Source organism: Lysobacter koreensis (assembly GCF_042677045.1).
Classification (GTDB): Bacteria; Pseudomonadota; Gammaproteobacteria; order Xanthomonadales; family Xanthomonadaceae; genus Lysobacter_K; species Lysobacter_K koreensis.
The window spans coordinates 169,584-227,254 of sequence record NZ_JBHTIH010000002.1 but is presented as its reverse complement, the minus strand read 5'-3'; the positions used below and the strand labels follow the sequence as shown (position 1 = coordinate 227,254).

The following is a 57,671-nucleotide window of genomic DNA, read 5'->3' as shown; positions in this document are numbered from 1 at the left end:
CCGGCGCAGGTCGAGCAACTGGCCGGGCTGCCGGTGCTCGGCTCGATCCCGATGCAGCCCACTCGCCAGCGACACGAGCGCGACCGGCGCCGGCTCGCCATCGCCTGCGCGCTGGTGGCCGCCGTGCCGATCGCCTACGGGTCGGCGCTAGCCGCGAAGTGGATGATGAACTCATGAGCCGCCTTCACGCCTTGATGCGCAACGCCGACGACGGCGACATCCATGCAGCCTTCGAAAACGCGGCGCGCGGACACGCCATCGCGCCGATGGAGGAGCACACCCAGCTGTCGCCCGCGCAGATGGAGGAACGCTCACTGATCTGCAACGGCCCGGGGCCGCGGGTCGACGTCAACGCGTTCCGCGAACTGCGTACGCGCCTGCTCGCGGTCGGCGACGGCCGCAGCTTCGTGACGCTGGTGGTGCCGGTCAGCCGCGGCAGCGGCGGCAGCTACGTGTGCCGCAACCTGGCCGCGGCATTCGCGTTCGACGAGACCAAGAGCGCGGTGCTGATCGACTGCAACCCCTACCACCCCAGCCAGCACCAGACGATGCACATCGAGCCGTATCGCGGCGGCCTGGTCGACTACCTGGGCGATTCGGCGGCGGAAAGCAGCGACGTCGTCTACGAGACCGGCATCCCGAGGCTGCGGCTGATCCCGGCCGGCAATGTCAACGGCAGCGGGGGCGAGTATTTCTCCTCGCCGCGGATGCAGTTGCTGCTCGACACGTTGCGCAACCGCTACCCGGCCCGCTACCTGTTCCTGGACGGGCCGGCGGTGCGTGGCGCGCCGGATGCGCGGATCCTGGCCGACCTGGTCGACCTGGTGGTGCTGGTTGCCGGGCACGGCCGCGACAGCGCGGCGTCGATCGCACAGGCCGCGGCCAACTTCGACCCCAACAAGTTCGCGGGCGTCGTCCTCAACCAGGCGCCATGAGGCCAGGGCAATGACAAACGCAAGGACGTGGACACGCCGAACGGATCGCTCACCTCGGCGGCCGTTGCGGCGCGCGCTGGCGAGTGGGCTGGCACTGACGCTGGCCGCCGCCCTGCCTGCGCCCGCGCTCGACCTGGACTACGACGTGGGCGCGTACCTGCGCCACAGCGACAACATCAACCTCTCCCCGAACGCCCCGCAGGACGACAACGTGGTCGCGCCGACGCTGCGCTTCGAGCTCAGCCAGGCCGGTGCCGACGTCCAGCTCAGCGGGATTGGGCTGCTGCAGTACACCGACTATCTGGACGACACCTTCAAGGACGAATTGCGCGCCGGCTTCGCCGGTGGCCTCGACTGGGCGATCGTGCCCGAGCGCCTCAACCTGGTGTTCCAGGACTACCTCAGCCAGCAGAACATCAACGACCTCGACAGCTCGACCCCGGACAACCTCCAGCACGTCAACCTGTTCGTGATGGGGCCGAGCCTGCATACGCGCTTCAACCCGGCAACGCGCGGCCAGTTCGACCTGCGTTACGGCAACACCTACGCTGAGGAAAGCGAGGCGTTCAAGGGCGACCGCTACAGCGCCGCGGCCCGCGTGCGGCGCGAATTGAACCCGACCACGGAGATCGCCGGCAACCTGGAGGCGGCGAAAATCGAGTACGACCGCGTCGGCAGCGCCGCCAACTACGAGCGCTACGACGCCTACCTGTCGTACAAGCTGCGGCGGGTGGCGCTGGACCTGGATCTCGACGCCGGTTATTCGCAGCTCGACCGCGCCGCCGGCGCCGGCACCTCCAGTTCGCCGCTGCTGCGGGCCGTCGCCGCCTACAAGCTCACGCCGCGCAGCACCCTGCGCGCCGACGTCCGCCGCCAGTACACCGACGCCACCCAGTACCTGATCACGCCGGTCCTGGACTTCAGCGATCGCCGCTTCTCCGAACTGGCGTATCGCGACATCAGCATCGACCCAAACGTGTTCCGCGAACGCAGCGTGCGGGTCGGCTACGAGTTCAACGGCATACGCACATCGGCGCGCGTGCAGCCCTACATCCGGCGCATCGACTACTTCAACCCGACGACCCAGGACCAGGACCAGGACCTCAAGGGCGTGGCGTTCGACATCGAGTATCGCCCGCGCCCGCTGTTGAGCCTGTCGTTGTACGCCAGCCAGGAAAAGCGCGACTACGACGACCTGGCGCGCAACGACCAGGACACCTTGATCGACGTGGGCGTGACCAAGCGCTTCACCCGGCACTGGAGCGCAAGCTTCCACGTCAGCCGCCGGGAGCGCGACAGCGCGGTACCCGGACAGGACTATCGGGAAAACTCCGCCCAGCTCTCGTTCAACTACCGGCGTTGAAGGGGTTGCCGATGGCTGTCGACTCCCCTCCCAGCGCCTTCCGCCAGGACACCCTGCACGCCACGGACCGGCGGCTTGGACGCGCGCGGTGTCCGGCATGAGCCTGGCGTTCTTCCTCGCGCTGGCCGTCGTGGCCTTCGCCTACCTGGGCTATCCGATGGCGATGGCCGCGTTGGCACGGCTGCGGCCGTTGCCAATCCAGCCGCCGACACCCATCAGCCGCGAGCCGCGCATCGACGTGCTGCTGGTCGTGCACGACGGCGCCAGCCTGCTGGCCGCCAAGCTGCACAACCTGCTGGCGCTGGATTACCCGTCTTCGCACTTGCGGGTGAACGTGGTCTGCGACGGCTGTCGCGACGGCAGCGAGCGCATCGCGCGCGGCTTCCCCTCCGACCGCGTGCGCGTGTTCGCCTACACGCAGCGCCGCGGCAAGTCCGCCTGCCTCGGCCAGGTGCTGCCGCAGCTGGACGCCGAGCTGGTGCTGTTCTGCGACGTCCGCCAACGCATCGATGCGGGCGCGGCGCGGGCATTGGTCGCGGCGTTGGCCGACCCCACGGTGGGCGCGGCCAGCGGCGAGCTGCTGTTGCAGGCCGACACCGGCTACGGGCAAGGCGTGGACGCCTACTGGCGCTACGAAAAGTGGCTGCGGCGGCTGGAAAGCGCGAGCGGCTCGCTGGTCGGTGTCACCGGCGCGCTGTACGCGGCGCGGCGCGAGGCCATCGCATCGGTCCCGGCCGGCATCGTGCTCGACGACATGTGGATACCGCTGGGCATCGCCGCGGCCGGCTATCGGGTGGTGTTCGCGCCCGAGGCGCTGGCCTACGACCGGGTGGCGTCCAACCCCGCCGACGAGGAGCGCCGCAAGCGCCGTACCCTGGCCGGCAACTTCCAGTTGCTGCATCACTGGCCGCAACTGGCGCTGCCAGGTGCGCACCCGCTGGCCTTGCGCCTGTGGGGCCACAAATGGCTGCGGCTGGCAGTGCCGTGGTGCCTGCTGCTGATGCTCCTCAGCAACGCGGCGTTGTTCGACCAGGGCCTGGGCTGGCGGGTGCTGATGGCAGCGCAACTGGCTGCCTACGCGGTGGCCTGGCTTGGCCGCGTCCGCCCCGCCATCACCACGCGCTGGTGGCCGCTGCGCGTGTGCGCGGCATTCGTGAGCCTCAACTTTGCCGCTGCGATGGCGCTGTTCGACTACCTGCGCCATCCCGACGCCCATTTGTGGCACCCCAGCCCTGACCGGATCCCTGCCCCATGAGTGACCCCCCCGCCTCCGAGCCGCTGCGCGTGCTGTACGTGGTTTCGCTGTTCCCGAGCTTGTCGGAGACCTTCATCGTGCGCGAGATGCACGCGTTGATCGGGCACCGCGCCGACCTGGCGATCCTGTCGTTGAAGCCGGCGTCGGAGAAGATCGAGCAGGAACGCACGGTGGAACTGCTCGGTCGCGCCCGCCATCCGCTCGGCGCGCTGCGTTCGATGCTCGCGCTGCTCACGCTGGCGCTGCACCACCCGCTCAAGGTCGGCGGTTTCCTGGGGTTGATGTGCGCGCGCATGTGGCGACAACCGCTAAACCTGCTGCGCAGCATCGGCGCGCTGTGCCACGCGGCCGGTCAGTGGCGCTGGATCCGCCGGTTCGACCCGCAGATCATCCACGCCGCGTGGGCCACCTACCCTGCCACCGTCGCCTGGTTCCTATCGCGCCTGCTGGATGTGCCGTACTCGTTCACCAGCCGCGCCCACGACATTTTCGTCGAAGACCACATGATGGCCGACAAACTGGCCAGCACCGCGCTGCCGGTCACCATCACCCGCAACAACGTGCGTCACCTGGCGCAGTGGATGCCGACCCCGGGACCGCGGCTCGTGCAGGTGGTGCATTCGGCGCTCGACCTGCCCAACAACCCGTTCTCGCACGCGCCGCGCCTGCCGCACCGCTTGCTCTCGGTGGGCCGGCTGGACCCGATCAAGGGCTACGACGTGCTGCTGCCGGCGCTGGCCGAGCTGCAGCGCCGCGGGGTGCCGTTCGACAGCGTGGTCATCGGCGAGGGCAAGCTGCGCCGCCAGCTCGAAGCACAACGCGATGCGCTCGGCCTCGGCGACCGGGTGAGTTTCGTCGGCGCCAAGCCCAGCGGCTTCGTGCGCCAGGCGATGGCCGATGCAACGGTGATGGTGATGCCCTGCGTGGTCACCCCCGAAGGCAACGCCGACGGCATTCCCAACGTCCTCACCGAAGCCATGGCGGCAGGCCTGCCGGTGGTTAGCACCCACGTCTCGGGCATTCCCGAACTGGTCGATGACGGCATATGCGGTCGCCTGGTCATGCCGAACGACCCGCAGGCGCTCGCCCATGCGGTCGCCGAGCTGCTCGCCGACCCGGCGTTGCGCGAAGGCTTCGCGGTCGAAGGCCGCCGCAAAGTGGAGCGCGAGTTCGACGTGGTCAAGGAGGCCGGTAGGTTGGCCGCGCACATGCGCGACGCCGTGCGTGAGCACGGGCGCCGACAGCCGGCTGGCGATGCGCTCGCAACCCATCCGCCGGCACGCTCGGGCGTGCTCGACGGCAGCGCGAACCAGTGAGGCGGTCGACACGGTGGCATCGACGCAATTGGAACCGGACACGATGATGGCAAGACGGCTGCTGCTGGTAAGCGACGAGATGGAGGTGGGCGGCAGCCAGCGCCAGATTTCCTACCTCCTGGGCGGCCTCGACCGCGCGCGCTGGCAGCCGGAACTGCTGTTCTTCCGCAGCGAGTCGTTTTTGGTGCACGAGCTGCGCGCGCAGGGCATCCGCGTGCACCACCTGCCCAAGCGCGGCCGCTTCGACCTGGGTTTCGTGCTGCGCTACGCCGCCTTGCTGCGCCAGGGACGCTATGACCTGGTCCATGCGTACTCGCTCACCGCCGAGCTGTGGACCGCGGTGGCACGCTGGCTGGTGGCCAACGCGCCGCGACAGGTGTCGTCGGTGCGCAACCTCTACCTGGACAAGTCTCCGCTGTTCTGGGGCCTGAAGCGCTTCGCCCTGCTACGCAGCGCCGCGGTGATCTCCAACTCACGGGCCGCGGCCGCCGCGACCGCAGCGGAGGTAAAGCTCCCGATGGAGCGCTTCGATTTCGTGGCCAACGGCATCGCGTCCGCGCAACCGCTGGCCACGCTGGAGCGCGCCCAGCTGCGCCAGGCCCTCGGCGTGCCGGAGGGCCGGACCTTCGGCCTGTTCGTCGGGCGGCTGGTCGAACAGAAGAACCTGCGCTGCCTGGTGCGCGCACTGCTCGCCCTGCCCGCGCAGGACCGTCCGTGGATCGCGCTGGCCGGGCACGGCCCGCTCGACCGCGAACTCCAGCACCTGTGCGAGGCGGCCGGCCTGCGCGAAGACATGCATTTCCTCGGCGAGCGCAGCGACGCGCCGCGGCTGATGCAGGCCGCCGATTTCCTGGTGCTGCCCTCGTTCCACGAAGGCATGCCCAACGTGGTGATGGAGGCGATGTCGGTGGGCTGCCCGGTGATCGCCTCGCAAGTCGGCGGCACCCCGGAACTGGTCGAGCACGATGCCACTGGCCTGCTGTTCCGCAGCGACGACAGCGACGCGCTTGCGGCGCAACTGCGGCGGCTAGTGGCCGAACCCGCGCTGCGCGCGCGCTTGGGCCGCGAATCGGCGGCGCGCATCCGCAGCCGCTACTCGATCGCACGCCTGGTCGATGCCACGGTCGCGGTCTACGAACGTTGCCTGCGCGCGGATACCCATGCGGCCCCGGAATCGCGCCAGGTGACCCAGCCCAAGCTCGGGGGTGGTGCGTGAACGCGCGTCCGCTGCACGTGCTGATGGTGCTGGAGTCTTCGTATCCGGCCGAACGCGGTGGCGGCGCCGAGGGCCAGGTGCGCACCCTCGCGCGCGGCCTGCGCGCGCGCGGCCAGCGGGTGACAGTGCTGGTGCCGCGCCTGCGCCGCGGGCCGCAGCAGAAGATCGCGCGCGTCGACGGCGTGCCGGTGTGCCGGCTGGCCTACCCGCGCGTGCCGCTGCTGGGCAGCGTCTGGCTGTGGCTGGCCACGACCGCGTTCCTGGTCCGGCGCCGCCACCGCTACGACGCGTGGCACGTGCACATCGCCCACCACCTGGCCGCGATCTGCGCACTGCTCGGGCGCTGCCTGAACAAGCGCGTGCTGGTCAAGGTCGCCGGCTCCTGGGAGCTGGAGCGCGGCACGCTGGCGCCGGGCAGTGGCGCCCTCAACCGCCTCGCCTACCTCGGCCTGCGCCACGCCGGGGCGTGGCAGGCGATCAGCCGGCGCATGGCGGCGACGCTCGCCACCCGCGGCATCGCCGCGTCGCGGATCGTGGCGCTGCCCAACGCGGTCCACACCGAACGCTTTGCCGACCTGCAACGCGCGCCGGACATGCCCGCGCGTTTCATCTTCATCGGCCGCATGACCGAGGAAAAAAGCCTGGACACCCTGATCGACGCGTTCGCCGACATCGTTCCCACCCACCGCGACGCCAGCCTGCTGCTGGTCGGTACCGGCGCGCTGGAGACGCCGCTGCGGCAGCAGGCGCACCGGCTGGGCCTGGGCGCGCGCATCGACTTCGCCGGGCATCGCGACGACATCGAGGCACAACTGTGCGATGCCAGCATCGGCGTGCAGTGCTCGCGGATCGAAGGGCTGTCCAACACCTTGCTCGAATCGATGGCCGCCGGACTGCCGATGGTCGCCAGCCGCATCAGCGGCAACGAAGACTTCGTCCGCGACGGCGAGAACGGCTGGCTGTTCGAGCCGGGCGATCGCGCGGGACTGGCCCGCTGCATGGCCAGGGCCGCGACGTTGACACCGCTGCAGCGCCGCACGATGGGCGACGAGGCCCGCGCCACCGTCAAGCGCCAGGCCGGCGTCGAGCAGGTGGTGGCGCGGTTGATGGCGCTGTACCGCGGCGAGCGCGCGCCGCTGGTGGCGACCGAACTGCCGAGCAGGAGCAGCTGAGCATGGCGAGGACCACACCATGTGCGGCATAGCAGGCATCGTCGTCGCCCCCGGGCACGCGCCGCCCTCGGCCGAGCTCGGCCGCCGCATGACCGCGGTCATCCGTCACCGCGGACCGGACGATGACGGCCACCACGTCGATGAGCGCGCCGTGCTCGGCATGCGCCGGCTGTCGATCATCGACATCGCCGGCGGCCACCAACCCGCCTACGCGGCCGAGCAGCAGGTCTGCCTGGTCTTCAACGGCGAGATCTATAACTTCCGCGAGCTGCGCCGCGAACTTGAACGCGACGGCCACGACTTCCGCACCCAAAGCGAGGCCGAGGTCATCCTGCAGGCCTACCTGCGCCACGGCACCGACGCGATCGCGCGCCTGGACGGGATGTTCGCGATCGCGATCTGGGACCGGCGCAGCAATGAGCTGCTGCTGGCCCGCGACCGCTTCGGCGAGAAGCCGCTGTACTACACCCGCAATCGGCACCGGATCCTGTTCGGCTCGGAACTCAAGTCGCTGCTGCAGTCGAGCGACTGTCCGCGCGACGTCGCCCCCGACGCGTTGCGCGCGTATTTGAGCTACGGCTACGTGCCTTCGCCGTCGAGCATCTTCGCCGGCGTGTCCAAGCTGCCGCCCGGGCACTGGCTGCGCTACCGCGACGGCCAGGTCGAACTGCAGCGCTACTGGCGCCCGAGCCTGGCGACCAAGACCCGAATGTCGGAAGCCGAAGCCGGCGAAGAACTGGCCGAACTGCTCGACCGCGCCGTCGCCAGCCGGCTGACCTCGGACGTGCCGTTCGGCGCGTTCCTCAGCGGCGGGCTGGACTCGAGCACGGTGGTGGCACTGATGGCGCGCCACCTCGATGCGCCGGTCAAGACCTTCACTATCGGCTTCAAGGAAGCGGCCTACAGCGAGCTCGACGACGCGCGCCTGGTGGCGCGTCACCTGGGCACCGAGCACCACGAACTGGTGGTCGAACCCGACGCGGCGGCGCTGCTGCAGCAGCTGGTCTGGCATTTCGACGAACCGTTCGCCGATGCCTCGGCGATCCCGACGTTCCTGGTGTCGCAGCTCGCGCGCCAGCACGTGAAGATGGTGCTGACCGGCGACGGTGGCGACGAACTGTTCGGCGGTTACGACCGCTACCTGCGCCTGCTGGCGCTCGACCGCCTCGGGCCATTGACCCGCCCGGCCGCGGCGGTGCTGCGCGTCGCCGGCGCGCTGCTGCCCGACCCGATCGGCGACCGCCTCGACCGCATCGGCGAGCGCCTGCAGCTGCCCGGCGAGGAACGCTATCTCAGCTCCGTCGCCCTGCAGCGCGCCGGCACCGCGCGCGCGCTGCACGCCGACGCCGGCGGCAGCCGCCACTACCACCTGCCGGTGCTCGACGAGGCCGGCGCCGACCTGGGCGCGGGCCGCTCGCCGCTGGACCGCGCGGTCGCGATCGACCTGCAGAGCTACCTGCCCGACGACATCCTGGTGAAGCTCGACCGGATGGCGATGGCCAACTCGCTGGAAGGCCGCTCGCCGTTCCTGCACCCGGAGCTGGCGAGCTTCGCGTTGAGCCTGCCGGAGTCGTTCCGCATCCGCGCCGGCACCGGCAAGGTCCTGCTGCGCCAGGTCGCCGAGCGCTGGCTGCCGCCACGCGCGGTGGCCAAGCCCAAGCAGGGCTTCGGGATCCCGCTGGGCGAATGGCTGCGCGGGCCGCTGCGCGAGGTCGCGCGCGACACCTTCGCCAGCCGCGCGTTCCGCGAGCGCGGCCTGTGCGACCCGGCGGTGGCCAACGCGCTGCTGGACGAACACGCCAGCGGCCGGGTCGACCGCCGCCAGGTGTTGTGGCAGGTGATCTGCCTGGAACTGTGGGCGCAGCGCTTCCTCGATTCGGCCGTCGTGGAGGACTGAGCATGTTCCGTCGCGCGCTGCTGGCCATCCCGATCGTGCTGATGCCCAATTCGCTGCACGTGCCGTTCGACACCGGACTGGCGGGCCTGAACGTGGCCAACCTGCTGCTGATCGTGCTGCTGCTGTCGATGCCCGCGCGTCGTCCGGACATGCCACCGCCCGCGCCCGGGATCCTGCGCGCGCCGCTGCTGCTGCTGTTCGCATCGCTGGTGATCGGGCTGCTGATCGCGCTGGCGACGCGGCCGGGCACGCTGGTCACCGACCTCACCGACCTCAAGAACTTCATCTTCTATCCGCTGCTGTACTTCGTGTACCGGCACTGCCGCCAGGACCTGGCCGGCACTCGGCAGCTGCTCGCGCTGATGCTGGTGGTGGCGATCGTCGCCGGGCTGGAGTCGGTGGGCGAAGGCATCGCGCGCGACTCGTTCAGCAGCTTCGACGACAGCAAGCGCATCGCCGGGCCGTTCGGTGGCGCGCGCGTGTCCAACCGCGCGGGCGTGTTCTTCGCGATGTTCCTGCCGCTGCTGGTCGCGTTCGCATTGTTCGTGCGCGGACGCCGCATCTGGCGGCTGATCGCGATCGCCGGGATCGTGGTGCTGGTGGTGGCGATCATGGTGACGTTCTCGCGCCAGTCCTACCTGATCGCGGTGGTGACCACGGCGCTGCTGCTGCTGCGCCGGCACCTGCTGCTCGCCGGCCTGCTGGCGGTGGCGATGGTACCGGCCATCAGCCTGCTGCCCGAGGGCGTGACCCAACGCGTGGTCGAAACCCAGCAACTCAACGAGATCGGCGAGGCGGAACTGGACGTCAGCACCGCCAGCCGTTTCGACATCTGGGACGGCGCCATGCGCATGTGGCGCGACAACCCCGCCGGGGTCGGGTTCGGCCGTTTTCCCAGCTACATCGGCAGCTACTCCGACTACGAAGGCTACGACGCGCACAACATGTACGTGTTGATGCTGGCCGAGTGCGGCCCGCTGGGACTGATCGCGATGCTGTGGCTGCTATGGCGCCTACTGAAGCTGGCGATCACGGTGCGACGATCGTCGGACCCGGACGACCGCGAAAGCCAGGCGCTGGCGCTGGGTTTCGGCTTGGCGGTGGTCGCGATGGCGATGGGCAACCTGTACGGGTCGTCGTTCAACGAAGGGCTGGTGATGGCGAATTTCTGGATCCTGTGCGGCCTGGTCGAGCACTACGCCACGCTCAAGCGCCATGCCCGGACCTCGCCGGTTGTCGCACCGGCGCCCGTCACCGACGCCATATACCAACGCTTTCCCATGGCCGGACAGATCGCGCCGGGGCTTTACCGCCCACAGGAAAAATGACCACGCTGCGGCCGCTGCTGGTTGGTCCGTGGCCGCCGGGGCTGTTGCTCTGGATGGCCTTGGCCCTCCCGCGCGCGGAGGCCGCCACCCACTACGTGCGTAGCGACGGCGGCAGCGCCGCGCAATGCGATGGCAGCGCCAACGCGGCCTATGCGCGCGGCGACAGCAGCCGCAAGTGCGCATGGCAGCATCCGTTCATCGCCCTACCGCCGAACGCCACGCCGCGCATCGCCGGGGGCGACACGCTGCTGATCGGGCCAGGCAGCTACATGATGGGTCTGGGCGCACCCGGCACCCAGGCCTGCGATCCCGACGCCCCGTCGCTGTGCGTGCTGGCGCCGGTGCCCAGCGGCCCCTCGCCATCGCGGCCAACGCGGATCCTCGGCCACAGCTACAACCTGCAATGCCCGGCGGGGCCCGAGCTGTGGGCGACCCGCGGCGCGCGCGCGGTGCTGCAGCTGGACGGCAGCGACAACGTCGAGATCGCGTGCCTGGAACTCACCGACCACAGCAGCTGCGTCATCGACCACAACCGCGAGGGCACGCCCCGCGGCGCAAACGCGCCGTGCGCGGATGCCAGCTCGCCGACGGCCAGCTGGGGCGAGAACGGCATCCACGCCGCCGACTCGCGCAACGTGCTGCTGCGCGACCTGCACATTCACGGGCTCGGCGCCAACGGCGTACGCGCCGGCCGCTTGCGCGACTGGACCTTGCTGCGGGTGCGGCTGCGCGCCAACGGCTGGGCCGGCTGGGATGGCAACCTCAACGAAGGCGGCGGGCAAGGCTCCAGCAACAGCGGCACCGTGCGCTTCAGCGGTGGCGAGATCGCCTGGAACGGTTGCGCCGAGCGCTACCCGGACCAGCGCGCGTTCGGCTGCTGGGCACAGCAGCAAGGCGGCTACGGCGACGGCCTGGGCACCGAAACCAGTGGCGGCGACTGGGTGTTCGAGGACATGAGCGTCCACCACAACGCCTCCGACGGCCTCGACCTGCTGTACCTGGATGGCAGCGGCCACGTCACCATCCGGCGCGTACGCGCGCAGGGCAACGCCGGCAACCAGATCAAAGTGTCGGGGCCGCTGACGATCGAGAACACCATCGCGCTGGGCGACTGCGGCTACTTCGCCGACTTCCCCACCTCCAACCTCGGCGACGGCGACCACTGCCGGGCCAAGGGCAACACGCTGTCGATCCGGCCGACACCCGGCGCGCTGGCGGTCCTGCGCCACAACACCATCGCCGGCCAGGGCGACTGCCTGATGATCACCACCGGCGGCGCCGCCTCCGCGCGCGTGCTGGTGCAGAACAACGCCTTCGTCGGTGGCGACGAATGGGGGCAGGACTCGCTGTTCAAGCAGCGAACCTGCGCCCACTACGCGGTCAACAGCCAGACGCCGGTGACGTTCGAGGGCAACCTGTTCTGGCACGTCAAGGACGATTTCTGCCCGCCCGGAAACCTGTGCGCGCGCGATCCGCTGTTGACCCGCACCAGCTACCCGGATTTCGAAGCCACGCCCAGAACCGGCAGCCCCTTGATCGATGCCGGCCAGCCGCAACCGCAACCGGATCACGACTTCTTCCGTCACCCGCGCCCGATCGGCACGGCCCCCGACATCGGCGCAATCGAAGTCCAGGCCAGTGGCCACCGGGCCAGCACCACAGGGGATTCACCATGAACGCTGTCGCCGCCCCCGCCGTGTCGACCCGGCCGCGCGTGATCGTCCTGGAGTTCAATGAACTCAGCCCGACGCTGATGCGCGAGTTCATGGCGCAGGGCGTGCTGCCGAACTTCAGCCGGCTGCACGGCGACGCCCAGGCCTACGTGACCGACGCCGAGGAAGCCGCGCCGAACCTGGAGCCGTGGATCCAGTGGGTCACCGCCCACTCGGGGCAGTCGTACCGGGATCACGGCGTCTACCACCTGGGCGACGGCCACAAGCTCAAGACCAAGCAGGTCTGGGACTTGCTCTCCGACCACGGCCTCAAGGTATGGGTGTGCGGCAGCATGAACCTGCGCTACGACCGCCCGATCAACGGCGCGGTGCTACCCGATCCCTGGGCCGCGGGCACCGACCCGTTCCCGGGCGATCTGTTCGACGCGTACTTCCCGTTCGTGCAGCGCAACGTGCAGGAGTACACCAACACCCGCGTGCCGCTGTCGCACAGCGACTACCTGCGGTTCGTGTCGTTCATGGCCGCGCACGGCCTGTCGCTGAAGACCGCCTCGGCGATCGCCCGCCAGCTCGGCGGCGAACGGCTCACGCGCAAGGGCAAGTGGCGGCGCGCGACGATCCTCGACCGGCTGCAGTTCGACGTGTTCCGCTGGTACTACCAGAAGGAGCGCCCGGACTTCTCCACGTTCTTCGTCAACAGCACCGCGCACCTGCAGCACATGCACTGGCGCAACATGGACCCGGCGCCGTTCAAGCTCAAGCCCGGCGACGACGAGCAACGCGAGTACCAGCACGCGATCCGCTACGGCTACCAGATGATGGACCAGATCGTCGGCCAGACGCTCGAGATGGCCGGTCCCGACGTCACCGTGGTGATGATGTCTGCGCTCAGCCAGCAACCGTGTCTGCGCTACGAGGACAGCGGCGGCAAGACGTTCTACCGGCCGCGCGAGTTCGAGCGCGTGCTCGAGTACGCGGGCGTGCCGCGGCCGTACCGGGTGGAACCGGTGATGTCGGAGCAGTTCCACGTGCATTTCGACTCCGAGCCAGCGGCGCTCGCAGCGGCCACCGCGCTGCGTGGCCTGCGGCTCGAAGGGCAGCCGGCGATGGAGGTCAAGCACGACGGTGCGTCGGTGTTTGCCGGCTGCTCGGTATTCCGCCAGCTGGATCGCGACGTGCCGCTGGCGCGGCCAGGCGGCGAGCCACGGCCGTTCTTCGAGTTGTTCTATCAGGTCGAGGGACTCAAGAGCGGGATGCACCACCCCGACGGGATTCTGTGGATCCGCGACCCGGCGCGGCCGCACCGCGAACACCCGGACAAGGTGCCGCTGCGCGACGTGGCGCCCACGATGCTGGCGGCGTTCGGGGTGACGCCGCCCGGGTACATGACCGGCACGTCGCTGCTGTAACGGGGCGTCAGGACCGGCAGGCCCGAGCGCACACCCGCGGCCGGGACCGCGGCTGCAACCTGCCCCCACCGATCACGGTCCAGCTGCAGCGCGCGCGGTTTCTTCGCGGCGCCAACGCCTGTCCAGCCAACGGTAATAGACCAGGCCGACCAGTTCGTGCAGGGCCGCTTCGGTCTTGACCAGCGCGCTGCTGCCGGGGATCAGGTAGCCCGGCAACCCGAACGGGACCAGCCGCGAATCGGCCGGCAAGGGGCAGGCCTCGAAGCCGGCGCGCGTCATCGCGTAGCGCGCGCGCGGCATGTGCATCGCCGACGTCACCAGCACCACCCGGCGGGGAATCGGCGGCGACAGCGCTGCCAGGCCACGCGCGTTCTCCCAGGTCGAGGTGGAGACCTGCTCGGCGCGCAACGCGTCGTCGCGCACGCCCAGGCGCCTTGCGTACACGAGCATGAGCGCCGAGGCCGGAACGCCCGCGGCCAACTGCGGCCCGCCGGATACGACCAGCGAGCGCCCGGGTTGGTCGCGCCACCACGCGACCGCGCGCTCGATCCGCCGGCGGCTGGTGATCGACAGCGCCGAAAAGTCCGTCGGACCGCTGGGTTCGGCGTCGACGCCGCCGGCCAGCACCACGGCGACCTGCGGCGGCGAGGACTGGCACGAACGCGGCATCGAGCCCGGAGCTTCCAGCCATCCGACCAGTGCGTTGGCCACCCACGGCGTCATCGCCACGACGGCGACGCAGGCGATGACGGCACCCGCGGGCCTCAGCCAGCGACCGCGTTCGTGCAGCCACGATCCGAGACAGACCGCGAGCAATGCCACCAGCAACCAACTCAGCGGCGACAGCATTCGCGCGCCTCCCGGCGTACGGGCCTGGGCGCGCCGTCAGCCACGCGCCCGTGGCCAGCGCTCGAGGATGAGACCGCGCAGCCGCGCGTCCAGCGCCAGCACCGGCAACAGGTAACACGCCAGCCAGAGCACGCCAGCCAGCGCCGCGCGGGTCAGGTGCGATTGAATCTCGGCCATGCCGCAGACATCGACCATCAGCAGGAACAACGCCGCGGCGCCCAGCGAGACCAGCAGCGTCCGGCGATCGGGCAATTGCAGCATGCCCGGCGGGCAGACCAGGCAGCGACTGATGCCGAACACCAGATAGGCGAGCACCGTGGAGTACACCGCGCCCATGTAGCCGAACCGCGGTATCCACACCAGGTTCAACGCCACGTTGATCGACAGCGCCAGCACGGTGAGCAGCAGCACCATGCCGGTGCGCTTGCGCAGCAGCAGGCCGTAGCCGCTGAGGTCGAGCAGCAGCATCACCGCGTACATCGTGCCAACCCAGGCGAATACTTCGCCCGAGGCCGCCTTCGCCGAGCCGCTGAGCATCTGCAAAACGTCGCTGCCGGCAATCCAGATGCCCACCGCGACGCCGACGCAGGCGTACGTCGCCGGCAACAGCACGCGCGCCTTCATCTCGCGCACGCGCGCCTCGCCGTGCTCGGTGTAGGCCCGGTTCAACGCCGGGGTGAAGGCGTCCCAGAACGGCCCGTTCACCAGCACGCCCAGTTGCATCGCCAGCGCATAGCCGATAGTGTAGATGCCGACCGCGGCGTAGTCGTCCAGCATGTGCTTGAGCATCAGGCGATCGATCGAGGCCAGCGCCGCCCCGACGATCTCGTTGGCCACCAGCGGCAATCCGTAGATCAGCGATTCGCGGTAGGCGCCCGGGTCCAGCGATTGCCGCGAGAACTGTAGGTGGCGTCGCACCCAGTGCAGGTAAAAGCCCACCAGCAGCAGCATGGTGATGACCCGGCCGGCATAGACCGCCAGGGCGCTGCGCTGGATCAGCACCACCGCGGTGAGCACCAGCGCCAACTCCACCCAGCGCGCGGTGACCTTGGTCGTGGTCAGCAGGCCGGAACGCTCGCTGGCGCGCAAGGTCATCTGCACCTGGCTGATGAACACCATCAGCGGGATCGCCAGCAGCGCGCACCACAGCACCGGCGAGTGCGCTATCCCCCGCCACCAGCTCACCCCCGCGAACACCGCGATCCCCACCGTCCACAGCACCGCCGACACCGTAAGAGGCAGGAATACCAGGTTGGTCGCGAAGTGGGTAAGCCGCGCGGCGTCGCCGCCGAACGGATAGAAGCGCAGGACCGCGTGCTGCCCCCCCAGCTTGATGACCGCGAAGATCATCAGCACCCAGGTCTCGTAGTAGCCGAGGATCCCGTATTCGGTGTTGTCCAGCAGCCGGGTAAGGATCGGGAACGAGACCAGCCCGGTGGCCATCATCACCACGGTGGCACCGGAGTAACGCAGGTAATGCTTGCTGATGCCCGAGCTGCGGGGAGGCGTGGCGGCGGCCGGGGGCTCTTCCGCCAAGGTGGTATCGGTGGAGGTGTTCATCGCAGCGGCGCCATCGCCAGCCGGCGCCGCGATCCGCGCGAATACCGCCGGCGCGGCAGGTGGGCACCGGTCCGCGCACGGGACCCGCTCAGGCCCCAGTGCGCGCCAGCGGGACGGAAGCAGTCGGCTCGGCGGCACCAGGAAGTCATGGGTTGCCCGCCGTTTTCATTGTCGATCCATCCATTGCGCAAATGAGCAACGCCCCCGTGGCTACCGCTCCCAGGGCCGTGTTCGCCTGTGGATGGTTCCGGAAATCCACTCAATACCAACGCGACATGGGATCGCCAGAGGCCAGCGGCCGCACCGCTCGCTAGCCGCGCAACCCGCTCCTCGCGCGGTCCAGCGGCACTTGCACGGCACTTACGCAAACGCCCTAGGCCCTTGCACGGCAGTTGTCGACGCGTGAAGTCCAACTGCGGGCTGAACTGTCACGTGAAGGGCCGGTGAAGTGTGACGCAGGTCGCCGGGGCGCCGGGGAATGCGTGACCCGACCCACAGAACCCCAGGACCCCGCTGCCTAAAGTTCGCTCCGGCACAAGGAGGGCCCCCCACGGTTCTTCCCCCCTTTTCTGGTCTTGCCGCCGAGCGGCAGTTGGAGTCTGATTTGTTCACTCGCACCTTTCGCATCAACCCCCTTACCTCGGTCCTGCTGACTGCCACCCTTGGCCTGGGCGCCATCGGTTCGGCCCAGGCCGCCACCTTCTTCGTGCGCACCGACGGCGGTGATGCCAACCAGTGCAACGGCCGCGCGGACACCGCGTACCCGGGCAGCGGCACCGCCCAGAATTGCGCCTGGAAGCACCCGTCCTACGCCCTGCCGAGCACCGGCACCGCGCGCATCGCCGGTGGCGACACCCTGATGATCGGCGCCGGCGAGTACATGATCGGCTACGGCGCGCCCGGCTCGACCTGCACCAGCGGCGACCGCACCGGCTGCTGGCTCGGCCAGATCCCGAGCGGCCCGAGCTCCACCGCCAAGACCCGCATCCTGGGCAACGCCTCGGCGCCGCCGAAGCTGTGGGGCAGCGAGGGCAACTCGATCGTCCTCAACCTCAACACCAGCTCCAACGTCGAAGTCGGCCATCTCGAGATCACCGACAAGAACGCCTGCGTCACGCGCCACAACGTCGCCAGCGCCGCCTGCGGCACCGGCGGCACCTGGGCCGGCTACGGCATCTACGCCTATGGTTCCAGCAACGTCTGGATTCATGACGTCAACATCCACGGCATGGCCCACACCGGCCTGAACGCCGGCAAGCTCAGCAACTGGACCATCGAACGCACCAAGATCAACGCCAACGGCTGGGCCGGTTGGGACAGCAACGTCGGCGACAACGGCTCCAACTCCGGCCAGATGATCCTGCGCGACATTGAAGTGGCCTGGAACGGCTGCGGCGAGAACCCGAGCACGGGCGCGGCGGTCAACTGCTGGGGCCAGGTCTCCGGCGGCTACGGCGACGGCATCGGCCTGAACACCACCGGCGGCCAGTGGCTGGTCGAGGACGCGTTCATCCACCACAACGCCTCCGACGGCCTGGACTTCCTGTACATGGACGGCGCGCCGAGCACCTCGGTGATTTTCCGCCGCGTGTACTCGATCGCCAACGCCGGCAACCAGATCAAGAGCCTGGGCAACACCACCATCGAGAACTCGGTGCTGGTCAGCTCGTGCGGCTACTGGAATGGCATCCTCAAGAACGGCGAAGTGTGCCGCGCCTCGGGCAACACCATCTCGCTGACCCCGTCGGCCAACACCGTCATCAACATCCGCCACAACACCATCACCGGTGAGGGCGACAACCTGATCCTGACCCGCGAAGGCGTGGCCTCGGGCAAGGTCTACATCCAGAACAACGCGCTGATCGGCCAGACCGACTTCCTGGCCGCGCAGTCGGGCTGGCCGGACGACAAGACCGCCGCGCATTACGCCTACAACGATGCGAGCACGGTGAGCTTCTCGGGCAACCTGGTGTGGAACGTCAAGAACAACCAGTGCCCAGCCGGCAGCATCTGCGGCCAGGACCCGAAGCTGAAGAACATCACCCTGGCGAACTTCGATGGCACCCCGCAGGCCGGCAGCCCGGTGATCGACAAGGCCCCGCTGCTCAGCGGCGTGACCACCGATTTCCTGCTGCAGGCCCGTCCGGTCGGCGGCGCCGCCGACATCGGCGCCTATGAAGTCCAGACCGGTGGCACGACCCCGCCGCCGGCCCCGACCTGCACCCGCGCCGCGCCGACCGTCAGCCTCAGCGGCCCGACCGCCGCGGTGGCCGCCGGCACCACGGTCAGCTACACCATGAGCCTGACCAACAAGGACAGCAGCAACTGCGCGGCCACCAGCTTCAGCCTGGCCCGCACCGTTCCGGCCGGCTGGACCGGCACGCTCAGCGCCACCAGCCTCAGCTTGGCCCCGGGTGCCAGCGCCAATGCCACGCTCAGCGTGACGTCGGCCAGCGGCAGCGCCGCCGGCGGTTACGGCATCGGCACTGGCGTGAGCAGCGCGATCGGCGGTGCCCACACCGGCAACGCGTCGGCGACCTACACGGTCAAGGACGTGAACTCGGAGCCCGTTCCGCCCACCGGCCTGACCGAGACGATCGGCACCGACAAGACCGCCTACATCGCGGGCCAGACCGTTTATATGAGCGCCCGCGTGCTCAACAACGGCCAGCCGGTCAGCGGTGCCACGGTCAAGTTCACCGTGACCAAGCCCTCGGGCACCAAGGTCAACATGACCGTCACCACCGGCGCCGATGGCTTTGCCCGCAAGTCCTACGTCACCGGCACCGGCCCCAGCTCGATCGGTAACTACGCGCTGGCTGCCCTGGCGACCAGCGCTGGCAAGACCGTCACCGCCAACAGCACCTTCAGCGTCAGCAAGGCCGGCACCACCCCGCCGCCCGCGCCAACCGGCCTGACCGAAACGGTCGGCACCGACAAGGCCAGCTACGTCGGTGGTCAGACGGTGGCGATGAACGCCCGCGTGCTGTTTAACGGCCAGCCGGTCAGCGGTGCCTCGGTGCGGTTCGTCGCGACCAAGCCCAACGGCATCAAGATCACCCTCGACGCCACCACCGGCAGCGACGGTTACGCCCGCCAGTCGTTCGTGTCGGGCACCGGTCCCAGCTCGATCGGCAACTACACGCTGGACGCCACCGTCACCAGCAACAGCAAGACCGTCACCGCCCGCAGCACCTTTGGCGTGACCCAGCCGTAAGCCGCTAACGACCAGCGGCGCCGGACCACCGCCAAGGCGCGGGTCCGGCGATCCGCGAGTCGCAGCAGGTACATCACCGAGTCGGGCGAGGAAACTCGCCCGACTTTTTTGTTTTCAGCGTGGCCGATGCGCGCCGCGGATGGGGTGGAGCGGGGTGCCGCGGCTCAGGTCTTCGCAAGCACCGGCAGCACCTTCCGGTAAGCACCGACAGCGTCGCTGCCCGTGGCTTCGTCCACCCCCGTGGTTTCCACGGCCGGTAGCCGGTCGCAATTCCGCGGCGGCGTGCCGCGCGCATCCAGTACTTCGACCCCGGCCGCTTCGTTGTAGGTATGGCAACCGTCCAGACCGGACGTCCAGCGCGTATCCAGCCGCCCCAGCGGACGCTCGCGGTAGTGGGTAGGACTCAGCTCCAGCACCTCGTTGAACACGACCGCGGCTCCGTAGCGCGGCGCGCAGTCCTGGGCCGGCCTCACCAGGCGCCCATCGCGCTGGAACAGACGCCCTGCGGGGCGCGCGCGACGGACGTCGTTCACCACCGGGTTGGCCGGATGCGGGCGGTAGGGCCCTTCCAGCCTCTCGGCCACGAACAGGAACAACTCGTCGCAACTGCTGCCGCCGCTCTCGCCGACATTCGCGAACAGGTACCAGCGGTGGTCGTGGTAGTGCAGGGTCGGATCGACGAAGCCCCAGCCGCTGACCAGGTTGGTGACGTGCTGCCAGCGCAGCGGAAAAGCCTCGGCCCGGTACAGGCGCACGCATTTGTCCTGCCCCGATTCCACGGTCAGGTACCACTGGTCCTCCCAGCGGAACACCTGCGGGTAGGACAGGTGGAACGGGTGCTCCAGCACCACCCCCAAAGGACGCGCTTGAGTTTCAGCCAGCTCCACGCAGGCGATAACGCCCTTGGTGTCGCCTTCAGCCCATTGCTCGACGAACAGAAGTCGGCGTCCGGCGTGGACGGTCAGGCACGGATCGGCCCAGAACCGGTTGCCCGGGGCCGACAGGAAGGTGGACTGCCGGATGTCGGGCGCATCCGGGTCGATCGGGGCGGCACCTTGGCGCAGGAGGATGTGCCAGGCCTCGTCGTTGGACCTGGCGCGCCGACGCGTGGCCAGGCGAAACGCCAGGGTCCTGGCGAAAGTCAGGACGCCAGCGCCCCACCGTGTCGGCGCGGGCGCCAGCTGCAGGCGGGCGGTGCGCTGTGACGGCACCGGCAACTCGCCGTTAGCCAACTTCCGCAGCGAGCGCATCAGCAACCCCGGCATCCGCAGGAAGGCCCTCTCGCGCTGGGCGCTGGCCGAGGCACGGCAGGTCGAGCTCCAGCCGGCGGCGAGCGGCGTCGGCGGACGGTCGAGGTGGTGAAGCTGCAGCTCCACGGCGGTGGCTACTTCGCCGCGCATGACCGGGGACAGCAAGGCCTGTGCGGCCTCCACGGCATCGGTGAGGTTGCGGCCGAATTCCCAGCAGCCCCACTCGGCACGATCGCCCAGTGCTTCGGCCCAGTGCGCCGCTCCAACCAGCAGCACCAGGTCGGGCCGCAATGCGCCGACGGTCGCGCGCATCTCGGCGGTGTCCAGGTCATGGGGGATCGCCAGCTCGAATGCGATCCCGTCCTGCGGCGTGGCTTCGACCAAGGCCAATCCCGTTCCGAGCTTGCGGCGGCCCTCGTAGGCCAGCAGCGCGCGCACGTCCAGCGGCGTCGGATGAGTCGGCACCTCGGACTCCCCCGCGATCGGCAGCACCACCAGCTCCAGCCACGGGTGTTCCGTTGCCAGTTCGAGAAAGCGCAGTAGCCAGCCCGGCAACCGCCGCGGCGCGACCAGCACCACCTTGAACCGCGGCGCCGGCTCGGTCGGCATCACGTACAGCGGCGTCCGCGCCGGCCTCGACGGGACTGCCGGTGGCGGGTCGGCGGGCAGCGGCGGCGCGCGGTTCATGCCTGCACCGCGGTCGGCGGGAAAGACGATATCAGCCAGTCCTGCATGGTCGCGAGCAGCCGGTCGCGGTGCGCGCGCGCATAGAAGGTGTGGTCGCAATCAGGCCAGTAGTGCATGGCCACCCTCTTGTCGCCGGCCGCCTTGCCGAAACTCCAGGCGAACTGGCGCGGATGCAGGAAACGGTCGGTGTAGCCCCCGGTGTAGATCCACAAGGAGTGGACATCGCGTGCCACCAGCGTCGCGAACTGACGCTGCGCCTCGCCCCGCTCCGGCCATTCGCGGTAGTCCGCGATGTCCGCCTTGGGGGATGCCCTGCCGGCACGTCCTACCCATCGCCACAGCACTCCTAACCAGTCACGCGGGCGGCGCAGGACTCCGGCCATGCGTGCCAGCTGGTACCACGGCCCGGTGTAGGACAGCCCGTCGAGCAAGACCATCGCGGTCACCCGCTCGTCCGCCAGCGCCGCACTCCAGCCCACGTCGGCGGCGCTGCACACCCCGCCGACCGCGAACCGGCGGCAGCCGTACTCGGACGCCAGGTGATCGAGCGCGGCCAACGTCGCCTCGCGCGATCCGCACCCTGGCAGGCGCGGGGTCTCACCGACCCCGGGCACCTCGAAGCGGAACGTGCGGAACCCGCACGACAGCAGGCGCTGCGCCAGTTCGACGTTCATCCGGAACGGACCGGAACGCGGCAGCAGGCCGGCGCTGGGCAGCACCAGCGTGGGCGCATCGGCGGGCAGTGATGCGCCGCTGAGCACGCCCACCAGCCGACCCTCGGGCCCGAACTGCACGATGCGGTCCATGCTTCAGCCCTCCTCCAGCAATGCCCACGCCAATTCTTCGGCCGTACGCTTCAAGGAGGGCCCGACAAACAACCCCGAGTCCATCCGCAAGCCACTGCCTAGGTCTGGTGAGTCGACCGGCAGGTCGAACACCCGCTGCAACGCCAGTTCCGGCTTCTGTTGCGGCGACGATTGGACAGGCCGCAGCACCGCCCAGTAACGGGCGCCCTGGGTCGGCGCGTGGGTCGGCGCGTGTCCCGACAGGCGCGCGCCGGCGATGTCGCTGAGCAATCGCGGCGATACCGCCAAGCCCATCAGCTGCCGCTCATCGGCAGGCACCGCACCGGCATGATCGGGCCGGTAGCGACTCGCGGAATTGCGCTCGGCGGCATCGGCGCGCTGCAGCTCCGCCAGCCAGCTGGCGCCATCGATGATCGGTTCCCACAGCACCACCAGGTCGGGATCACCGCCCTCGCCGATCCAGCGCGCCACCGGCAACGCCGCCGCGCGCCACGCGAACACCACGATCCGCTGCACCTGCGCCTGCGCACGCAGCGCTTGCGCGGCCAGCGTCAGGTCGGCGCACATCGAGGTGAAGTCGGCCTGGTCGCTGTCGCCGCCGGAGTCGCCGGTCCCGAAAAAATCGAAACGCAGCGACGGCAAGCCCATCGCGGCGAAACCGCTCGCCATTTCGGCCAGCAGGCGACGGCTGCGCGGTTGCTCGTGGAACAGCGGCGCCGCGAACAGCACGCCCAACCGCGGACCGGCTATCGCGGACCGATGCAGCGACGCGTACAGCTGCCGGCCCGGGTCGCCCAGCCAGAACGGCTCCCAGGCGCCGATGCCGGTCCTGTTCGCCTGCAGGGTCAACGCGTCGCCCATGCGGCCCACCGTTGAGCTCTGCTGCCATGCACCCGCGAGCCGATATCGGCCCTGGCGGCTGCCATCGCAGTGAACGGCGGGCCGTTCACTGGGGTGTCTCCGCGACCGTGCCGCCGAACAGGCGCCGGACGTTGCGGGCTAACCGGCTGCGAAGTCCGGCCGGGCGATGCGGGTCGAACGACGCCGGCAGGTCGGCCGCGATTTCGTCGAGGTTCTGCGATGCCAGGCGCAACAGCTTGATGCGCAGCCCGGTATCGCGCGCGACCCGCTCGGCCATCTGCACGCCGAGCATCGAGTTGCCGCCCAGGTCGAAGAAGTTGTCGCCGGGCTCGACCCGGGTGCCGAGCAACTCGGTCCATAGGTCGACGAGGTAGCGCACGCGTGGGTCGGCGTTGGCCGGCATCGGCCTGGCCGCCTGCATGCGCGCCGGGCGCTGCGCGCCGGCCGCGCCGTCGAAGCGGGCCTGGTCGGTGGCCGACCGTTCGCCCGCGACTGCCACGGCATCCCCGATCAACGCCGACTCGCCATCGCTGAACCGGGTCAGCGCCTCGATCGACTGGGTCGGGTCGCGCACGATCGCACACAGCACCTCCAGGTAGCGCTGGCTCAGCAACACGATGGTGGCGTCGTGGAAGATGTCGGAGTTGTAGATCAGCCCGCCGGTCAACCCCGCCGCGTCCTCGATGAACCACATGCCCAGGTCTTCGGTCGCCGCCGGCTGGAACACCTCCACGCGCTCGTGCCGCAGCGGCCCCCACTGGGTGACGCGCTGGCGGATGTCCTGGAACGAGAACAGCGACTGGTAAAGCATCGCGCCGCCGCCGGCGCTGCGCAGGCTGAGCTCGCGCACCAGGTCCTCCAGGCGGATGTCCGGGTTGGCGAAGCTGTCCAGCACCACCGCCTTGACGGCTTTCACCGTATCGGCGAACGACTGCGCCGGATCGACCTCGACATGCAGCGGCAGCAGGTTGGTGAAGTAGCCCATCAGCTCCTCGACCTGGGCCGAGTTGCGGCCGCGCACGGGAGTGCCGACCACCAGGTCGCGCTGCCCGGTCAGGCGGCTCATCAGCGCGTAGTACGCGGTAAGCAGGATGACGAACAAGGTCGCGTCCAGCTGCAGGCCGGTGTCGCGCAGCGCGATGGTCAAGTCCTTGGGCACCGCGACGACCTGCGAGCTGCCCGTCCCGGACATGCCGGCGCGGCGCGGCTTGTCGGTCGGCATCGCCTGCAGCCGCTTGACCCGCTCGCCGCCCTGCCCGCCCAGCCGTTCGCGCCAGAACGCCAACTGCCGCGCGTACTCCGGGCCGTGGACCCATTCGCGGTGCCACGCCGCGTAGTCGCCGTAGGTGACCGGCAGCTCGGCTAGCGTCGGCGGCCGGCCCTCGACGTGCGCCGCATACAGCTCCGATAGCTGCGCGTACAGCAGGTCGAACGACCAGCCGTCCCAGATGATGTGGTGGGGCATGAAGAACAGCACGTGTTCGTCGCTGTCGAGCTTGAACAAGCGCGCGCAGAACAGCGGGGCCTGGCTGAGATCGGCGAACGGCACTTCCACCAGCGCGCGCAGGCGCGTGGCCAGTTCCGCCTCGCGAGCCGCCGCTGGCAGGTGCGACAGGTCCTGGACCTGCAGCAGGCCGGTCTCGATGTCGTCGTGGATCACCTGCACCGGTTCACCGGCGTGCATGCCGATGGTGGTGCGCAGCACGGTCTGGCGCTGGGCCAGGTCGCGCAGCGCGCGGTCCAGCAACGCTACGTCCAGCGGGCCGGACAGGCGGTGCCCGGACGGCGTGTTGTACGACACCTGCCCCGGGTTGAACTCCTCGAGCATCCGCAGCCTCTCCTGCATCAGCGACAGCGGCGCGCGCCGTTGGTCGCCACGGCGTTCGATCGGCGGCGGTGGGGCGACCCCGGCGGCGGCATCGCTTTCCAGCAGGTGCGCCAGGCGTTCCACGGTCGGTGCATCGAACAACGCACGCAGCGACAGCGACACGCCCAGCTCGCGGTTGAGCCGCGTGGTCAGCTGCGCGGCCAGCAGCGAATGGCCGCCGAGCGCGAAGAAGTTGTCGTCCACGCCCAGTTCGGGCAACGCCAGCACCTGCTCCATCACCGCCGCGATCTGGCGCTCCAGTTCGGTGCGCGGTGCGATGCGTTCGGGCGCGCGCTGGGCCAGCAGGTCCGGGGCCGGCAACGCGTTGCGGTCGACCTTGCTGTTGGGCAGCAGCGGGATCGCGGCCAGGCACACCAGGTGCTGCGGCACCATGTAGTCGGGCAGCACCGCACGCAGGTGGGCGAGCAACGATTTGTCTTCCGGTTGCGCGCCCTCGCGCGCCACCACGTAGCCGACCAGCCGCACGTCGCCCGGCCGGTCTTCGCGCGCGATCACCACGCAGCGGGCGACATCGGGGTGGCTGGCCAGGTTGGCCTCGATCTCGCCCAGCTCGATCCGGTAGCCGCGCACCTTGACCTGGAAGTCGAGGCGTCCGAGGTGCTCGATGGTGCCGTCGTTGCGCCAGCGCCCCCGATCGCCGGTGCGGTACAGGCGCGCGCCCGCGGCGTCCGAGAACGGATCATCGACGAAGCGCTCGGCGGTCAGCTCGGGGCGGTTGAGGTAGCCCAGAGCCACCCCGTCGCCGCCGATCCACAGCTCGCCGGGCACGCCGATCGGGCACGGCTGGCGCTGTTCGTCGAGCACCCACACCTGGGTGTTGGCGACCGGTCGGCCGATGACGATGCCGGCGCGCGGGTTCTGCACGCGCCAGTAGCTCGAATAGATCGTGGTCTCGGTCGGACCGTAGCCGTTCCACACTTCGCCGCAGCGAGCTAGCAGGGCTTCGGCCAGATCGAGCGCGAGCGGCTCGCCGCCGGACACGGCCTTGAACCCGGGGCGGCCCTGCCATCCCGATTCCACCAGCAGGCGCCAGCCCGCGGGGGTGGCCTGCAGGTAAGTGGCCTGGCTGCCCTCGACCAGCTTGCGCAGTTCGGCCGCGTCGCGTTGCTGCTCGCGGCTGGCGATCACCACCTGCGCGCCGACGCTGAGCGGCAGCATCAGCTCCATGAAGGCGATGTCGAACGAGAGCGTGGTCACCGACACCAGCACGTCGTCGGCGCTCATGCCCGGTGCCTGTTGCATCGCCGGGATGAAGTTCGCGGTGCAGCGGTGCGGCACCTGCACGCCCTTGGGGCGGCCGGTGGAGCCGGAGGTGTAGATCACGTAGGCGATCGAGTCGGGCAGCGCCGCAGCCTCGTCGCGGCCGAGGCGATCGCTGGCCGCGGCGTCGAGTTCGGCACCCAGCGCGTCGAGCACCAGCACCGGCCGGCCCTGCAGGTCGAAGCGCGCGGCGTGCTCGCGCTGGGTCAGCAGCGCGGCCAGGCCGGCGTCCTCGACCATGTAGGCCAGGCGCTCGTCCGGGAACGCCGGGTCCAGCGGCACGTACCCCGCTCCGGCCTTCAGCACCGCCAGCACCGCCGCTAGCATGTCCGCGTCGCGGTCCAGCGCCAGCCCGACCAGGCTGCCGCGACGCACGCCGCGCGCGCGCAACAGCTGCGCGATGCGGTTGCTGCGCGCCTCCAGCTCGGCGTAGCTGAGCGTGGTGGCGCCGGCACGCACCGCGACCCGCGCCGGGGTTCGGTCGGCCTGCACCTCGAAGAATTCGTGCGCGCGCATCTGCCGGTCGTAGGCCGTTGGCGCCGGCTGCAGCGCCACCAGTTCGGCGCGCGCCGGCGCATCCAGCAGCGGCAATGTCGCAATTGCCTGATCCGGCTGCTCCACCGCGGCGCGCAGCAAGGTGGCGTAAGCGCCCATCCAGCGCCGGATGCTGGCGGCGTCGAACAGGTCGCGGTTGTACTGGCACTCCAGCCGCAGGCCGCCGGTCACCGGCACCGCGTTGACGAACAGCTCGAAGTTCTCGTGGCTACGCGGGTTGGCGCTGCATTCGAACTCCAGGTCCGGGAACGCCACCGTCGACTCGTCCAGCGGCTGGTCGAGGTTGAACAGCACGCTCACCAGCGGCAGCCGCGCCGGATCGCGCGGGATCGCGAGTTTCTTCAGCAGCGTGCCGAACGTGTATTGCTGGTGATCGAACGCATCGAGCAGCAATCCGGCGGTCGCCTCGATTGCCGCGGCGAAGCCGGTGTCGGGCGCGATCTCCGAGCGCACCGGCAGGATGTTGACGCAATGCCCGACCAACGCGCCATGGCCGCCGACCGCCTGCCCCGCCGCGGCGATACCGACGACGACGTCGGATTGGCCCGACAGGCGCCGCAGCACGCTGGTGAAAGCGGTGAACAGGGTAGCGAACAGGCTCGCGCCGCGGCGCGCGCCGAGCTTGCGCAGCGCGTCCACCAGGTCGGCATCGAGCAGCACGTCCTCGCGCGAGGCCGCGAACGTGCGCTGCCGCGGCCGCGGGCGGTCCACCGGCAACTCGAGCGCCGGAACGGCACCGTCGAAGCGCGACAACCAGTAACGCTCGTCGTCCTGCGCCTGCGCGCTGTTCGCCCAGGCCGCCTGTCCATCGACGTAGTCGGCGAAGGACTGCGCCGCTGGCAGCACGCCCGCGCCGGGTTGGCCGACGCGGCGTGCGTAGCTGGCGGCGAGGTCATGCACCAGCACGCCGAACGACCAGCCATCGCAGACGATGTGGTGCGCGGTCAGCAGCAGCACGTGCTCCTGGTCGGCCAGGCGCAGCAACTCGGCGCGCAGCAGCGGGCCGTGTTCGAGGTCGAACGGCGTGGCGACCACCGCGCGCAGGCGCTCGCCCAGCGCCGCGGCGCGCGCGTCCGGCGCCAGCGCCGACAGGTCGCGGCGCGCGGTTTCCAGCTCGATGTGCTCGGCGATGCACAACTCGTCGCCGCTCGGGCTGATCGTCGCGCGCAGGGATTCGTGGCGCTCGCCCAGTTCCCGTACCGCCGCGCTCAGCGCGTCGGCGTCCAGCGCGCCGCGCAGGTGCAGCGAGATCGACTCGTTGTACGCCAGCGAGCCTTCGCTGCCGAGCTTGTCTGCCAGCCACACCTCGCGCTGCGGCTCGGTGATCGGCACGACACGCGCCAGCGCCGTCTGCGCGAACGGGTCGTAGTCGACCAGCCCCTCAGGAGCAATCCCCTCGGGAGCTGCGACCGACTGCGGGGCATTGACGGCGTTGTTCATGCGCTCACCTTGATGAACTTTCCGGAGATTTCGGGATGCGGCACGAACCACGCCGGCTGGCCATCGGCGTCGCGGCCGAGCCGCGCGCCCGGCACCGGGGGCCGGTTGGCGTCGAGCGTCACCAGTTCGGCGTCGCGGCGGCGCGGGATGAACTCGGCGGCCTGCAGCTCCAACACCGACTCCTTGAACGCCTTCACGATCGCGGCGAAATCGGCTTCCGAATGCGCGGTGGTGAAGAAGCACGGGAAGTGGTCGAGGATGTGGATGCCGCGGCTGCGCATCATCGCGAACAGCAGATCCTGCAGCGGGTGCTCTTCGGTGAAGAACGTCTTCCAGAACGAGGCGAAGTGCTTTACCTCGATCGGCGCGCCGACTTCCTCGCAGAACGCGTTGAGCTCGCCGGCCATCGCCGCGGTGCGCGCGTTGAGCAATTGCTGCAGCGCCGGCCCGGCCGCCTTGAGGTGCTCGAGCACCGCCTTGGCCGCGGCCAAGGCCAGCGGGTGGCGCACGAACGTGCCGGCGAAATAGGTCACGCCCACGGTCGGGATCGAGTCGTCGCCGAATTGCCAGTAACCGCCGTCGAGCGCGTCCATGTACTCGCGCTTGCCGGCGATCACCCCGATCGGGAAACCGCCGCCGACCACCTTGCCGTAGGCGGCCAGGTCGGCGTCGATGCCGAGCACTTCCTGCGCGCCGCGCGGGTCGGCGCGGAACCCGGTCACGACCTCGTCGAAGATCAGCAATGCGCCGGCGTCGCGGGTGATGGTGCGCAGTTCCTGCAGGAACTCGCGCGGCTGGAAGTCGGGGCGCCGGCTCTGCACCGGCTCGACCAGCACCGCGGCAATTTCGTGCGCACGCTCGCGGATGATCTGCAGGCTTTCCGGGGTGCCGTAGTCGAGCACCAGCACGTGCTCGGCGGTGTTGCGCAGGATCCCCGGCGCCGCCGGGATCGAGCGCAGCGTCTTGGTACCGCGCACGATCACCTCGTCGAAGATGCCGTGGTAGGAGCCGGTGAAGATCACCAGCGTGTTGCGGCCAGTGACCGTGCGGGCGATGCGGATGGTGCCCATCACCGCCTCGGAGCCTGTGTTGCACAGCCCGGCGCGGGCGAAGCCGGTGAGTTCGCACACCAGCCGCGCCACTTCCCCGGCCAGCGGGTGCTGCGGGCCGATCTCGTAGCCCAGGTCGAGCTGACGCTTGACCGCGTTGAGCACGAACTCGGGCTGCCAGCCGAACAGGTTCATGCCGAAGCCGTTGAGCACGTCGATGTACTCGTTGCCGTCCAGGTCCCAGACGCGCGAACCCTGCGAACGGCCGACCACGACCTGGTAGGTGATCTCCTTGAGCAGCGGGCGGAAGCCGTTGACCACGCGCGGGTCGGCCAGGTGTGAACGGTGCTCCTGGGTGTAGTCCTTGGAACGCTGGGTGCGCGCGATGTAGCGGCGCATGAAAGCGTCCAGCCGCGCGCGCTGGCGGCCGCTGAGCTCGGCATTGGCATTGCTGTTGTGGATGCGCGCGATCGCGCCAAACGCCTTCTTGACGTCGTACTGGGTGTGGGCGAGCGCGGCTTCCTCGGCCGCGGCATCCGGTGCATCGGGCGTGGCGACGGCAACGGGCGGCGGCTCGGTTGGCGGTGCCGGCGTTGTCGGCGCGGCCGCTACGGCGGGCGCGAAAGCAGGCGCGGCCGTGCCCGCGGCGGTGCTCCCCGACAGCAGCGCGAGCTGCTGCGACATCAGCTGCATCTGCTGGGCGATCAGCTGGCGGGCGAAGTCGTCGCCGACGCCGATGATTGGCATCGGTGTGGGCATCGCGGCTGGCGCGACGGCCGCGGGCACCGGCGCGGCTGCCGCCGGTGCGATGACGGAGGTCGGCGCAACCGCCGCCGCGATCGCCTCGGCCGGCAACTGCGCGTCGAGCATCGCCGCGAGCTTGTCGAGGCTCGCGCATTCGCCCATGAGCTGGCGGAAGGTGATCTTGACCGGGAACGATCGCTGCAGCTGCAGCGCGACCTGGGTCAGCATCAGGCTGTCGAGGCCGAGCTCGATGAAGTTGGCATCGGCGTCGGCATCGGCCAGGTCGAACCCGGCCACGTCCTCGAACAGGTCCTTGAGCTGCGCGACCAGGCGCGGCTTGCGGTCGGCGCTGGGCGACGGTGCGGGGTTGGCGGCCGCGGCCGGGGCGGATGGCGACATGACAGGCTCCAACGTCGTCGCAGACGCGACGACGGACTGTGGGGTGATGGTTGCGGCAGCAGGCTGCGGCACCGCTGGCGCAAGGGTGGACGGCGTCGCGACGGCGGCTTCCAGCCAGTAGCGCTGGCGCTCGAACGGGTACGTGGGCAGGCGCAGGCGCTGGCGCACGCCGCGACGATCGAATACCGCCGGATCGACCGCCACGCCGCGGCACCACAGCTGCCCGGCGGCCTTGCGGAAATCGGCGGGCTCGCTGGCTGGCGTGTCGGCCAGCGTCGCCACCGCGCCGATCGATTGCTTCTGCACCAGCGGGTGCTGGCGCGCGAGGCCGCACAGGCTCGCGCGCGGGCCGACTTCGAGCAGCACCCGCGCCGGCTCCTCGAGCGCGCGGCCAAGCGCGGCGGCGAAGCGCACCGGCTCGCGCAGGTGGCGGGCCCAGTATGCGGGCGAGGTCGCGGTGTCGGCGTCGAGCCACTCGCCGCTCGCGGTCGAGACCAGCGGCAGCCGCGGCGCGGCGCGCGCCGTCGCGGCCACCTCGGCCAGGAACGGCGCGACCATCGGCTCCATCATCGCCGAGTGGAACGCGTGCGAAGTGCGCAACGCGCGGCAGGCAACACCGTCGGCTTCCAGCGCGGCCTGGAACCGCGCCACCGCGTCGAGCGGCCCGGCGACCACGCAGGCGCCCGGCGCGTTCTCGGCCGCCAGCGACAGCTGCGCCGGCAAGCGCGGCAGCAGGGCGTCCAGTGGCATCCGCACCGACACCATCGCGCCGGCCGGCTGTGCCTGCATCAGGGCGCCGCGGCGCGCGACCAGGCGTAGCGCATCGCGCAACGCGAACACGCCGGCCAGGGTCGCCGCGACGAACTCGCCGACGCTGTGGCCGACCATCGCCGCCGGCGTGAGGCCGACACTCATCCACAACTTCGCCAGCGCGTACTCGATCGCGAACGTCGCCGGCTGCATCACGGCGGTCGGCAACAGCGCATCCGGGTCGTCGCCGAACACGCGCTCGCGCAGGTCGAACCCGAGTTCGCCGCGCAACGCCTCGGCGCACTCGTCGAACGCGGCACGGAACGCGGGTTCGCTGGCGTGCAGGCCGCGGCCCATGCCCGGATAGGTTGCCCCCTGGCCCGGGAACAGGAACACCACCTCGCTGGAACGCGCGGGACGACTGCGCGCGGCGGCGGAGACCGTGTCGGCGTCGCGCAACGCGGCCGCCGCCGCGGCGACGTCGTCGGCGACAACCGCGATCCGATGCGCGAACGCCTTGCGCCCGGTCGCCAGTGTCCACGCCACGTCGGCCAGGTTGGCCTCGGCGTTGCTTTCGAGGTGGGTCGCGAGGTTCGACATCGCCTGCCCCAGCGCCGCCGGCGTGCGCGCCGACAGCACCAGCAACTGCGGGCCGTGCGCGGGCTCGGACACCGGCGCGGCCGGCGCTTCCTCGAGCACCGCGTGCGCGTTGGTGCCGCCGACGCCGAACGAACTGACCCCGGCGCGGCGCGGCGCGCCGTGGTCGGGCCAGTCGATCAGACCGCCATTGACCACGAACGGCGAACTGGCGAAATCGATCACCGGGTTCGCGTGTTCGAAATGCGCCGTGCCCGGGATACGCCGCTGCGCCAGCGCCAGCGCGGTCTTGATCACGCCCGCGGCGCCGGCGGCGATCACGGTGTGCCCGACGTTGCTCTTGACCGAGCCGATCGTGCAGAAGCCCACGTCGTCGGTGCCGCGGCGGAATGCGCGAGTTAGCCCTTCGATCTCGATCGGGTCGCCGAGCGGGGTCGCGGTGCCGTGGGTTTCGACGTAACTGATGCTGCGCGGATCGACCCGCGCGTTGGCATGCGCCATTGCGATCACCGCCGCCTGGCCGTCGCTGCTGGGCGCGGTGAAACTGGCCTTGTGGCCGCCATCGTTGTTGATTGCGCCGCCGCGGATCACCGCGTACACCGGATTGCCGTCGGCGCGCGCATCGGACAGGCGCTTGAGCAGCACCACCGCGGCGCCGTCGCTGAACACCGTGCCCTGCGCGCGCGCGTCGAAGCTGCGCGTGTGGCCGTCGGGCGACAGCATCGCGCCCTCCTGGTACAGGTAACCGCTGCGCGGTGGGCACGTCACCGAGGCGCCGCCGGCCAGCGCCATGTCGCACTGGCCGGCGCGCAGGCTGGCCACCGCCTGGCAGATCGCGACCAGCGATGTCGAGCACGCGGTATGCACGCTGATCGCCGGGCCGGTGAGGTTGAGCTTGTGCGCTACGCGGGTGGCGACGTAGTCCTTCTCGTTGCCGAGCATCACCTGGAACGCACCGAGCTTGTCGATCAGGTCCGGGCGCGTGACCACATGCCGCTGGAAGTAGCTGGCGTTGTACATGCCGGCGAACACGCCGACCGGCCCGGTCGACGCGTCGGGCACCTGGCCGCCGCGCTCCATGCATTCCCAGCACAGCTCCAGGAAGATGCGCTGTTGCGGATCCATCAGCTCGGCTTCCTTGGCGCTGATCCCGAAGAAGCCCGCGTCGAACAGCTCGACACCGTCGATCACCCCGCGCGCTGGCACATACGCCGGGTCGTCGCGTTCGGCCGCGCCGATCGAGGGGTCCAGTTCGTCCGGCGCGAACACCGTGATCGAGTCGCGGCCTTCGCACAGGTTGTCCCAGAACGCCTCGACATCGGCGGCGCCCGGAAAGCGGCCGGCCATGGCGATGATCGCGATCGGGTCGTCTTCCGTGGCGTCGCCGCTGCGGATTGCGCCGGGCGCCATGCGGGCCGGGTCGATGGCGTTGGCGGCGCGTCCGTCGAGCGCCGCGGCCAGGGTCGCCGGGGTCGGGTTGCGGAACAGGCTGATCGCCGCCAGCGCGTAATCCTCGCCTGCACCGGCGTTGTTCGCGCTTCGGTCAGCGCGCAGCAACTCGAGCAGGCGCATCGCCAGCAACGAGTTGCCGCCGAGCTCGAAGAAGTTGTCGTGGCGCCCGACCTTGGCGATGTCGAGCAATGCGCCGTAGTGCGCGCAGATGCGCGACTCGGTGGCATTGCCGGGCGCCTCGTACGCGTTCGCCAGTTCGGGGCGCGCGTCATCCGGCGCCGGCAATGCGCGGCGGTCGAGCTTGCCATTGGGCGTGACCGGCAATGCCTCCAGCCGCAGGTAGCGCGCCGGCACCATGAACTCCGGCAATGCAGCGCCCAGATGCGCGCGCAGCGCCTGCGCGGTCGGCAGCGCATCGCCGGCGACGTAGTACGCCACCAGGCGCTTGTCGCCGCGGCCATTGGCGCAGGCCACCACCGCGCACGACTGCACGCCCGGGTGCGCACCTAGCACCGATTCGATCTCGCCCAGCTCGATGCGGAAACCGCGGATCTTGACCTGCGTGTCGGCGCGCCCGACGAACTCGACCACGCCATCAGTCCGATAGCGCACCTGGTCGCCGGTGCGGTACAGCCGTTCGCCCGGTTCCCCGAACGGATTGGCGACGAACCGCTCGCCGCTGAGCTGCGGCCGCTTGAGATAGCCGCGCGCGAGCCCGGCGCCGCCCACGTACAGCTCACCGAGCACGCCGACTGGCACCGGCTGAGCACGCGCGTTGAGCACGTAGAGCTGGGTATCGGCTATCGGGCGGCCGATCGGGATCGCGCTGGTGCCTGCGGGAACTTCCGCTGGAATCGCGTAGGTGCAGGTGAAGGTCGTGCATTCGGTCGGGCCGTAGCCGTTGTGCAGTTGCGTGTCCGGCGCCGTGGCGCGCATCCGCCGCACGTGGTCGACCGAAAGCGCCTCGCCGCCGGTGAACAGCTGCCGCAGCCCGGCGAGTTGACGCGGGTTCTTGTCGACCACCGCGTTAAACAGTGCGGCGGTCAACCACGCCGTGGTCACCCCCTGCCCGGCGATGGTCGCGGCCAGGCCGGCGCCGCTGGGGAGCGCCTCGCCGTGCACGACCACGCAGCCGCCGTTGAGCAGCGCGCCCCAGATCTCCAGCGTCGATGCATCGAACCCGAGCGGCGCCGCGTGCAGCATCCGCGTGTCCGGCCCCAGGTCGATGTAGGCGACCTCGCAGACCAGGCGCAGGATCGCGCGATGCGGGATCTCGACGCCTTTCGGCGTGCCGGTCGAGCCGGAGGTGTACATCACGTACGCCAGCGCCGCGCCGTCGGGTTCGGGATCGGTGTGGTCGGTCGGCGACAACGGCGCTTCCGTGCCGCCACCGATATCCACCAGTCGAATCGCGGCCGGCAGCGGTGGCTTCGGGCCGCGGCCATCCACCACCACGACCTCCGCGCCGGCATCCTCGAGCATGAAGGCCAGACGCGACGCGGGATGCGCCAGGTCCAGCGGCAGATACGCGGCACCGGCCTTGAGCACGCCGAGCACGGCGACGACGGCCGCAACGGAGCGCTCCATCGCCACGCCGACGATCGCGCCGCTTGCCACGCCCGCTTCGCGCAACTGCCGTGCCAGCGTATCGGCGCGTCGGTCCAGTTCGGTGTAGGTCAGCGTGGTGGAGGCGTCGGTGACCGCGATCGACGCGCCATGCGCATCACGGATCGCCGCAAACCGCGTGACGACCGAATCGCCTGTCGGCCGCGATACGGCCGGGCTGTTCCACTCGACCAATAGCCTGTGGCGCTCGGCCGGGTCGAGCACATCGATCTGCGCCGGGGCCACCCCCGCGACCAGTGCCGCCAATGCGCGTTGCACGCAGCCGGCAAGCAGCGCGATTGCGTCGGCGTCCAGCGGTGCGCGAAAAGTGATCTCCAGGCGCGCCTGTTCTTCGGCGTGATCTCCAGCATCGGCGGTCTCGCCGATCGCCAGGCGCCAGGTCGAGACGACGGGTTCGGGCGCAGCAGCAGCCAGCGAGGCCGCGTCGAGCGCGGCCCATGCCGCGGGCGACGGATTGCCTGCAACCTGCGCGACCAACGTCGGCGTCGCCGCCAGCCACTGGTCGCAACTGCCGTGCCCTTCGACTTCCACGCAGCCCTGCGCGACGGCCCCCTCGGCGATGCGGGTCACCAGCACCCGGCGGGCGCCAGCGAGACGTGATTCGACCAACGCCAAGGCAGCCAGCAACAGGGCGTCTGCAGCGTGGTCGTGGCGCTTCAACCAACCGCACACGGCGTCGGCCGGCAGCGCGTCCAGCTCGAACACCCGATGCTGCCATGCGCCGGCGATGGCATGGGCACGCACGGGCAGCACATCCAGCAACGGCAGCTCATCGATTGCCGCTTCGGTCGGCTCTGCACGCGTGTTCATCGAACTTGCCACTCGCCTTTGCTGGATCCACGTACGCCGCACTCTTGGCCCGCGGGCATCGTGGCGCCCTGCCTCGCGCGCTCCGATGGCCCCGGCCTTTGATCGGTAACGTTCCTTGTATGCATCTGCCCCCACCCTTGGTCGCCGACGCATTGGCGTCACGGCATGGAAGAGAACGTTCCGCTGGGCGGTGGGCGGCCAAAAACAAGCGGGCGCCTAGGCGGCGACGTACGCGCTACGATTGGCAACGCTCGAGGGCCGGCGATGACACCCGATTTTCCGCAGCTGTACTCGGAACTGGACCTTCCCGCGGACTGCTCGCTGGACGAGTTCAAGCGCGCCTACCGGCGACGCATCGCCCAACTGCATCCGGACAGGACGGGCACCGATGGCGGGTCGGACGCGGCCCAGGCCGCGCTGTCCGAACTGATCGCAACCTATGTCGCGGTGAATCGATTCCACCGTCGTTATGGACGCATGCCGGGCATGACGCCCCGCGCCGTGGCAAGCCATCCGCTGCTCTCGGCGAGGTCCGTCTCGCGCCCCGGCTTGCCCACCGTCGTGCCGTCGGGTGACGGGAGCGAGCGCTCCGCCCGATCGTCGATCTGGCTCGTGGTGCTGTTCCTGGCCCTGCTGGTGCTGCTGGCGTCATGGGACTGGTTAACGCTCTCGGCGCAATGACGCCCGACGCATCCGGCGGTCTCGCCATCGCGCCCTTCAACGCGCGCCGCGACGGAACAGCACAACCTCCACCGTCTGCAGCAGGATCATCAGGTCGAACACCAGCCCCTGGTTCTTGACGTAGAACAGGTCGAACGTCAGCTTCTCCTCGGCATCGCGCACCGAGGCGCCATACGGATAGCGCAGCTGCGCCCAGCCGGTCAAGCCCGGCTTCACGCAATGGCGGACGTTGTAGTAGCGGACCTCGTGGTTGAGCAGGTCGACAAACTGCGGGCGTTCCGGCCGCGGACCGACGAAGCTCATGTCGCCGCGCAGCACGTTGAACAACTGCGGCAACTCGTCCAGCCGGGTCATGCGGATGAACCGCCCCACCCGGGTGCTGCGATCGTCGTCGCGGCTGGCCCAGCGCGCGACGCCGTCGCCCTCGGCATCGGTCCGCATGCTGCGGAACTTGACCAGTTCGAAGCAGCGGCCGTTCTCGCCGACGCGCGTTTGCCGGTAGAGGATCGGACCACCGGATTCGTGCCAGATGCACAGCGCGACCAGCAGCATGAACGGCCAGGCGACCAGCAACAGGGCGCAGGCCGCGACCAGGTCGAAGAAGCGCTTGTTGAGGCGACGCGGGGTCGAGCGATCGAAGCCACCGGAGAACGCCAGCCACGACGGGTCGGCGATGTTGACCTTGACCATCCCGGCCTCGCGCTCGAAGAACGTCGGCAGGTCCGAGATCGAGATCCCGCGCTGGGCGCAGACCAGCATCTCGTCCATCGGCAGGCCGCCGCGCCGCTCATCGGGCGCCACCACGACCTCGTCCACCCGCAACTTGCTGGCCAGCGCCGACAATCCCTCGTCGGCCCGCACCTGCAGTTCCTCCCGGACCGCGGTGGCCTGTCCCGCCACCGGCACGAACCCGACCACCACGAACGATTGCCGGTCGGAGCGGCGGCGCAGGCTGCTGTTGATGAGCTCGGCATTGTTGCCGGCGCCATAGACCAGGATCCGCCGCCGGAACGCATCGCCGCGGAAGAAATGCTGGGTGGCCGAACGCACGCCGACCACGCCGACGAAGCCCAGGGCCAGCGACATCGCGAACACGCTGCGGCCGATGTAGATCGGCGGCACCAGGTAGTACAGCACCAGCAGGCCGATGCCGCCGAACGCGAACGACAGGAACAGCCGCAGCAGGAAGTCGAGCCGGTTGTGGCGTACGTGGACCTGGTACAAGCCGAACGCGGCCATGGCGACGGTGATGACCACCGCCAGCAACAGCACGCGCACGGGCGAACGGCTCAGGAACAGCTCGTAGCCGGCGGGGTCGTTGAAGAAGCGCAGGTTGATCGCGGCCACGGCCGCCAGCAGGATCAGCAGCACCTCGGCCAGCCAAAGCGCGCGGATGACCCGAACCTTGCGACTGGATTTCGTGGTCTTCACAGGTGCACTCCCGGCCGAACGAAATCCGCGCGTGACGCCATGCATGTGCACTTGCGCATAGTGGAAATTCCCGATACCAGTGGATGCCAGCGGGCCATGGCGCGCCTAGGCGGCTTCAGCCGCGGACAGATGGAGCGGATCGGCGATGCGCCCCCAGTGCGCAGGACCACCGACCCCGCGCGCGGCGGGTGGCCGCAGCCAGTTGCACGACACCGCGACGCCGGCCGGGCCGGCAACCGCCGCGACGCAGGATGGACCGGCCTCGAGCATCCGCACCTGCACGACGGCAGAGCGCGCACCAGGCAACGGCAAGGCGTCGTGCTCGGGCGCCGCGAAAGTCTCCATGGCCACCTCGAGCCCCACCCCGGCCGCCTTCAGCACCGCCTCCTTGCGGACCCACAGCGCCAGGAAGGCGGTGGCGCGCGCCGGCCCCATGAGCGCAGCGAAGTGTTCTGACTCGCTGCGGTGGCAGACGCAGCGGGCGATCTCGGCCATCACCGCGGCGCGCGTGGCCAACTCGATGTCCACCCCGACCGGGCCCGAGGTCGTCATCGCGACGGCGACCACGCCATCGGCGTGGCTCAGGCTGGTGTGGGCCAGATCACCGGCCAGCCGAGGGCAGCCACGCGCGTCGCGCTGCAGCGGCACGTCCGCCGGGTCCAGGCCCAGCAATCGCGCCAGCAGCAGCCGATGCCACGCATAGGCCAGCGCCAGCGCGTCGCGCTGTGCCGGGTCGCGCCGCCGCTGGACCCGCGCCGTTTCCGCTGCGTCCAGCAGCGCGTGCGCGTCTTGCCGCCATGGATGCCAAGCCCCGACCTCCATCAGCGCCACGGTGATGCGCCGCGGCGACAGGACGTCGCGCGATGCGGCCGCGAAAGCCGCATCCAGATCCATGGGACCGGATGCGGCCGCGCCAGTTTCGCGGGAGCCACTCGAACTGGTCATCTATTTCCCCCTGCATTGCCGCCAACCACCGTCAACGACCCCAGCGACGTTGGGTCCTACGCCAACCAACGCGTCGGATACAGGAAGTCGGACAGGGCTGGGCTCGAATGTGTCCGCGCTGTCCTCGCAGGGGCCCGGGTGCCGTTTTCAGCAGGCAGGTAGCAGTGGTCGTCCGGGCCAAGGGGATGAAGATGCATCGTGGCAACTGGGCCGGCCTGCGCCGCAAGCTCAAGCACATCGCCATGGAAATCGGCCAGCTTCCGGGACTGCGGTTGCTGGCCCGGCCGCTCTATCGGCGGCTGTTTCAACGCCCCTACCAGGGAGGCAACCACTACTACGGCGTCTACCAGACCTACGGCCAGGCGCTGGCCGATGCGCCGCCGACGTTGCCGAGCACCTACGACCAGGAGGTCTCCGGCCGCATCTACCGCAGCCACCTGGACCACATCAAGGTCAGCGACTACCCGGCCGTGCATTGGCTGTCGCGCCTGCTGGCGTCAGGCCAGCGCCGGATATTCGACCTGGGCGGGCATATCGGCGTCAGCTATTACGGATTTCGCCGCTACGTCGACTACCCGGCGGACCTGCATTGGCTGATCCACGATGTCCCCGCCGTGTTGGCGGCCGGACGCGAATGGGCGACGGAACACGACCCGGAACGCCGGCTGGCATTCACGGACTCGCGCGAGGCCGCCGATGGCGCCGATGTGCTGTTCACCGCCGGCGCGCTGCAGTACCTGGACTACACGCTGCCGGACCTGCTGCGAGGCCTGCAGCGCCCGCCCGCACACGTGCTGGTCAACCTCGTCCCGATGCATCCCAGCCGCGGTTACTTCACATTGCAGAACATCGGTTTCGCGATCTGCCCCTATCGGGTATCGGCGGTGCCGGAGTTCGTCGCCGGCATGCAGGCGCTGGGCTACTCCATCGTCGACCGCTGGGAGACGTTCGAACGCCACCTGGAAGTGCCGTTCGCGCCGGACTGCGATATCGACTGCTACTACGGCTTCTACTTCGCCCGCGATCCCCAGGCGCAGGCGGCCACCAGCCCGGCGCGCGCAACGCGCCGCGTCGCGATGCAACCGGCGGCCGCCGGGGCGTGAGTGGATCCTCCATGACCGCACCGATGGAAAGCCGACGCGTCAACGAGATCGACCTGCTGCGATTCGCCGCGGCGCTCGCGGTGGTGTTCTTCCACTACGCGTTCCGCGGCTACGCCGCCGATGACCGATCGATCATGCCGTACCCGCTGCTGGCGCCGGTCGCCAAGTACGGCTACCTGGGCGTGGAACTGTTCTTCCTGATCAGCGGTTTCGTCATCCTGATGACCGCCTCGCGCGGCAGCTTGAAGGCGTTCGCGGTGTCGCGGTTCGTACGCCTGTACCCGGCGTTCTGGGCCTGCTGCACGCTGACCTTCCTCGCGATCGCGGTGCTCGGTGCAGAGCGCTATTCGGCGACCCTGCCCCAGTACCTGGTGAACATGACCATGCTGAGCGGATTCGTCGGCGTGCCGTCGATCGACGGCGTGTACTGGTCGCTGTTCGTCGAACTGCAGTTCTATGCGCTGGTGGCGGTGCTGGTGGCGATCGGACGGATCCACCAAGCCCAGTTCTTCCTAAGCTTGTGGCTGCTGGCAAGCATCGCGCTCGAGATGTTCCCGATCGGCTCGTTGCGATTCCTGCTGCTCACGGGCTACTCGGCGTATTTCATCGGCGGCGCGATGTCGTTCCTTATCTGGTCGCGCGGGGTGACGATCTATCGCGTCTGCGTGATGGCGGCGTGCCTGGCGCTGGCGCTGCAGCAATCGCTGGCCGGTATTCCCGGATTCGAACAACACTTCCATACCGACATGAACCGCTTCGCGGTCGGCGCAATCGTCAGCGCGTTCTTCGTCGTCATGCTGCTGGTGGCACTGCGGCGCACCGGCGCCGTTGGCCGGCAACGCTGGCTGGTGGCTGGCGCGCTCACCTACCCGCTGTACCTGATCCACCAGAACATCGGATTCATGATCTTCAACGTCGCATACCCGGCCATCAACGCGCACCTGCTGTTCTGGGGCACCTTGCTGCTCATGCTGGTGATTGCGTATGCGGTGCATGTGCTGATCGAACGCCGGTTCTCGCCACGCTTGAAGCAGTTCGCCGGGACCGCATGGGATGGCGTGGCCGGGCGTCTGTCGCGCCTGCGCGCGTATGTCCCGGGCAAGCAGCTTCCGGGCAAGCCTGCGGGCTCGATCGCCAGCGACCAGCGGGTCGATTGATCCGATCATCGATGCAGGTAGCGCGTCCCGCACAAGGCAATGCGTGCGCGAAGCACCGCTGGACGCCGTGGCTTTCAGACGCGCCAGGCCGACGGCATCAGCGCCATCGTGACCGCGAACGCGAGCACCATCAGCACGATGCCCGGGATCACCCGCAGCGCGTACTGCCGGCCGCCCTTGATCGCCGCCACCACGCACTTCGCCGAGGAATTGGTGGCCAGCGCGGCCAGCACCGCCACTACCCCCTGCTCCGCGCCCACCTGCCCCGTCGCGACCAGCTGCGCTGCCGACGCGGCCGCGGCATGGACGTCCGCCAGGCCCGACGCGGCCAGCACCCACGGCAGGCTGCCTGCACCGAGCCAATGCCGCGCGATCGCCGCCAACAGGACGATCGCTGCCAGGATCGCCACGAACGCCAACACCCGCAGCGGCTCGAACGGCCGCTTGCCGGCCAGGGCGCGGCCGTCGCTCGACGACGAGAACGCTCGCCAGCTGGCCACCACGGCGGCACCGATCGCGACCACGCCCGCCGCCGCCAACGGCCATGCCGCGGACCCGAGCAGTTCTGGCGACAGCATCGCGATCACGATCGCCAGCTGGATGATGGTGCCGACGTTGGAGATCAGCCCGGCGCTGGCGAACGCCGGGCTCGACTGCGGCGCGGCCTTGGCGCGATCGGCCATCGCCGCGATCGTGGCCGTGCTGGACACGAACCCGCCCGCCAGTCCCGCCAGCGCGAGTCCCAGCCGCGATCCAAACGCGTGCAGCGCCACGTAGCCGGCCGAACTCACCGCCATCACCGCGACCACCAGCAGCCACAGCTTGCGCGGGTTGAGCGCGTCCCAGGGATCGACGGTGCGATTGGGCAACAGCGGCAGCACCACGAATGCGGCCGCCGCCAGCAACAACAGGTCGTGCAACTCCTGAGCGGACAGCACCTGGCGCGTGAACCGGTGCAGCTTCGATTTGCTGGCCAGCACCAGCGCCACCACCACGCCGAGGCCTGCGGCCAGCGGCGTGGCCCGCATCGCCAGCACGCCGAGAAAAAACGTCAGCAGCATCGCCACTTCGGTGGTCAGTCCCGGGTCGGCTGCCTGCGAACGGCGATAGCTGGCGAGCATCGCGAGGGTGACGAAAATGCCCGCCACCAGAATGCCCACCGCACCGACCAGGTGCGCGAGCGACCCGGCCAGTCCGAGCAGCATGAAGGTGCGTACGCCCGCGGCGGCGCGGCCGGGTCCAACGCCCTTGGCACGTTCGCGCTCGACGCCGATCAGCAGGCCGATGCCCAAGGCAATGCCCAGTCCAAGAATGTCGTCAGGCAACGGCGGGCCTGGCATGCAGATGCTCCGGCGGAGAGTCACTCGAACTATCGCACTGGCGGCCGTCCCTGTACCCACCTGCAGGTCGGATCGGCGCCCGATCCGTCCGTCCGTTGACCTCGATCAACATTCCGCGTGCGCGTCGGGCGCGTAATACCGTTCCTGTATGTCCCCTGGAGGGACCAGCCATGAACGACAAAGAACTGCGTCAGAACGTGATCGATGAACTCGACTTCGAACCCAGCATCGACGCCGCCGATATCGGCGTGGCGGCCGAACACGGCGTCGTGACCCTGACCGGATACGTGCCCAACTATGCCCAGAAGACGGCGGCGGAACGCGCCGCCTGGCGGGTCAAGGGTGTCAAGGGCATCGCGCAGGAAATCCAGGTGCGCTTCCCCGGCGACAGCCGGCAGGATGATGGCGAGATCGCGCAACGCGCGCTCAACGTCCTGGCCTGGAACGTGGTGGTTCCGAAGGATTCGGTGCACGTGAAAGTTCAGGACGGCTGGGTGACGCTGTCCGGCCAGCTTGACTGGAACTTCCAGCGCGAGGCGGCGATGGCCGATGTCCGCAAGCTCGCCGGCGTCTCGGGTGTCGTCAACGACATGACCTTGAAGCCGTCCGTCCAGGCCGGAGATGTCAAGCAGCGCATCACCGATGCCCTGAAGCGCCACGCCGAGGTCGAGGCCAGCCATATCCAGATCAGCGTGCGCGACGGCGGCACGGTCGACATCGAGGGCGGTGTCGACAACTGGGACGAACGGCAAGCCGTGATGCGGGCGGTGTGGTCTGCGCCGGGCGTGCGGGCGGTGAGTGAGCACCTGCTGATCGGCTGACTGACCCGGTTGGAATGGACGCCGGCGTCGCGGCCGCGTCGGCCAAGGGATCGCAGCTGGCTGGCAGATCGCTTGGCGACGATCGCACGGCGAGGCCACCGCCCGCCGGACCGACGATCGCGCGCTTGTCAGTCCGGGCAGACAGGTCCGAAAGCCCAACCGGGTCCATCCGCCATCAGTCCAGCAGGAGATATGCCATGACAGCCCATACCCTGATTGCGTACTACTCCATGAGCGGCCACACCCGCAGCCTGGCCCACGAGATCCGCAACGCCACCGGCGCCGAGTTGGAAGAGATCCGCGAGCCCCAGCCGCGGCACGGCTTCGGCGGGGTCGTGCGCGCGCTGTTCGACGCCGTCGCCCGGCGCACGCCACCGATCCTGGCGACCAGCCACGATCCGGCCGACTACGAGCTGCTGGTGATCGGTGGCCCGGTGTGGGCCGGTCGCATGGCCGCGCCCGTGCGCACCTACGCCCAGCGTTACGGGACCCAGGCCCCGCACGTGGCGTTTTTCTGCACGGAGGGCGGTCGCGGCGCGGATACCGCGTTCGCCGACCTCGAAAGACTGTGCCAGAAACCGCCGGACGCGACCCTGGTCGTGGACGCGGCGCATCTGCCCATCGTGGAGCACGCCGTGCCGTTGAGCAGCTTTACCTCGAAGCTTGGCGCCAGCGTGCATTGATGGCCGCGCCGTTGTCCTGCCGGCTGGCACGAGCCTCGGTCCGTCTCGCTCGCAGCGCTGGGATGGACGGTCCGATGCCGCCCGGCTCGTGCTGAAGGTTGTCTGTTCGACCCAGCCTGCGCTGGCTGAAGAGGACGCATGACCCGCACGCCCCACCCGGTCTCGCACGGCCAGCACGGCCACGATCCAGCGTCGGTAACCGCGCCGACACGGGACGGCCTGGGATTCGCGATCGATCCGGTCTGCGGCATGGCGGTCGACCCAGCCCGCACGGCACACCACGCCCAGCATGCCGGCACGGCCCACCACTTCTGTTCGGCGCGCTGCCGCGCGCGCTTCATCGCCGAGCCGGAAAAATTCCCGACACCGCGCCCCGCCGCGGTGATCGAGACGCCGCGCGGCACGATCTACACCTGCCCGATGCATCCGCAGATCCGCCAGGACGGCCCCGGCTTCTGCCCGCTGTGCGGCATGGCGCTGGAACCGGAGATGCCCAACCTGGACGAGGACGACAGCCCCGAGCTGCGCGATTTCGCGCGCCGTTTCTGGTGGACGCTGCCCCTGAGCGTGGCGACCTTGCTGCTGGCGATGGCCGGCCATCGCCTGCCCGGCTTGACCACGGCGACCCGCACCTGGCTCGAACTCGCGCTGAGCGCGCCGGTGGTGCTGTGGGCCGGCGCACCGTTCTTCGTGCGCTGCGTGCAGTCAATCCGCAACCGCAGCCCCAACATGTGGACGCTGATCGGCATCGGCGTCGCGGCGGCGTTCGGCTACAGCGTCGTCGCCACCCTCGCGCCGGGGTGGTTCCCGGCGTCATTCCGGGAGCACGGCCGCATCGGTGTCTACTTCGAGGCCGCCGCGGTGATCGTGTCGCTGACCCTGCTCGGCCAGGTGCTGGAACTGCGCGCGCGTTCACGTACGTCGCTGGCGATCAAGGCCTTGCTGCGCCTGGCGCCGAAAACCGCGCGGCGGGTGCGCGACGATGGCGGCGAGGAGGACATCCCGCTGACCCATGTCCACGTCGGCGACCGCCTGCGCGTGCGTCCGGGCGAACAGGTGCCGGTCGATGGCGTGGTGATCGACGGTCATTCCAGCGTCGACGAATCGATGCTGACCGGCGAGCCGATCCCGGTCGAGAAGACCGCTGGCGCCGCGGTGGTCGGCGCGACCTTGAACGGCACCGGCAGCCTGGTGATGCGCGCGCAGAAGGTCGGCGCCGACACCGTGCTGGCGCAGATCGTGCAGATGGTGGCGCAGGCGCAGCGCTCGCGCGCGCCGCTGCAGCGCATGGCCGACCGGGTCGCCTACTGGTTCGTGCTGGCGGTGATCGCGGTCGCGGTGGCGACGTTCGCGGTCTGGGGACTGCTCGGCCCGGAACCGTCGTGGACCTACGCCGTGCTCAACGCGGTGTCGGTACTGATCATCGCCTGCCCCTGTGCGTTGGGCCTGGCGACGCCGATGTCGATCATGGTCGCCACCGGCCGCGCGGCGCAGGTCGGGGTGCTGTTCCGCGACGCCCAGGCGGTCGAGCGCCTGCGCGAGATCGACACATTGGTGGTGGACAAAACCGGGACATTGACGCAGGGCCGGCCGACGTTTCGCAGCGCGGTGGCGGCCGGCGGATTTTCCGAAAGCGAGCTGCTGGGTCTCGCAGCGAGCCTCGACCAGGGCAGCGAGCACCCGCTGGCGGCCGCGCTGGTGGCGGCCGCCCGCGAGCGCGGGTTGCGGCAGCAGCAAGCCACCGGGTTTGACTCCGTGACGGGACAGGGCGTGCGCGGCAGCATCGCCGGCCGATCGCTGTCGTTGGGCAATGCCGTGCTCATGCATGACGCCGGCATCGTCACGGCGCCGCTGGAACCCGCGGCGGAACGGCTGCGCGACGAGGGCGCCAGCGTGATCTGGCTGGCCGTGGACGGGCGCCTGGCGGGGTTGCTCGCGGTCGCCGACGCGATCAAGCCGAGCACGCCCGAAGCCATCAGCCAATTGCAGGCGGCCGGCGTGCGCATCGTCATGGCCACCGGCGACGGCTTGACCACCGCGTACGCCGTGGCGCGCGCGCTCGGCATCGACGAAGTGCACGGCGAAGTGCGTCCGCAGGACAAGGTTGCGCTGGTGCAGCGGCTCCGCGGCGAAGGTCGCCGGGTGGCGATGGCCGGCGACGGCATCAACGACGCGCCGGCGCTCGCGGCGGCCGATGTCGGCATCGCGATGGGCAGCGGCACCGACGTGGCGGCATCCAGCGCCCAGGTCACGCTGGTCAAGGGCGACCTGCGCGGCATCTTCCGCGCCCGCGCGATCTCCCGCCAGACGGTCGCGAACATGCAGCAGAACCTCGTCTTTGCCTTGCTCTACAACGCGTTGGGCGTACCGGTCGCGGCAGGCCTGCTGTATCCCTTCATCGGCCTGTTGCTGAGCCCGATGATCGCCGCCCTGGCGATGAGCCTGAGTTCGGTCTCGGTGGTGAGCAACGCCGCCCGCCTCGGCAGGGCGCGCATCCCCTGACCGGCAGCGACTCGGGACACGACTGCCAACCGGCACGTTCCACGGGTCCCGGTCGACCCGGGCGCGACCAGCAGCGGAGGACGAAGACGATGCCGGGCGCAGCGATGCCGGCCAGCCCCAAGGCCTGCAGGCGCCGGCGCGCGCGTTGGCGTAGGTTATGGCCCAACGATCGGGATCAGGCATCCGCATGCAGGCGACCGAGGCGACGGCAGGTCCATCTCCCCCCCACGTATTGATCGTGGACGACGATCGTGAAATCGCGGCCCTGCTCTGCCGGTATCTGGGTAGCCACGGCTGCCGGGTCAGCACGGTGGCCAGCGGCGCGCAACTGCGGGCATCCCTGGGTGGGCCGCCGATCGATCTCATCCTGCTCGACCTGGGCCTGCCCGACGAGGACGGCCTGCTGTTGCTGCGCCACCTGCAGAGCCACTGGCGCGGCCCGGTAATCGTGGTCAGCGGCCGTGGCGAGTCGGTCGAACGCGTGGTCGGGCTCGAGCTCGGTGCGGACGACTACGTGACCAAGCCCTTCGACCTGCGCGAACTGCTGGCGCGCATCCGCTCGGTGCTGCGCCGCGCACGCCCGGAGCCAGGCCCATCAGCCGCGGCGCCCAACGGCGGCTTCAAGTTCGACGGCTTTGAACTGGAGCCATTGTCGCGCCGGCTGACCGACCGCGAGGGCCGCGAGGTCGCCCTCACCAGCGGCGAGTTCGACCTGCTGCAGGCGCTGCTGCAACGGCCAAACCAGGTGCTCACGCGCGACCAGCTGATGAACTGCATGCACGGCCGCGACGCCGGGCCGTTTGATCGCGCGATCGACGTGCAGATCGGTCGCCTGCGCCGCAAGCTGGAAACCGATCCGGCGCATCCGCGCCTGATCAAGTCGGTGCGCGGCGCAGGCTATCTGCTGGCCACCGCGGTCGAGCACCACTGAGCCGGCCAGCCCGCGAGCCGACCCCGTGTTCCCGCAGCTCTTCGACAGCGTTCCCGATGCCCTGATCGTGGTCGACCACGACGGCCGCATCGTGATCGCCAACCCCCAGGCGGAGCGCCTGTTCGGGTATCCGCCCGGGGGACTCGCCGGGCTTGCCGTCGAGGCGCTGATGCCGCAAGCCGTGCGCGCCCACCACCGCGCGCATCGCGCCGGGTACAGCGCCAGCCCGCGCATCCGCGCGATGGGCGACACCGGCCAGGCGCTGACCGGGCAACGACGCGACGGCCAGCAGTTCCCGGTCGAGATCGCCCTGAGCCCGATCCAGAGCGACGACGGGATCCGCTTCCTCGCCTCCATCCGCGACGTCACCGCCACCCAGCGTGCGCGCCAGGCGCTGGTGCGGGCGCGCTACGACACGCTGGTCGCGCGCATCGGCCAGCTCGCGCTGGAAGCCGCCGACGACGGCAGCGTGATCGAACTGGTGCCGGCGCTGCTGGCCGAGGCGCTGGGCGTGGAAAGCGTGGCGGTGGCGCTGATGCGCGCCGATCGCGACGGCATCGAGGTCCGCGCGTCGTTCGGGCTCGACGAGGAATGGATGGAGTCGGCGCAGGCCCTGGGCCCGTCGAATCTGCCGTTCTGGCAAGCCCTGGCGAGCGCCGGGCCGCGGGTACTGGATGACCTGGCCGCCCTGCCCGAACAGGCCCTGCCGATCCGCGTGCCCGACGAGGCCCGTACCGGCGTGGTGGTTCCGCTGCTCGACCGCGACCGGCCGATGGGCGCGCTGATCGCGCTTTCGCGCCAACCGCGCCGCTTCGACCACGACGCGTTGCACCTGCTGCAGTCGGTGGCGAACCTGATCGCGGCGCTGGTGCAGCGTCGGCGCACGGAAGAGCAGCTCGCGCATTCGCAGCGGCTGGATGCGATCGGCCAGCTCACCGGCGGCATCGCACATGACTTCAACAACCTGCTGACCGTGATGTCCGGCAGCCTGCAGCTGCTCGAGGACGAATACCCGCAGGGGCCTGAAGCAGCGGAACTGATCGCCAGTGTCCAGCGCTCGGTGGCGCGTGGCGCCGAGCTCACCGCCAAGCTGCTCACCTTCGCCCGCCGCCAGCGGCTGAATCCAAGCGCGATCGACGCGTCGCGCCTGCTGCGCGACCTGGAGCTGATGCTCGGGCGCACCCTGGGCGACCTGGTGCGGATCGAAGTCACATGCGCACCGAACCTACCCTGCGCCTATGCCGACGCGATGCTGCTGGACACCGCGCTGGTAAATCTGGCGCTGAATGCGCGCGACGCCATGCCCCGAGGCGGCGATATCACGCTGGCGGCAAGCGAACGCTGGATCTCCGCGCAGGAAACCCGGCCGGAACTGGCGGCCGGCCACTACGTGGTGTTTTCGGTCAGCGACACCGGCTTGGGCATGGGCGCGCAGACGCTGGCGCGTGCGGTCGAGCCGTTCTACACCACCAAGGAGCCCGGCCGCGGCAGCGGCCTGGGTTTGAGCATGGTCTACGGGTTCGTCCGCCAAAGCGGCGGCTATCTCCACGTCGACAGTCAGCTGGGGTACGGCACCCGGGTCGAGCTCTACCTGCCCGTCGCCGAGACCGCGGCCGCGGCTCCAACCGCGGCCGGAACGCCCGTCACCCCGGGCGAAGGCGAGACGGTGCTGGTGGTGGAAGACGAACCGGCGGTGCGCCAGATTGCCGTGGCGTTCCTGCACTCCCTGGGCTATCGGGTCCATGCCTTCGCCAGTGCCGCGGAGGCGCTGCAGCATCTGCAGCGCGACGACACGACCGCGCTGCTGTTCAGCGACGTCATGCTCGGCAATGGCATGGACGGCAAGGAACTGGCGCGGGCCGCACGCCGGCTGCAGCCGAAACTGGCGGTGCTGCTGACCTCGGGTTACGACGACCCGCTGGGTGGCGGCGAACGCGGCGACCGCGAGCGGTTCGCGTTGCTGCGCAAGCCGTACCGGCGCGAACAACTGGCCGCGGCGGTGCGCCGCAGCCTCGCCCGCTGCGACGGTGCTGATTGAGGGTGCCGACTAGTGCAAGGACGCAGTGCCCAGCATTGCGCGCAGGCCGGAGGGATCCTCGATCCGGATCTGCCGACGCTCCACTCCGATCATGCCCAGCGCCTGCAGGTGCGACAGCGCGCGGGTCACGGTTTCCAGCTGCAGCGCCAGGAAATTGCCAAGGTCGGCGCGGGTCATGCGCAAGGTCAGGCAACGGGCGCTGAAACCCAGCGCTTCCAGCCGGGCGGACAGGTCGAGCAGGAACGTGATCACGCGCTGTTCGGCCGACAGCGTGCCGATGGCCAGCATCCAGCCCCAGTCGCGGCGGATCTCGCTGGCGAGCACCGCGGTCAGCCGCTGCTGGAAATCGGGCAGGCTGTCGCGCAGTTGCGCCACCGGCAATTCCCAGACCTCGCCGACGTCCAGCGAAATCGCGTTGCAGGCGTAGTGCGGCATGTCCAGCGCATCGATGCCGAGCAGGTCGCCGCGCAGGCGAAAACCGGTGACTTTCTCGCGACCGTCGGGGCTGATCACGCAGGTCTTGAAGCAGCCGGCGTGGATCAGGAACAGTGACTGCCGGCGCTCTCCGGCGCGAAACAGATACTGCCTGGCCCGCATGCAGCGGCGCTGCAACGGCAGGCCCGCCACCAGGGTGGCCAGCCCCGGCGCGGCCCACTGCCGCAGGACCGGTGTCGGGCCATCGTACTCGGCATGAGGCAGGGACTCGGCTGACACTTGCGACTGCAGCATGGCGGCGGCTCCGGTCGGTGGAAGGGCTCAGGCCTGCACGGTAGTGGCGCCGGTGCACGCGGGGATGTGCGGCGTGTAACCGAAAGTAACAACCGGTAACCGGCGCGCTGGTTGTTGACGCCGGTCAAAGGCCGCGCCGCGCCGCGGTGGATAGTGGCGTCGTCAAGCCCCCTCGGCCGAGCGAGGTCGCCACATGGTTTCCACTACGCGCTTCACCGATCCCGCCGCCGTTGACGCCTGGGACCGCTGGTTCCGCTGGCGCAACGGCGACGGCCTGCGTGATCGCACCATCGATGCCACGTGGTGGCGGGTGGCCGACGCCCTCGCCGGGGTGGAGGGGGGGCAGGCGCGGACGTGGGCGCAGCGCTACGTGGACGCGTTCAGCCGCTGGCAGCTGCTGCCCGACGAACGCCTGCTGCGCATGGCCGGCACCGACAGCCGGTTGCACCCCTTCGACTCGCCCGGCGCCACGTTGAACGTGGCCGCGTTCGTGCTCGCCCCGCTGACGCAACGGGCGCGCTTCGATGGCGAGCGTTTCGCCGGGATCGCCGCGTTGGCCGTGCGCCTGCTCGACGACGCATTGGTGGCAATGCACGGTGCAGCGGCGACGTTCGCCGACCTGCGCATCGGCCTGATCGGGCTGGGCGATGCGCTGCACCTGCTCGGGCTGGCTTACGAGGACACCGGCGCCGCCGAGCAGGCGCGGGCGGTGGCCAAGGCACTGGCCACCGGCACCCTGCAAGGCACCGCGGAACTGGCCGCTGAGCGCGGCCCGATCGACGACAGCCCGCGGTACCGGGTCGCGCTCTGGCGCGACCGCGGCCTCGCGCCGGCGGTGATAGAGGATGCGCTGTGCCGGGGGATCCGCCACAGAAAGCTCACCGCGATCGCGCTGCAACCCCGCCTCGCCTTGCTGAGCAACAACGCCAGCGACGCGCTGGATCCGGCGCCACCGCGCCGCGGCGAGGCCGTCAGCAAACCGGGCGCACGGTCGGCGGTCGACGCCGAGGCTAGGCTGCGTGCGCAGCTGGGAATACGCGCCGCGATCCAGCCTTGGATCGATGCCCCCATCGACTACCCGCTGGCGCTGAGCGGCGAACCGGACCCGCAGACGATCGCCTCGACCTCACGCTTGGCCGGCGCCTATGGCCTGAGCGAGCCCACGTTCCGTTGCACCCAAGGACCTTGAGTCCAGTCGAGGACCGATCAGGATGAGCGCGATGCCCGCAATGCCCGCTGGCGACTTCCGCCTGCAGTTCCTCGGCGCCAACGCCACCGTCACCGGTTCGCGTTACCTGGTCCAGGCCGGCAACCGCCGCATCCTCGTCGACTGCGGCCTGTTCCAGGGCTACAAGTCCCTGCGCCTGCGGAACTGGGCGCCGTTCCCGGTCGACCCGGGGTCGATCGACGCGGTGGTGCTCACCCACGCCCACCTCGACCACAGCGGCTACCTGCCGCGACTGGTCCGTTCGGGTTTCAGCGGCCAGGTCTGGGGCACGCACGCGACGGTCAGCCTGTGCGGGATCCTGCTGCCCGATTCGGGACGCCTGCTAGAGGAGGAAGCCAGCTACGCCAACCGCAAGGGCACGTCCAAGCATCATCCGGCGGAACCGCTCTACAGCCAGAGCGACGCCCAGCACTGCCTGCGGCGGTTGCGGGGCGTGGGGTTCGGGCAGGCGTTCGAACCGGTGCCGGGGGTGCAGGCAAGCTTGCGCATGCAGGGCCACATCCTCGGCGCGGCGGCCGTGACGCTGGAGTACCAGGGAACCCGCATCACCTTCAGCGGCGATCTCGGACGCCCGCACGATCCGGTGATGCTGGCACCCGTCGCCCCGGCGGATTCGGACTGGATCGTCAGCGAGTCCACCTACGGCGACCGCCGCCATCCTGCGACCGCGCTGGTGCAGGAACTGCGCGAGGTGCTGCGGCGGGTGGCGGCGCGCGCTGGCGTTGTCGTGATTCCGGCGTTTGCGGTCGGCCGCGCGCAGCTGCTGCTGCACGTGATCGCGCAACTGCAAGCCAGCGGCGAGGTGCCGGTGGTGCCGGTTTTCCTGAACAGTCCGATGGCGACCGATGTCACCGCGCTGTATCGGCAGTACCCCGACCTGCATCGCCTCGACGCCGCCGCGCTGGATGCGGTGCAACGCACCACCCAGATCGTCAGCAGCGTCGAGCAGTCCAAGGCGCTGAACCGGCGCAAGGGGCCGATGGTCATCGTTTCGGCCAGTGGCATGGCCACCGGCGGCCGCGTGCTGCACCACCTGATCGCGTTCGCGCCCGATCCGCGCAACGCGATCGTGCTGTGCGGCTTCCAGGCCGGCGGCACCCGCGGCGCCAGCCTCGCCGCGGGCGCGCGTTCGCTGCGGATCTACGGGCAGGATGTCGCCGTCAACGCCGAGGTGGTGCCGCTTTCGGCCGCGTCCGCGCATGCCGATGCCGACGAGGTCCTCGACTGGCTGCGCACCGCGCCCCGCGCGCCGCGCACGGTGTTCGTGACCCACGGCGAACCCGATGCCGCCGACGCCCTGCGCCTGCGGATCGAACGCGAGCTGGGCTGGCACGCGCACGTGCCCGAGTACCTCGAACAGGTTGACCTGGCGCCGTGACCGGACACGGGCTGGCCCCGGTCTTTCGCCCGGGGCCTTGCTGCAACGAACTGCTACTTGTTGCTGCGCGTCACAGGCGCGTGCGCGCGAGCAGCGACAACGCGGCGGCGGCGATCGCCAGCCCGCCGAGCAGCTGCCACGGGTGGTCGTGCACATAGGTCTGGGTGCGCCGACCAGCACGCCGCAGTTGCGCGGCGGCGCGGTGCTCGATCTCGCCGAGGCGATCGTGGGCATCATGCAGTCGCCTGCCTGCGCGCGACCTGAGTTCGTCGACCTCTTCGCCGGTCGCGTCGGACATGTGGTGCAGGGCCTGCTCCACGTTGTCGACGACCGCGCGCAGGTTGTGGCGCAATCGATCGGTATTGAGCTGGTTCATCTGGGTTCTCCGCTGAGGGGCAGGTACGGCTTCGACCCGCGCGTGCTCACGGCTTGTCGTCGCTTTCCGTCTCGCCGGCCTGCTCCGGGTCCTGGTCCTTGACGTCGTTGCTGGTCTTGCTGTCCTTGTCGAGCTCCTCCCGGGTTCTGCGAATCGCATCGGCGAGCTCGTGGTAGCTGTTGACGAAGCCGCTCCTGACTTCGTCCCAGGCCGTGGCGGAACTGTGGCGCATGCCGCCCATCCACTCGGCCAGCGCGTTGCGGCGTTGGCGCAGGTCCGCCATCGTCGCCTGCGAGCGCTGTCGCGCGGCCTGGCTCATCCGCGCCCAACCCCGGTCCGACTGCTCTTGCAGCCGTTGCATCTGCCGGTCGAGGTCGTCGGCGGCGCGCCTGGCGTTGGCCACGGCCTCGGCGCGACGCTCGGCCGAGTACGCGCGGATCGCGTCCACGGTGTGTCCGATTTCCTTGCTGACGTCGCCGCTGCCCTGGGGATCTGGGGGCTGTTCGGCGGGCTGTTGGGCCTGGGGCGGATCCGGCGGCGTTTTGGCTGTCGACTGGGCGGCCGCCACTGGCGCGGCGACCAGCAACAGGGCCGCCGTCAAAGCACGGGAGACGGTGTTCATGGGCTTCTCCTTGGTTCGTTCGTCCGGCGACGACGCCGCGGACCGCCGATCAGTTGATCGACAGGTGCCGGGATTCGCTGTTGCCCTTCTTGGGCAGGGTCAGGCTCAGCACGCCGCCGTCGTAGCGTGCCTCCGACTTGCCGCTGTCGACGTCGCTGGGCAGCGAGAACGAACGCGAGGCCTTGCCGTAGAAGCGCTCGCTGTGCACCTCTTTTTCCTTGTCACGCGACTGTTCGCGCTTCACTTCGGCCGTGATCGTGACCTGATTGCCTTCGACCGAGACGTCGATGTCCTCCTTCTTGACGCCGGGAACGTCGACGTTGATGCGGTACGCCTTGTCGTCCTCATGCACGTCCATGTGCATTTCGAGGGTCTTTTCGTACCCGCGCGACAACGAGCGGGCGCCGAGTCCCCGAAACAGGTCGTCCAGATCGACCAGGGGGTCGAGCAGGCTGACCTGGCGAAACGGGTTGTAGCGGGTGGGCAGTGCCATGGCGGGCTCCTCGTGGCGGTCGGGAGTGCATCGTCGGGCAGCGGTGATGCGCCGACGCCTTCGATGTCGTGGCAAATCTGCTACCACGCGAGCACAGCCACATTGATCTGGGTCAACGATTGGTGCCGGCCACGGCACGCGAACCCACACCCGCAACCCGGTCGGCCTGCGCACCTTGCGCGCCGGCCGAAAGCCCTGCTCGCCGACCGCCTTGACCTGCATCAACATCGGTTCGGCGCGCATGCCGTCTACTCCCGGCCATGCGGCGACTGGCGGTCCACGGCCGGCGCCAGCGAGTCCATCACAACCAGCCCATCGGCGATGGCGCGGCGTGGAGGGTGCGGCAATGGAACGGGTCAAGGGCAAGGTTTGCATCGTCACCGGCGCGGCGCTCGGCATCGGCCAGGCCTGCGCGCTTCGGCTGGGCGAGGAAGGCGCCAGGCTGGCGCTGTTCGACGTGCTCGACGAGGCCGGCAACGCGCTGGTCGAATCGTTGCGGGCCCAGGGTGTGGCCGCGCGCTACTGGCACGTCGACGTGGCCAGCGAGCACGCCGTGCAGGCCGCCATCGACGGCGTCGCCGCCCACTACGGCGCGCTGCACGTGCTGGTCAACAACGCCGGCATCGCCGGCATCAACAAGCCCACCCACGAGATCACCGAGCGGGAGTGGGACCGGGTGCAGGCGGTCAACGTCAAGGGCGTGTTCTTCTGCACCAAGCACGCGATTGCGCACATGAAGCGCGCCGGGACCGGCAGCATCATCAACCTCTCGTCGATCTACGGCCTGGTCGGCGCGCCCGACGTGCCGCCCTATCACGCCTCGAAAGGCGCGGTCCGGCTGATGACCAAGACCGACGCCCTGATCTACGCCCCCGACAAGATCCGGGTCAACTCGGTGCACCCGGGCTACATCTGGACACCGATGGTCGAGCAGCACCTGCGCGACAGCGGCGCCAGCGACCTGGCCGCGGCCCGAACCGAGGTCGGCCGGCTGCATCCGCTCGGGCACATGGGCGACCCCGATGACATCGCTTGGGGCGTGGTCTATCTCGCGTCGGATGAAGCCAAGTTCGTGACCGGGACCGAACTGGTGATCGACGGCGGCTACACGGCGCGCTAGCCCGCCAGGCAGACGGGAGTAGCCAATGGCGAGGAGCAAGCTCAAAGCGGCGGTCGCGCTACTGGCCGTAGCGGCGCTGTGCGTGCTGGTCCACCTGCGCTACCAGCGCGAGATCGGCCCGGCACGCGCGCGCATTGCGACCGGAAGCACCGTGGTCGACACGCCTTGCGGGGCGATCGAGTACGCGGTCGACGGCGATGGCCCGGCGGTGCTGGTCGTGCATGGCGCCGGCGGCGGCCATGACCAGGGCATGGATATTTCCAAAGCGTTCGTGCCGCGCGGTTTCCGGGTCATCGCCATGTCCCGCTTCGGCTACCTGCGCACCCCGCTTCCGGCCGACGCCTCCGCCGCGGCCCAGGCCGATGCCCACGCCTGCCTGCTCGACGCGCTCGATATCCCGCGCGCGGCGGTGATCGGGGTCTCGGCCGGCGCACCGTCATCGATGCAACTGGCGCTGCGCCATCCCGAGCGCACGGCCGCGCTGGTCCTGCTGGTTCCGGCGGCGTACGTGCCAAGGCCAGGCAGCGCGCCGCCGATGCGGACGCCAGCGGGAACCGATTTCCTGTTCGAAACCGCGCTCAAGTCGGACTTCGTGTTCTGGGCCGGGATCCGGCTGGCACGTCCCACCATGATCCGGGCGATCCTCGCCACTCCGCCCGAGGTGGTGGCCGGCGCCAGCGCCGACGAGCAGGCGAGCGTCGCGCAAACCCTGGACCACATCCTGCCGGTCAGTCCGCGCCGGCTGGGACTGCTCAACGACGCCGCGGTGACCTCGTCCTTGCCGCGCTACGAGCTCGAGCGCATCGCCGTGCCGACGCTGGCGATCAGCGCGGCCGACGATCTGTACGGCACCTTCGACGGCGCCCGCTACAGCGCCGCACACATTCCGCGCGCCCGCTTTATCGGCTACCCGAACGGCGGGCACCTGCTGGTGGGGCACCAGCAGGAGGTCGCGGCGGAGATAGCAGCGCTGCTGCAGTAGCGGCCTGCCCAAGCGTGCCTCCAACGCAACGCGCCCAAACGCAGCCAGGAGATCCGGGGCATGAACATTTCCACGACGTTCAACAAGCTGGCCAAGGCCGCCGCGCGCACCACCGGCCGGCCGCTCGCGTTCACCTTGGCCAGTTTCGTCATCCTCGCGTGGCTGGTGTCGGGGCCGGTGTTCCAGTTCAGCGACACCTGGCAACTGGTGATCAACACCGGCACCACGGTGGTCACGTTCCTGATGGTGTTCCTGATCCAGAACACCCAAAGCCGCGATACCGAGGCGATGCAGATCAAGCTGGACGAGTTGATCCGGGTCACCGACCGGGCCAGCAACGCACTGCTCGACCTCGAGGAACTCGACGAGTTGACGCTGGATCGCTATCGCGCGCATTACGAAGCGCTGGCGCGGCACACGCGCACCCAGGCGCACGTGCCCGGAAGCGGAAGCGAATCGACCGCCGCGGAAACCGCGCGCGAGTGGACGCGCTAGTGCGAGAACAGCACCGGGATGCTCGAGTGCTCCAGCAGGTGGCGGGTCACGCCGCCGAACACCTGCTCCAACGCGCGGGCGCGGCTGTAGCCACCGGCGACGATGAGATCGGCGCGCGACTCCTGCGCATGCGCCAGGATCGACTCGCCCGTGGCCTGGGCCGCACGCGGCCGTTGCACCAGGTTCACCACCAGCCCGTGCCGCGCCAGGTGGGTGGCGATGTCGCCACCGGGTAGCTCGTCGCGCGCTCCGTGGTCGGTGCCGGGGCCGATCATCACCACGTCCACCGACCTGGCCCGCTGCAGCAGCGGCAGCGCGTCGTGCACCGCCCGCGCAGCTTCCCGCGAAGGCTTCCACGCCACCACCGCGTGGCCGTAGCTCGCGACCGCGGGCGCGGCGGCCGGCACCGCCAGCACCGCTCGTCCGCCGCCCGACAACACCCCGGCGAAGACGCGCCGGTCGGCGTCCTGCGGCGGGCGTGCGAGGCCGAGCACGACCAGGTCGGAATAGCGCGCGTGCATCGCCGCCAGTTCGGCCGACGTCAGCCAGAACGAATCGGAACGGCGGATTTCGCGGGCGACTGCTTCCCGGGCAAGACGCTCCTCGACCGCCTGCGCCAAGGCAGCGGCGGTGGCCTGCGCGGCTTCATTCAACGTTTCGTAGACGCCCGCGGGATAGTAGGCCCAGGCGCTGGCGCTGGGCGTCACCACGCTGACCCCGACCAGCGCCACCAGGTGCGAGCCATCGTGGGCGGCGAGCGCGCAGGCCGTCGCCAGCGCGGCCTCGTGGACCTCGCCGGCCAACAGCGGAACCAGGATGTCCTTGAACATGTCGTGCCCTCCAGTCGGACGAATCCAGACTGCCCCACCCAGCCGCGATCACCTTGATCTGCCTCAACAAAGCCTGCAAACGCGCGGGTCTTTGACGCAAGTCAACGTGCGGCCGCGCCGCCCTCCTAAGGTGCGGGAATCCCCGACCCGCGTGACCCCGAGCGATCCACCCCAGGGCTTGCGCGAACTCGCGCTTTGCCGATGCCCCTGATGGAGGATGTGCCTGATGGACAGCACGCTTTGGCCTGCGTTCGTGATGTGGTGTGCGGTGTTCAACTACGCCGCGCTGACGCTGGCGTTCGTCGGCTTCGTCCTGGCGCACGACTGGCTGTACCGGTTGCACCGGCGCTGGTTCGAGCTTCCGGTCGCCAAGTTCGACGCGATCGCGTACTTCCTGCTCGGGCTCTACAAGCTCGCGATCT

The 57,671-nt window shown here is 69.8% G+C and carries 41 protein-coding genes (2 of these 41 cut by a window edge); 26 read left to right on the top strand and 15 right to left on the bottom strand.

Annotation, left to right across the window (positions count from 1 at the left end):
- From ACFQZQ_RS01215 to ACFQZQ_RS01165, 11 genes are all read left to right on the top strand, one after another.
- On the top strand, positions 1 to 177 hold the 3' end of the coding sequence (locus ACFQZQ_RS01215) for an XrtA system polysaccharide chain length determinant (protein WP_386810868.1). The gene continues 1,410 nt to the left of window position 1, outside the view; only the last 177 of its 1,587 coding nucleotides appear in the window; the start codon falls outside the window, past its left edge; the stop codon is at positions 175 to 177.
- Positions 174 to 935 (top strand): polysaccharide biosynthesis protein, encoded by a 762-nt coding sequence (locus tag ACFQZQ_RS01210; protein ID WP_386810867.1) that lies wholly within the window; start codon positions 174 to 176, stop codon positions 933 to 935. The genes ACFQZQ_RS01215 and ACFQZQ_RS01210 overlap by 4 nt, the downstream gene beginning before the upstream one ends.
- 64 nt (positions 936 to 999) lie before the next feature.
- On the top strand, positions 1,000 to 2,298 hold the full coding sequence (locus ACFQZQ_RS01205) for an outer membrane beta-barrel protein (protein ID WP_386810866.1): 1,299 nt from the start codon (positions 1,000 to 1,002) through the stop codon (positions 2,296 to 2,298).
- 97 nt (positions 2,299 to 2,395) lie between these two features.
- Entirely contained in the window at positions 2,396 to 3,553 is a 1,158-nt protein-coding gene (locus ACFQZQ_RS01200; RefSeq protein ID WP_386810865.1) for a glycosyltransferase family 2 protein, read from the top strand.
- Positions 3,550 to 4,869, top strand: a complete 1,320-nt coding sequence (locus tag ACFQZQ_RS01195; protein WP_386810864.1) for a glycosyltransferase — start codon at positions 3,550 to 3,552, stop codon at positions 4,867 to 4,869. The genes ACFQZQ_RS01200 and ACFQZQ_RS01195 overlap by 4 nt, the downstream gene beginning before the upstream one ends.
- Before the next feature lie 43 nt (positions 4,870 to 4,912).
- The gene (locus ACFQZQ_RS01190; RefSeq protein ID WP_386810863.1) at positions 4,913 to 6,085 is read left to right on the top strand and encodes a glycosyltransferase; all 1,173 of its coding nucleotides are present in this window, start codon (positions 4,913 to 4,915) and stop codon (positions 6,083 to 6,085) included.
- A complete protein-coding gene (locus tag ACFQZQ_RS01185) occupies positions 6,082 to 7,257 on the top strand; it encodes a glycosyltransferase family 4 protein (RefSeq protein ID WP_386810862.1) in 1,176 nt (391 codons plus the stop codon). The genes ACFQZQ_RS01190 and ACFQZQ_RS01185 overlap by 4 nt, the downstream gene beginning before the upstream one ends.
- A 19-nt stretch (positions 7,258 to 7,276) precedes the next feature.
- Positions 7,277 to 9,154 (top strand): asparagine synthase (glutamine-hydrolyzing), encoded by a 1,878-nt coding sequence (asnB, locus tag ACFQZQ_RS01180; RefSeq protein WP_386810861.1) that lies wholly within the window; start codon positions 7,277 to 7,279, stop codon positions 9,152 to 9,154.
- Positions 9,155 to 9,156: 2 nt separating this feature from the next.
- The gene (locus ACFQZQ_RS01175; protein WP_386810860.1) at positions 9,157 to 10,482 is read left to right on the top strand and encodes an O-antigen ligase family protein; all 1,326 of its coding nucleotides are present in this window, start codon (positions 9,157 to 9,159) and stop codon (positions 10,480 to 10,482) included.
- Complete coding sequence (locus ACFQZQ_RS01170; RefSeq protein WP_386810859.1) at positions 10,479 to 12,158, top strand: choice-of-anchor Q domain-containing protein; 1,680 nt, start codon at positions 10,479 to 10,481, stop codon at positions 12,156 to 12,158. The genes ACFQZQ_RS01175 and ACFQZQ_RS01170 overlap by 4 nt, the downstream gene beginning before the upstream one ends.
- Positions 12,155 to 13,564, top strand: coding sequence for a hypothetical protein (locus tag ACFQZQ_RS01165; RefSeq protein WP_386810858.1), 1,410 nt, complete (start codon positions 12,155 to 12,157; stop codon positions 13,562 to 13,564). Before ACFQZQ_RS01170 ends, ACFQZQ_RS01165 begins: the two co-directional genes overlap by 4 nt.
- A gap of 72 nt (positions 13,565 to 13,636) precedes the next feature.
- Here ACFQZQ_RS01165 and ACFQZQ_RS01160 read toward each other — a convergent pair whose 3' ends face one another.
- Both ACFQZQ_RS01160 and ACFQZQ_RS01155 read right to left on the bottom strand, forming a co-directional pair.
- On the bottom strand, positions 13,637 to 14,413 hold the full coding sequence (locus ACFQZQ_RS01160) for a YdcF family protein (RefSeq protein WP_386810857.1): 777 nt from the start codon (positions 14,411 to 14,413) through the stop codon (positions 13,637 to 13,639).
- Between the two features lie 36 nt (positions 14,414 to 14,449).
- The gene (locus ACFQZQ_RS01155) at positions 14,450 to 15,973 is read right to left on the bottom strand and encodes a lipopolysaccharide biosynthesis protein (RefSeq protein WP_386810856.1); all 1,524 of its coding nucleotides are present in this window, start codon (positions 15,971 to 15,973) and stop codon (positions 14,450 to 14,452) included.
- Between the two features lie 604 nt (positions 15,974 to 16,577).
- On the opposite strand from ACFQZQ_RS01155, the gene ACFQZQ_RS01150 reads away from it, so the two are divergent.
- Entirely contained in the window at positions 16,578 to 19,190 is a 2,613-nt protein-coding gene (locus ACFQZQ_RS01150) for a choice-of-anchor Q domain-containing protein (RefSeq protein ID WP_386810855.1), read from the top strand.
- A 164-nt stretch (positions 19,191 to 19,354) separates the two neighbouring features.
- Here the strand turns inward: ACFQZQ_RS01150 and ACFQZQ_RS01145 are convergent, their stop codons facing one another.
- From ACFQZQ_RS01145 to ACFQZQ_RS01125, 5 genes are all read right to left on the bottom strand, one after another.
- A complete protein-coding gene (locus ACFQZQ_RS01145; RefSeq protein WP_386810854.1) occupies positions 19,355 to 21,127 on the bottom strand; it encodes a glucosamine inositolphosphorylceramide transferase family protein in 1,773 nt (590 codons plus the stop codon).
- Positions 21,124 to 21,933, bottom strand: coding sequence for a hypothetical protein (locus ACFQZQ_RS01140; RefSeq protein WP_386810853.1), 810 nt, complete (start codon positions 21,931 to 21,933; stop codon positions 21,124 to 21,126). The genes ACFQZQ_RS01145 and ACFQZQ_RS01140 overlap by 4 nt, the downstream gene beginning before the upstream one ends.
- A 3-nt stretch (positions 21,934 to 21,936) precedes the next feature.
- The gene (locus ACFQZQ_RS01135) at positions 21,937 to 22,794 is read right to left on the bottom strand and encodes a hypothetical protein (protein WP_386810852.1); all 858 of its coding nucleotides are present in this window, start codon (positions 22,792 to 22,794) and stop codon (positions 21,937 to 21,939) included.
- An 85-nt stretch (positions 22,795 to 22,879) separates the two neighbouring features.
- Positions 22,880 to 27,937 (bottom strand): amino acid adenylation domain-containing protein, encoded by a 5,058-nt coding sequence (locus tag ACFQZQ_RS01130; protein WP_386810851.1) that lies wholly within the window; start codon positions 27,935 to 27,937, stop codon positions 22,880 to 22,882.
- A complete protein-coding gene (locus ACFQZQ_RS01125; RefSeq protein ID WP_386810850.1) occupies positions 27,934 to 35,364 on the bottom strand; it encodes an amino acid adenylation domain-containing protein in 7,431 nt (2,476 codons plus the stop codon). Before ACFQZQ_RS01125 ends, ACFQZQ_RS01130 begins: the two co-directional genes overlap by 4 nt.
- A 264-nt stretch (positions 35,365 to 35,628) precedes the next feature.
- On the opposite strand from ACFQZQ_RS01125, the gene ACFQZQ_RS01120 reads away from it, so the two are divergent.
- On the top strand, positions 35,629 to 36,045 hold the full coding sequence (locus ACFQZQ_RS01120) for a J domain-containing protein (protein ID WP_386810849.1): 417 nt from the start codon (positions 35,629 to 35,631) through the stop codon (positions 36,043 to 36,045).
- A 36-nt stretch (positions 36,046 to 36,081) separates the two neighbouring features.
- Here the strand turns inward: ACFQZQ_RS01120 and ACFQZQ_RS01115 are convergent, their stop codons facing one another.
- Entirely contained in the window at positions 36,082 to 37,476 is a 1,395-nt protein-coding gene (locus ACFQZQ_RS01115; RefSeq protein WP_386810848.1) for a TIGR03013 family XrtA/PEP-CTERM system glycosyltransferase, read from the bottom strand.
- A gap of 105 nt (positions 37,477 to 37,581) precedes the next feature.
- On the bottom strand, positions 37,582 to 38,370 hold the full coding sequence (locus ACFQZQ_RS01110) for a 4'-phosphopantetheinyl transferase family protein (RefSeq protein ID WP_386810847.1): 789 nt from the start codon (positions 38,368 to 38,370) through the stop codon (positions 37,582 to 37,584).
- A 236-nt stretch (positions 38,371 to 38,606) separates the two neighbouring features.
- Here ACFQZQ_RS01110 and ACFQZQ_RS01105 point away from each other — a divergent pair, with 236 nt between their 5' ends.
- A complete protein-coding gene (locus tag ACFQZQ_RS01105) occupies positions 38,607 to 39,524 on the top strand; it encodes a methyltransferase, TIGR04325 family (protein WP_386810846.1) in 918 nt (305 codons plus the stop codon).
- 11 nt (positions 39,525 to 39,535) lie between these two features.
- Entirely contained in the window at positions 39,536 to 40,681 is a 1,146-nt protein-coding gene (locus ACFQZQ_RS01100; RefSeq protein WP_386810845.1) for an acyltransferase family protein, read from the top strand.
- Positions 40,682 to 40,755: 74 nt separating this feature from the next.
- Here ACFQZQ_RS01100 and ACFQZQ_RS01095 read toward each other — a convergent pair whose 3' ends face one another.
- Positions 40,756 to 42,021: an MgtC/SapB family protein gene (locus ACFQZQ_RS01095; protein WP_386810844.1), complete on the bottom strand. Its 1,266-nt coding sequence runs from the start codon at positions 42,019 to 42,021 to the stop codon at positions 40,756 to 40,758.
- Positions 42,022 to 42,191: 170 nt separating this feature from the next.
- Between ACFQZQ_RS01095 and ACFQZQ_RS01090 the strand changes: the two genes are divergently transcribed.
- The 5 genes from ACFQZQ_RS01090 (at position 42,192) to ACFQZQ_RS01070 (ending at position 48,996) form a co-directional block, all read left to right on the top strand.
- Positions 42,192 to 42,842: a BON domain-containing protein gene (locus ACFQZQ_RS01090; protein WP_386810843.1), complete on the top strand. Its 651-nt coding sequence runs from the start codon at positions 42,192 to 42,194 to the stop codon at positions 42,840 to 42,842.
- Between the two features lie 197 nt (positions 42,843 to 43,039).
- Positions 43,040 to 43,525 carry a flavodoxin family protein gene (locus ACFQZQ_RS01085; RefSeq protein ID WP_386810842.1) on the top strand — a complete coding sequence of 162 codons (486 nt, stop codon included), beginning with the start codon at positions 43,040 to 43,042 and terminating at the stop codon, positions 43,523 to 43,525.
- Positions 43,526 to 43,663: 138 nt separating this feature from the next.
- Positions 43,664 to 46,027, top strand: a complete 2,364-nt coding sequence (locus ACFQZQ_RS01080) for a heavy metal translocating P-type ATPase (protein ID WP_386810841.1) — start codon at positions 43,664 to 43,666, stop codon at positions 46,025 to 46,027.
- 238 nt (positions 46,028 to 46,265) lie between these two features.
- Entirely contained in the window at positions 46,266 to 46,958 is a 693-nt protein-coding gene (locus ACFQZQ_RS01075; RefSeq protein WP_386810840.1) for a winged helix-turn-helix domain-containing protein, read from the top strand.
- Positions 46,959 to 46,983: 25 nt separating this feature from the next.
- Positions 46,984 to 48,996: a PAS domain S-box protein gene (locus ACFQZQ_RS01070; protein ID WP_386810839.1), complete on the top strand. Its 2,013-nt coding sequence runs from the start codon at positions 46,984 to 46,986 to the stop codon at positions 48,994 to 48,996.
- Between the two features lie 9 nt (positions 48,997 to 49,005).
- Here the strand turns inward: ACFQZQ_RS01070 and ACFQZQ_RS01065 are convergent, their stop codons facing one another.
- Complete coding sequence (locus tag ACFQZQ_RS01065) at positions 49,006 to 49,725, bottom strand: helix-turn-helix domain-containing protein (protein WP_386810838.1); 720 nt, start codon at positions 49,723 to 49,725, stop codon at positions 49,006 to 49,008.
- Between the two features lie 193 nt (positions 49,726 to 49,918).
- Between ACFQZQ_RS01065 and ACFQZQ_RS01060 the strand changes: the two genes are divergently transcribed.
- Together ACFQZQ_RS01060 and ACFQZQ_RS01055 are read left to right on the top strand one after the other, a co-directional pair.
- Positions 49,919 to 50,914, top strand: a complete 996-nt coding sequence (locus ACFQZQ_RS01060) for a ribonucleotide reductase N-terminal alpha domain-containing protein (RefSeq protein ID WP_386810837.1) — start codon at positions 49,919 to 49,921, stop codon at positions 50,912 to 50,914.
- A 31-nt stretch (positions 50,915 to 50,945) separates the two neighbouring features.
- A complete protein-coding gene (locus ACFQZQ_RS01055) occupies positions 50,946 to 52,331 on the top strand; it encodes an MBL fold metallo-hydrolase RNA specificity domain-containing protein (protein WP_386810836.1) in 1,386 nt (461 codons plus the stop codon).
- A gap of 70 nt (positions 52,332 to 52,401) precedes the next feature.
- Here ACFQZQ_RS01055 and ACFQZQ_RS01050 read toward each other — a convergent pair whose 3' ends face one another.
- From ACFQZQ_RS01050 to ACFQZQ_RS01040, 3 genes are read right to left on the bottom strand one after another with little or no spacing between them, the layout of a single operon-like run.
- Positions 52,402 to 52,707 carry a DUF883 family protein gene (locus tag ACFQZQ_RS01050; protein ID WP_386810835.1) on the bottom strand — a complete coding sequence of 102 codons (306 nt, stop codon included), beginning with the start codon at positions 52,705 to 52,707 and terminating at the stop codon, positions 52,402 to 52,404.
- 46 nt (positions 52,708 to 52,753) lie between these two features.
- The gene (locus tag ACFQZQ_RS01045) at positions 52,754 to 53,329 is read right to left on the bottom strand and encodes a hypothetical protein (protein ID WP_386810834.1); all 576 of its coding nucleotides are present in this window, start codon (positions 53,327 to 53,329) and stop codon (positions 52,754 to 52,756) included.
- Between the two features lie 49 nt (positions 53,330 to 53,378).
- Positions 53,379 to 53,822, bottom strand: a complete 444-nt coding sequence (locus ACFQZQ_RS01040; RefSeq protein ID WP_386810833.1) for an Hsp20/alpha crystallin family protein — start codon at positions 53,820 to 53,822, stop codon at positions 53,379 to 53,381.
- 346 nt (positions 53,823 to 54,168) lie between these two features.
- On the opposite strand from ACFQZQ_RS01040, the gene ACFQZQ_RS01035 reads away from it, so the two are divergent.
- Genes ACFQZQ_RS01035 through ACFQZQ_RS01025 form a run of 3 tightly spaced genes read left to right on the top strand, consistent with a single transcriptional unit; the run spans position 54,169 to position 56,419 of the window.
- Entirely contained in the window at positions 54,169 to 54,942 is a 774-nt protein-coding gene (locus tag ACFQZQ_RS01035; protein ID WP_386810832.1) for an SDR family NAD(P)-dependent oxidoreductase, read from the top strand.
- Between the two features lie 25 nt (positions 54,943 to 54,967).
- A complete protein-coding gene (locus ACFQZQ_RS01030; protein WP_386810831.1) occupies positions 54,968 to 55,924 on the top strand; it encodes an alpha/beta fold hydrolase in 957 nt (318 codons plus the stop codon).
- Positions 55,925 to 55,984: 60 nt separating this feature from the next.
- Entirely contained in the window at positions 55,985 to 56,419 is a 435-nt protein-coding gene (locus tag ACFQZQ_RS01025) for a low affinity iron permease family protein (RefSeq protein WP_386810830.1), read from the top strand.
- Here the strand turns inward: ACFQZQ_RS01025 and ACFQZQ_RS01020 are convergent.
- A complete protein-coding gene (locus tag ACFQZQ_RS01020; protein ID WP_386810829.1) occupies positions 56,416 to 57,249 on the bottom strand; it encodes a universal stress protein in 834 nt (277 codons plus the stop codon). The two genes, ACFQZQ_RS01025 and ACFQZQ_RS01020, sit on opposite strands and share 4 nt — an antisense overlap.
- Before the next feature lie 226 nt (positions 57,250 to 57,475).
- Between ACFQZQ_RS01020 and ACFQZQ_RS01015 the strand changes: the two genes are divergently transcribed.
- On the top strand, positions 57,476 to 57,671 hold the 5' portion of the coding sequence (locus ACFQZQ_RS01015) for a DUF6868 family protein (RefSeq protein ID WP_386810828.1). Its footprint extends 62 nt past the window's final position; only the first 196 of its 258 coding nucleotides appear in the window; it begins with the start codon at positions 57,476 to 57,478; the stop codon falls past the right edge of the window.

What these genes read in the sequence shown, in the direction of transcription:
- ACFQZQ_RS01110 (WP_386810847.1), bottom strand. Translation starts at nt 38,370, where the DNA reads ATGGATCTGGATGCGGCTTTCGCGGCCGCATCGCGCGACGTCCTGTCG.
- ACFQZQ_RS01165 (WP_386810858.1), top strand. Translation starts at nt 12,155, where the DNA reads ATGAACGCTGTCGCCGCCCCCGCCGTGTCGACCCGGCCGCGCGTGATC.
- ACFQZQ_RS01135 (WP_386810852.1), bottom strand. Translation starts at nt 22,794, where the DNA reads ATGGGCGACGCGTTGACCCTGCAGGCGAACAGGACCGGCATCGGCGCC.
- ACFQZQ_RS01035 (WP_386810832.1), top strand. Translation starts at nt 54,169, where the DNA reads ATGGAACGGGTCAAGGGCAAGGTTTGCATCGTCACCGGCGCGGCGCTC.
- ACFQZQ_RS01175 (WP_386810860.1), top strand. Translation starts at nt 9,157, where the DNA reads ATGTTCCGTCGCGCGCTGCTGGCCATCCCGATCGTGCTGATGCCCAAT.
- ACFQZQ_RS01090 (WP_386810843.1), top strand. Translation starts at nt 42,192, where the DNA reads ATGAACGACAAAGAACTGCGTCAGAACGTGATCGATGAACTCGACTTC.
- ACFQZQ_RS01050 (WP_386810835.1), bottom strand. Translation starts at nt 52,707, where the DNA reads ATGAACCAGCTCAATACCGATCGATTGCGCCACAACCTGCGCGCGGTC.
- ACFQZQ_RS01025 (WP_386810830.1), top strand. Translation starts at nt 55,985, where the DNA reads ATGAACATTTCCACGACGTTCAACAAGCTGGCCAAGGCCGCCGCGCGC.
- ACFQZQ_RS01190 (WP_386810863.1), top strand. Translation starts at nt 4,913, where the DNA reads ATGATGGCAAGACGGCTGCTGCTGGTAAGCGACGAGATGGAGGTGGGC.
- ACFQZQ_RS01120 (WP_386810849.1), top strand. Translation starts at nt 35,629, where the DNA reads ATGACACCCGATTTTCCGCAGCTGTACTCGGAACTGGACCTTCCCGCG.
- ACFQZQ_RS01200 (WP_386810865.1), top strand. Translation starts at nt 2,396, where the DNA reads ATGAGCCTGGCGTTCTTCCTCGCGCTGGCCGTCGTGGCCTTCGCCTAC.
- ACFQZQ_RS01100 (WP_386810845.1), top strand. Translation starts at nt 39,536, where the DNA reads ATGACCGCACCGATGGAAAGCCGACGCGTCAACGAGATCGACCTGCTG.
- ACFQZQ_RS01145 (WP_386810854.1), bottom strand. Translation starts at nt 21,127, where the DNA reads ATGAACCGCGCGCCGCCGCTGCCCGCCGACCCGCCACCGGCAGTCCCG.
- ACFQZQ_RS01095 (WP_386810844.1), bottom strand. Translation starts at nt 42,021, where the DNA reads ATGCCAGGCCCGCCGTTGCCTGACGACATTCTTGGACTGGGCATTGCC.
- ACFQZQ_RS01085 (WP_386810842.1), top strand. Translation starts at nt 43,040, where the DNA reads ATGACAGCCCATACCCTGATTGCGTACTACTCCATGAGCGGCCACACC.
- ACFQZQ_RS01155 (WP_386810856.1), bottom strand. Translation starts at nt 15,973, where the DNA reads ATGAACACCTCCACCGATACCACCTTGGCGGAAGAGCCCCCGGCCGCC.
- ACFQZQ_RS01130 (WP_386810851.1), bottom strand. Translation starts at nt 27,937, where the DNA reads ATGAACAACGCCGTCAATGCCCCGCAGTCGGTCGCAGCTCCCGAGGGG.
- ACFQZQ_RS01055 (WP_386810836.1), top strand. Translation starts at nt 50,946, where the DNA reads ATGCCCGCAATGCCCGCTGGCGACTTCCGCCTGCAGTTCCTCGGCGCC.
- ACFQZQ_RS01170 (WP_386810859.1), top strand. Translation starts at nt 10,479, where the DNA reads ATGACCACGCTGCGGCCGCTGCTGGTTGGTCCGTGGCCGCCGGGGCTG.
- ACFQZQ_RS01210 (WP_386810867.1), top strand. Translation starts at nt 174, where the DNA reads ATGAGCCGCCTTCACGCCTTGATGCGCAACGCCGACGACGGCGACATC.
- asnB (WP_386810861.1), top strand. Translation starts at nt 7,277, where the DNA reads ATGTGCGGCATAGCAGGCATCGTCGTCGCCCCCGGGCACGCGCCGCCC.
- ACFQZQ_RS01060 (WP_386810837.1), top strand. Translation starts at nt 49,919, where the DNA reads ATGGTTTCCACTACGCGCTTCACCGATCCCGCCGCCGTTGACGCCTGG.
- ACFQZQ_RS01045 (WP_386810834.1), bottom strand. Translation starts at nt 53,329, where the DNA reads ATGAACACCGTCTCCCGTGCTTTGACGGCGGCCCTGTTGCTGGTCGCC.
- ACFQZQ_RS01020 (WP_386810829.1), bottom strand. Translation starts at nt 57,249, where the DNA reads ATGTTCAAGGACATCCTGGTTCCGCTGTTGGCCGGCGAGGTCCACGAG.
- ACFQZQ_RS01040 (WP_386810833.1), bottom strand. Translation starts at nt 53,822, where the DNA reads ATGGCACTGCCCACCCGCTACAACCCGTTTCGCCAGGTCAGCCTGCTC.
- ACFQZQ_RS01030 (WP_386810831.1), top strand. Translation starts at nt 54,968, where the DNA reads ATGGCGAGGAGCAAGCTCAAAGCGGCGGTCGCGCTACTGGCCGTAGCG.
- ACFQZQ_RS01160 (WP_386810857.1), bottom strand. Translation starts at nt 14,413, where the DNA reads ATGCTGTCGCCGCTGAGTTGGTTGCTGGTGGCATTGCTCGCGGTCTGT.
- ACFQZQ_RS01105 (WP_386810846.1), top strand. Translation starts at nt 38,607, where the DNA reads ATGAAGATGCATCGTGGCAACTGGGCCGGCCTGCGCCGCAAGCTCAAG.
- ACFQZQ_RS01195 (WP_386810864.1), top strand. Translation starts at nt 3,550, where the DNA reads ATGAGTGACCCCCCCGCCTCCGAGCCGCTGCGCGTGCTGTACGTGGTT.
- ACFQZQ_RS01140 (WP_386810853.1), bottom strand. Translation starts at nt 21,933, where the DNA reads ATGGACCGCATCGTGCAGTTCGGGCCCGAGGGTCGGCTGGTGGGCGTG.
- ACFQZQ_RS01080 (WP_386810841.1), top strand. Translation starts at nt 43,664, where the DNA reads ATGACCCGCACGCCCCACCCGGTCTCGCACGGCCAGCACGGCCACGAT.
- ACFQZQ_RS01065 (WP_386810838.1), bottom strand. Translation starts at nt 49,725, where the DNA reads ATGCTGCAGTCGCAAGTGTCAGCCGAGTCCCTGCCTCATGCCGAGTAC.
- ACFQZQ_RS01125 (WP_386810850.1), bottom strand. Translation starts at nt 35,364, where the DNA reads ATGAACACGCGTGCAGAGCCGACCGAAGCGGCAATCGATGAGCTGCCG.